50 protein-coding genes and 2 pseudogenes are annotated in these 55,841 nt (G+C 71.7%); 34 read left to right on the forward strand and 18 right to left on the reverse strand.

The annotated features are described in order from the left end of the window. Positions 1-114: 114 nt before the first annotated feature. From sufD to KBX63_RS30640, 8 genes are all read left to right on the forward strand, one after another. Positions 115-1,257: a Fe-S cluster assembly protein SufD gene (gene sufD, locus KBX63_RS30605; RefSeq protein ID WP_210917275.1), complete on the forward strand. Its 1,143-nt coding sequence runs from the start codon at positions 115-117 to the stop codon at positions 1,255-1,257. Next, a complete protein-coding gene (locus KBX63_RS30610) occupies positions 1,257-1,583 on the forward strand; it encodes a non-heme iron oxygenase ferredoxin subunit (protein ID WP_074312767.1) in 327 nt (108 codons plus the stop codon). The genes sufD and KBX63_RS30610 overlap by 1 nt, the downstream gene beginning before the upstream one ends. Further along, the gene (gene sufC, locus KBX63_RS30615; protein WP_121653027.1) at positions 1,583-2,356 is read left to right on the forward strand and encodes a Fe-S cluster assembly ATPase SufC; all 774 of its coding nucleotides are present in this window, start codon (positions 1,583-1,585) and stop codon (positions 2,354-2,356) included. The genes KBX63_RS30610 and sufC overlap by 1 nt, the downstream gene beginning before the upstream one ends. A gap of 20 nt (positions 2,357-2,376) precedes the next feature. After that, complete coding sequence (locus KBX63_RS30620) at positions 2,377-3,681, forward strand: cysteine desulfurase (protein WP_210917277.1); 1,305 nt, start codon at positions 2,377-2,379, stop codon at positions 3,679-3,681. After that, entirely contained in the window at positions 3,681-4,154 is a 474-nt protein-coding gene (gene sufU, locus KBX63_RS30625; protein WP_210917280.1) for a Fe-S cluster assembly sulfur transfer protein SufU, read from the forward strand. The genes KBX63_RS30620 and sufU overlap by 1 nt, the downstream gene beginning before the upstream one ends. Next, the gene (locus KBX63_RS30630) at positions 4,151-4,636 is read left to right on the forward strand and encodes a metal-sulfur cluster assembly factor (protein WP_210917282.1); all 486 of its coding nucleotides are present in this window, start codon (positions 4,151-4,153) and stop codon (positions 4,634-4,636) included. The genes sufU and KBX63_RS30630 overlap by 4 nt, the downstream gene beginning before the upstream one ends. 241 nt (positions 4,637-4,877) lie before the next feature. Continuing rightward, positions 4,878-5,501: a LysE family transporter gene (locus tag KBX63_RS30635; protein WP_210917285.1), complete on the forward strand. Its 624-nt coding sequence runs from the start codon at positions 4,878-4,880 to the stop codon at positions 5,499-5,501. A 192-nt stretch (positions 5,502-5,693) separates the two neighbouring features. Next, on the forward strand, positions 5,694-6,371 hold the full coding sequence (locus KBX63_RS30640; protein WP_210917288.1) for an acVLRF1 family peptidyl-tRNA hydrolase: 678 nt from the start codon (positions 5,694-5,696) through the stop codon (positions 6,369-6,371). Positions 6,372-6,528: 157 nt separating this feature from the next. Here KBX63_RS30640 and KBX63_RS30645 read toward each other — a convergent pair whose 3' ends face one another. Beyond that, positions 6,529-7,452 (reverse strand): neutral zinc metallopeptidase, encoded by a 924-nt coding sequence (locus tag KBX63_RS30645; RefSeq protein WP_210917290.1) that lies wholly within the window; start codon positions 7,450-7,452, stop codon positions 6,529-6,531. A 263-nt stretch (positions 7,453-7,715) separates the two neighbouring features. Between KBX63_RS30645 and KBX63_RS30650 the strand changes: the two genes are divergently transcribed. Next, on the forward strand, positions 7,716-9,320 hold the full coding sequence (locus tag KBX63_RS30650) for an ABC-F family ATP-binding cassette domain-containing protein (protein ID WP_210917292.1): 1,605 nt from the start codon (positions 7,716-7,718) through the stop codon (positions 9,318-9,320). Between the two features lie 85 nt (positions 9,321-9,405). Here the strand turns inward: KBX63_RS30650 and KBX63_RS30655 are convergent, their stop codons facing one another. Beyond that, complete coding sequence (locus tag KBX63_RS30655) at positions 9,406-10,005, reverse strand: cadmium resistance transporter (protein WP_307871893.1); 600 nt, start codon at positions 10,003-10,005, stop codon at positions 9,406-9,408. Positions 10,006-10,224: 219 nt separating this feature from the next. Here KBX63_RS30655 and KBX63_RS30660 point away from each other — a divergent pair, with 219 nt between their 5' ends. The 3 genes from KBX63_RS30660 to KBX63_RS30670 all read left to right on the forward strand — a co-directional run bounded on the left by KBX63_RS30660 (position 10,225) and on the right by KBX63_RS30670 (position 13,356). After that, positions 10,225-10,452 carry a helix-turn-helix domain-containing protein gene (locus KBX63_RS30660; protein WP_007462679.1) on the forward strand — a complete coding sequence of 76 codons (228 nt, stop codon included), beginning with the start codon at positions 10,225-10,227 and terminating at the stop codon, positions 10,450-10,452. Between the two features lie 46 nt (positions 10,453-10,498). Next, positions 10,499-11,266, forward strand: a complete 768-nt coding sequence (locus KBX63_RS30665) for an enoyl-CoA hydratase/isomerase family protein (RefSeq protein WP_210917297.1) — start codon at positions 10,499-10,501, stop codon at positions 11,264-11,266. A 113-nt stretch (positions 11,267-11,379) separates the two neighbouring features. Then, on the forward strand, positions 11,380-13,356 hold the full coding sequence (locus tag KBX63_RS30670; RefSeq protein WP_210917350.1) for an ABC transporter ATP-binding protein: 1,977 nt from the start codon (positions 11,380-11,382) through the stop codon (positions 13,354-13,356). A 21-nt stretch (positions 13,357-13,377) separates the two neighbouring features. Here KBX63_RS30670 and mug read toward each other — a convergent pair whose 3' ends face one another. The 6 genes from mug to KBX63_RS30700 form a co-directional block, all read right to left on the reverse strand. Then, positions 13,378-13,983, reverse strand: a complete 606-nt coding sequence (mug, locus tag KBX63_RS30675; protein WP_210917299.1) for a G/U mismatch-specific DNA glycosylase — start codon at positions 13,981-13,983, stop codon at positions 13,378-13,380. Further along, entirely contained in the window at positions 13,980-14,741 is a 762-nt protein-coding gene (locus KBX63_RS30680; protein WP_210917301.1) for an SDR family oxidoreductase, read from the reverse strand. The genes mug and KBX63_RS30680 overlap by 4 nt, the downstream gene beginning before the upstream one ends. Beyond that, the gene (locus KBX63_RS30685) at positions 14,726-15,283 is read right to left on the reverse strand and encodes a hypothetical protein (RefSeq protein ID WP_247663682.1); all 558 of its coding nucleotides are present in this window, start codon (positions 15,281-15,283) and stop codon (positions 14,726-14,728) included. Before KBX63_RS30685 ends, KBX63_RS30680 begins: the two co-directional genes overlap by 16 nt. Continuing rightward, positions 15,280-16,098 (reverse strand): DUF692 domain-containing protein, encoded by an 819-nt coding sequence (locus KBX63_RS30690; RefSeq protein ID WP_210917353.1) that lies wholly within the window; start codon positions 16,096-16,098, stop codon positions 15,280-15,282. The genes KBX63_RS30685 and KBX63_RS30690 overlap by 4 nt, the downstream gene beginning before the upstream one ends. Beyond that, complete coding sequence (locus tag KBX63_RS30695; RefSeq protein ID WP_210917303.1) at positions 16,095-17,015, reverse strand: TIGR04222 domain-containing membrane protein; 921 nt, start codon at positions 17,013-17,015, stop codon at positions 16,095-16,097. The genes KBX63_RS30690 and KBX63_RS30695 overlap by 4 nt, the downstream gene beginning before the upstream one ends. Before the next feature lie 105 nt (positions 17,016-17,120). Beyond that, positions 17,121-17,693, reverse strand: coding sequence for a TetR/AcrR family transcriptional regulator (locus KBX63_RS30700; RefSeq protein WP_210917305.1), 573 nt, complete (start codon positions 17,691-17,693; stop codon positions 17,121-17,123). An 88-nt stretch (positions 17,694-17,781) separates the two neighbouring features. Here KBX63_RS30700 and KBX63_RS30705 point away from each other — a divergent pair, with 88 nt between their 5' ends. The 3 genes from KBX63_RS30705 to KBX63_RS30715 all read left to right on the forward strand — a co-directional run bounded on the left by KBX63_RS30705 (position 17,782) and on the right by KBX63_RS30715 (position 20,498). Beyond that, positions 17,782-18,639 carry a carbon-nitrogen hydrolase family protein gene (locus KBX63_RS30705; protein ID WP_210917308.1) on the forward strand — a complete coding sequence of 286 codons (858 nt, stop codon included), beginning with the start codon at positions 17,782-17,784 and terminating at the stop codon, positions 18,637-18,639. Between the two features lie 65 nt (positions 18,640-18,704). After that, entirely contained in the window at positions 18,705-19,349 is a 645-nt protein-coding gene (locus KBX63_RS30710; RefSeq protein ID WP_210917311.1) for an HAD family hydrolase, read from the forward strand. Positions 19,350-19,565: 216 nt separating this feature from the next. Further along, on the forward strand, positions 19,566-20,498 hold the full coding sequence (locus KBX63_RS30715) for a serine protein kinase RIO (RefSeq protein ID WP_210917313.1): 933 nt from the start codon (positions 19,566-19,568) through the stop codon (positions 20,496-20,498). A 48-nt stretch (positions 20,499-20,546) separates the two neighbouring features. Here the strand turns inward: KBX63_RS30715 and KBX63_RS30720 are convergent, their stop codons facing one another. Continuing rightward, complete coding sequence (locus tag KBX63_RS30720) at positions 20,547-20,795, reverse strand: DUF2630 family protein (protein ID WP_210917315.1); 249 nt, start codon at positions 20,793-20,795, stop codon at positions 20,547-20,549. A 417-nt stretch (positions 20,796-21,212) separates the two neighbouring features. Between KBX63_RS30720 and KBX63_RS30725 the strand changes: the two genes are divergently transcribed. The 8 genes from KBX63_RS30725 to KBX63_RS30760 all read left to right on the forward strand — a co-directional run bounded on the left by KBX63_RS30725 (position 21,213) and on the right by KBX63_RS30760 (position 30,615). Further along, positions 21,213-22,550 carry a cytochrome P450 gene (locus KBX63_RS30725; RefSeq protein WP_210917354.1) on the forward strand — a complete coding sequence of 446 codons (1,338 nt, stop codon included), beginning with the start codon at positions 21,213-21,215 and terminating at the stop codon, positions 22,548-22,550. Beyond that, positions 22,547-23,455 (forward strand): terpene synthase family protein, encoded by a 909-nt coding sequence (locus KBX63_RS30730; RefSeq protein WP_210917318.1) that lies wholly within the window; start codon positions 22,547-22,549, stop codon positions 23,453-23,455. Before KBX63_RS30725 ends, KBX63_RS30730 begins: the two co-directional genes overlap by 4 nt. Then, positions 23,448-25,064, forward strand: coding sequence for a prenyltransferase/squalene oxidase repeat-containing protein (locus KBX63_RS30735; RefSeq protein WP_210917321.1), 1,617 nt, complete (start codon positions 23,448-23,450; stop codon positions 25,062-25,064). Before KBX63_RS30730 ends, KBX63_RS30735 begins: the two co-directional genes overlap by 8 nt. A gap of 124 nt (positions 25,065-25,188) precedes the next feature. Then, a complete protein-coding gene (locus KBX63_RS30740) occupies positions 25,189-27,804 on the forward strand; it encodes a nitrate- and nitrite sensing domain-containing protein (protein WP_210917324.1) in 2,616 nt (871 codons plus the stop codon). A 90-nt stretch (positions 27,805-27,894) separates the two neighbouring features. Continuing rightward, positions 27,895-28,317, forward strand: a complete 423-nt coding sequence (locus KBX63_RS30745) for a roadblock/LC7 domain-containing protein (RefSeq protein ID WP_074312735.1) — start codon at positions 27,895-27,897, stop codon at positions 28,315-28,317. Positions 28,318-28,322: 5 nt separating this feature from the next. Then, complete coding sequence (locus tag KBX63_RS30750) at positions 28,323-28,709, forward strand: DUF742 domain-containing protein (protein WP_210917327.1); 387 nt, start codon at positions 28,323-28,325, stop codon at positions 28,707-28,709. Continuing rightward, positions 28,690-29,301 (forward strand): ATP/GTP-binding protein, encoded by a 612-nt coding sequence (locus tag KBX63_RS30755; protein ID WP_210917329.1) that lies wholly within the window; start codon positions 28,690-28,692, stop codon positions 29,299-29,301. The genes KBX63_RS30750 and KBX63_RS30755 overlap by 20 nt, the downstream gene beginning before the upstream one ends. A gap of 84 nt (positions 29,302-29,385) precedes the next feature. Beyond that, the gene (locus KBX63_RS30760; RefSeq protein ID WP_210917356.1) at positions 29,386-30,615 is read left to right on the forward strand and encodes an RNA polymerase sigma factor; all 1,230 of its coding nucleotides are present in this window, start codon (positions 29,386-29,388) and stop codon (positions 30,613-30,615) included. Positions 30,616-30,643: 28 nt separating this feature from the next. Here KBX63_RS30760 and KBX63_RS30765 read toward each other — a convergent pair whose 3' ends face one another. Beyond that, positions 30,644-30,832, reverse strand: a complete 189-nt coding sequence (locus KBX63_RS30765) for a DUF397 domain-containing protein (RefSeq protein ID WP_210917330.1) — start codon at positions 30,830-30,832, stop codon at positions 30,644-30,646. Next, on the reverse strand, positions 30,823-31,590 hold the full coding sequence (locus KBX63_RS30770) for a DUF5753 domain-containing protein (protein WP_210917358.1): 768 nt from the start codon (positions 31,588-31,590) through the stop codon (positions 30,823-30,825). Before KBX63_RS30770 ends, KBX63_RS30765 begins: the two co-directional genes overlap by 10 nt. A 114-nt stretch (positions 31,591-31,704) precedes the next feature. Here KBX63_RS30770 and KBX63_RS35690 point away from each other — a divergent pair, with 114 nt between their 5' ends. Next, on the forward strand, positions 31,705-32,148 hold the full coding sequence (locus tag KBX63_RS35690) for a hypothetical protein (RefSeq protein WP_247663684.1): 444 nt from the start codon (positions 31,705-31,707) through the stop codon (positions 32,146-32,148). 87 nt (positions 32,149-32,235) lie between these two features. Here KBX63_RS35690 and KBX63_RS30780 read toward each other — a convergent pair whose 3' ends face one another. Continuing rightward, positions 32,236-35,088, reverse strand: a complete 2,853-nt coding sequence (locus tag KBX63_RS30780; RefSeq protein ID WP_210917331.1) for an aconitate hydratase — start codon at positions 35,086-35,088, stop codon at positions 32,236-32,238. Positions 35,089-35,284: 196 nt separating this feature from the next. Here KBX63_RS30780 and KBX63_RS30785 point away from each other — a divergent pair, with 196 nt between their 5' ends. Then, the gene (locus KBX63_RS30785; RefSeq protein WP_210917332.1) at positions 35,285-35,941 is read left to right on the forward strand and encodes a DedA family protein; all 657 of its coding nucleotides are present in this window, start codon (positions 35,285-35,287) and stop codon (positions 35,939-35,941) included. A gap of 83 nt (positions 35,942-36,024) precedes the next feature. On the opposite strand, the gene KBX63_RS30790 is transcribed toward KBX63_RS30785, so the two are convergent. The 3 genes from KBX63_RS30790 to KBX63_RS30800 form a co-directional block, all read right to left on the reverse strand. Further along, complete coding sequence (locus KBX63_RS30790; RefSeq protein ID WP_210917333.1) at positions 36,025-36,684, reverse strand: C39 family peptidase; 660 nt, start codon at positions 36,682-36,684, stop codon at positions 36,025-36,027. A 1,064-nt stretch (positions 36,685-37,748) separates the two neighbouring features. Then, the gene (locus tag KBX63_RS30795; protein ID WP_210917334.1) at positions 37,749-38,471 is read right to left on the reverse strand and encodes a dienelactone hydrolase family protein; all 723 of its coding nucleotides are present in this window, start codon (positions 38,469-38,471) and stop codon (positions 37,749-37,751) included. A 74-nt stretch (positions 38,472-38,545) separates the two neighbouring features. Continuing rightward, the gene (locus tag KBX63_RS30800; protein ID WP_121654968.1) at positions 38,546-38,734 is read right to left on the reverse strand and encodes a hypothetical protein; all 189 of its coding nucleotides are present in this window, start codon (positions 38,732-38,734) and stop codon (positions 38,546-38,548) included. A gap of 19 nt (positions 38,735-38,753) precedes the next feature. Between KBX63_RS30800 and KBX63_RS30805 the strand changes: the two genes are divergently transcribed. The 9 genes and pseudogenes from KBX63_RS30805 to KBX63_RS30845 all read left to right on the forward strand — a co-directional run. Continuing rightward, positions 38,754-39,437: a hypothetical protein gene (locus KBX63_RS30805; protein WP_210917336.1), complete on the forward strand. Its 684-nt coding sequence runs from the start codon at positions 38,754-38,756 to the stop codon at positions 39,435-39,437. Positions 39,438-39,473: 36 nt separating this feature from the next. Next, complete coding sequence (locus tag KBX63_RS30810; protein WP_210917361.1) at positions 39,474-39,863, forward strand: hypothetical protein; 390 nt, start codon at positions 39,474-39,476, stop codon at positions 39,861-39,863. A gap of 126 nt (positions 39,864-39,989) precedes the next feature. Beyond that, a complete protein-coding gene (locus KBX63_RS30815) occupies positions 39,990-40,688 on the forward strand; it encodes a hypothetical protein (RefSeq protein WP_210917337.1) in 699 nt (232 codons plus the stop codon). Between the two features lie 100 nt (positions 40,689-40,788). After that, on the forward strand, positions 40,789-41,484 hold the full coding sequence (locus KBX63_RS30820; protein ID WP_247663685.1) for a cellulose binding domain-containing protein: 696 nt from the start codon (positions 40,789-40,791) through the stop codon (positions 41,482-41,484). A 144-nt stretch (positions 41,485-41,628) separates the two neighbouring features. Next, the gene (pulA, locus tag KBX63_RS30825) at positions 41,629-47,124 is read left to right on the forward strand and encodes a pullulanase-type alpha-1,6-glucosidase (RefSeq protein WP_210917338.1); all 5,496 of its coding nucleotides are present in this window, start codon (positions 41,629-41,631) and stop codon (positions 47,122-47,124) included. 254 nt (positions 47,125-47,378) lie between these two features. Further along, a complete protein-coding gene (locus KBX63_RS30830; protein WP_210917339.1) occupies positions 47,379-48,056 on the forward strand; it encodes a hypothetical protein in 678 nt (225 codons plus the stop codon). After that, positions 48,040-48,858: a class F sortase gene (locus KBX63_RS36920; RefSeq protein WP_210917340.1), complete on the forward strand. Its 819-nt coding sequence runs from the start codon at positions 48,040-48,042 to the stop codon at positions 48,856-48,858. Before KBX63_RS30830 ends, KBX63_RS36920 begins: the two co-directional genes overlap by 17 nt. 329 nt (positions 48,859-49,187) lie before the next feature. Then, positions 49,188-49,520, forward strand: a complete 333-nt coding sequence (locus KBX63_RS30840) for a hypothetical protein (RefSeq protein ID WP_210917341.1) — start codon at positions 49,188-49,190, stop codon at positions 49,518-49,520. Positions 49,521-49,890: 370 nt separating this feature from the next. Next, a pseudogene (locus KBX63_RS30845) lies at positions 49,891-51,072 on the forward strand (IS701 family transposase); the annotation flags it as partial. Between the two features lie 77 nt (positions 51,073-51,149). Here the strand turns inward: KBX63_RS30845 and KBX63_RS30850 are convergent. The 3 genes and pseudogenes from KBX63_RS30850 to KBX63_RS30860 form a co-directional block, all read right to left on the reverse strand. Beyond that, a pseudogene (locus tag KBX63_RS30850) lies at positions 51,150-51,998 on the reverse strand (IS5 family transposase). A gap of 120 nt (positions 51,999-52,118) precedes the next feature. Further along, positions 52,119-53,642, reverse strand: coding sequence for a hypothetical protein (locus KBX63_RS30855; protein WP_210917345.1), 1,524 nt, complete (start codon positions 53,640-53,642; stop codon positions 52,119-52,121). A 1,157-nt stretch (positions 53,643-54,799) separates the two neighbouring features. Then, positions 54,800-55,841, reverse strand: a 1,042-nt coding sequence (locus tag KBX63_RS30860; protein ID WP_210917348.1) for an IS110 family transposase, incomplete at its 5' end; no start/stop codon positions are given.

Raw genomic sequence — 55,841 nt, forward strand, 5'->3', positions numbered from 1 at the left:
AACACCTTTTGGCGGGGGGGGTGGGGTGACGCCGCCGGGCCGGCGGGGGGGGCGGGGTTGAGCGGGCCCGCCGACCGAGCACCAGACACCGTCGTAAAACAGACCAAGGAAGACATGACTACCCAGGCTTCCGCGCCGCCCAGCACCAAGTCGCAGGCGCTGCGCTCGTACGACGTCGCCGACTTCCCGGCCCTCACCGGCCTGGAGGAGGAGTGGCGTTTCACCCCGCTCAAGCGGCTGCGCGGCCTCGCCGGTGAGCCACAGGCCGCCACCGGCACGGTCCGGCACGAGTACGGCGACCTGCCCGAGGGCGTGGCCGTCGAGCGGATCGGCACCGACGACCCGCGGGTGGGCAGCGTGCTCACCCCGGTCGACCGGGTCAGCGCGCTCGCCTACGGCGGCGCCGGCCAGGCGCTGCTGCTCACGGTGGCCAGCGACGTCGTGGTGGGTGCGCCGGTGAGCCTGCGGGTGGTCGGTGACAGCGCCGAGGGCGTGGCCTTCGGGCACACCTTCGTCGAGGTGGGCCGGTTCGCCGAGATGACCCTGGTGCTGGAGCACGTCGGCTCGGCGACCCTGGCCGACAACGTCGAGGTCTCCGTGGCCGACGGGGCGAAGCTGATCCTGGTCACCGTCGCGGACTGGGCCGACGACGCGGTGCAGGCACAGCACCTCAAGATCAAGCTGGGTCGGGACGCCCGGGTGACGCACGTCCAGGTCAGCCTCGGCGGTGACCTGGTCCGGCAGTACACCTCGGTGGAGTACACCGGCCGCGGCGGCGAGGCCGAGCTGTACGGCGTCTACTTCGCCGACTCCGGCCAGCACCTCGAGCACCGGCAGCTGGTGGACCACAGCGTGCCCGACTGCCGCAGCTACGTCGGTTACCGGGGCGCCCTGCAGGGCGAGGACGCGCACACCGTCTGGGTGGGTGACGTGCTGATCCGGGCCGAGGCGACCGGCACCGACACGTACGAGATCAACCGGAACCTGCTGCTCACCGACGGCGCGCGGGCGGACTCCGTACCCAATCTGGAGATCGAGACCGGCGAGATCGCCGGCGCCGGCCACGCCAGCGCGACCGGCCGCTTCGACGACGAGCAGCTGTTCTACCTGATGGCCCGGGGCATCCCGGAGGGCGAGGCCCGCCGCCTGGTGGTCCGCGGCTTCTTCGCCGAGCTGATCAACAAGATCCCGGTGGAGTCGCTGCGCGAGCGCCTCGGCGACGCGATCGAGGCCCGGCTGGCCAAGGCCGGCGCCTGATGATCCGGATCTGCTCCACCGAGGATGTGCCGAAGGGCACCGCGATCAGCGCGGACGTCGACGGCACCCCGATCGCGCTGGTGCACGGCGAGGACGGCCAGTTCTACGCCGCCTACGACGAGTGCTCGCACGCCTCGGTCGCCCTCTCCGAGGGTGAGGTCGACGGCTGCACGCTCGAGTGCTGGCTGCACGGCTCGCGCTTCGACCTGCGCACCGGGCAGCCCTCCGGGTTGCCGGCCACCGAACCCGTACCCGTCTACCCCGTCGAAGTCCGCGACGGCGACATCTACCTCAGCCTGACGCCGAGTAATGGAGTGACCCGATAATGAGCACCCTGGAGATCCGCGACCTGAAGGTGTCGGTCAAGCTGCCCGAGGGTGAGCTCAAGCCGATCCTGTCGGGCGTCGACCTGACCGTCCGCTCCGGTGAGACCCACGCCATCATGGGCCCGAACGGCTCCGGCAAGTCCACCCTGGCGTACTCGATCGCCGGCCACCCCAAGTACGAGATCACCGGCGGCTCGGTGACCCTCGACGGCGAGGACGTGCTCGCCATGACCGTCGACGAGCGGGCCCGCGCCGGCCTCTTCCTGGCCATGCAGTACCCGGTCGAGGTGCCCGGCGTGTCGGTGGCGAACTTCCTGCGCACCGCGAAGACCGCCATCGACGGCGAGGCGCCGAAGCTGCGTACCTGGGGCGGCGAGCTGCGCGGGGCGATGGAGCGGCTCCAGATGGACCCGGCGTTCGCCCAGCGCAACGTCAACGAGGGCTTCTCCGGCGGTGAGAAGAAGCGGCACGAGATCGTCCAGCTGGAGCTGCTCAAGCCGAAGATCGCGATCCTCGACGAGACCGACTCCGGCCTCGACGTGGACGCGCTGCGGGTCGTCAGCGAGGGTGTCAACCGGGTCCGCGACAACGGCGACACCGGCGTGCTGCTGATCACCCACTACACGCGGATCCTGCGCTACATCAAGCCGGACTTCGTGCACGTCTTCGTGGCCGGCCGGATCGTCGAGCAGGGCGGCCCGGAGCTGGCCGACAAGCTCGAGGCCGAGGGCTACGAGCGGTACGCCGCCGGGGCCGGCACGGCCAAGGCCTGAGCGGGAGAGGCGCTGCCGAGATGACCAGCATCGCGATCCCGACAGGGATGCCGCAGTACGACGACGTGCCGCGTTTCGACGTGGCCCGGGTGCGCGCCGACTTCCCGATCCTGGACCGGGAGGTCAACGGGCACCCGCTGGTCTACCTCGACAGCGCCAACACCTCGCACAAGCCCCGGCAGGTGCTCGACGTGCTCGGGGAGCACTACGCCCTGCACAACGCCAACGTGTCGCGCTCGGTGCACACCCTGGGCACCGAGGCCACCGAGGCGTACGAGGGGGCGCGGGCCAAGGTCGCCGCGTTCCTCAACGCGTCGAGCCCTGACGAGGTGGTGTTCACCAAGAACTCCACCGAGGCGATCAACATCGTGGCGTACGCCTTCTCCAACGCGTCGCTGCGACCCGACGCTGACCCGCGGTTCCGGCTGGGCCCGGGCGACGAGGTGGTGATCTCCGAGATGGAGCACCACTCGAACATCGTCCCGTGGCAGCTGCTCTGCGAGCGGACCGGCGCGACCCTGCGCTGGTTCCCGGTCACCGACAGCGGCCGGCTCGACGAGTCCGGCCTGGACGACCTGGTCACCGAGCGGACGAAGATCGTCTCGCTGGTGCACATGTCGAACATCCTCGGCACGATCAACGCCACGTCCCGGATCACCGCGCGGGTCCGTGAGGTGGGCGCGCTGCTGCTGCTGGACTGCTCGCAGTCGGTGCCGCACCTGCCCATCGACGTGGTCGACCTGGACGCCGACTACATCGTGTTCACCGGGCACAAGATGTGCGGGCCGACCGGCATCGGTGTGCTCTGGGGCCGGGGCGAGCTGCTGGCGGCGATGCCGCCGGTCTTCGGCGGCGGCTCGATGATCGAGACGGTCACCATGGCCAGGTCGACGTTCGCCGCTCCGCCGGCCCGGTTCGAGGCCGGCACCCCGCCGATCGCCGAGGCGGTCGCGCTCGGCGCGGCGGTGGACTACCTCACCGGGGTCGGGATGCCGGCCATCCAGTGGCACGAGAAGGAGCTGACCGCGTACGCGCTGGACACCCTCGGCTCGGTGCGCGACCTGCGGATCTTCGGCCCGACCGTGCCGGTGGGCCGGGGCGGCACCATCTCGTTCGCGCTGGGTGACGTGCACCCGCACGACGTGGGTCAGGTGCTCGACTCGCTCGGCGTGCAGGTGCGGGTGGGCCACCACTGTGCGAAGCCGGTGTGCAGCCGGTTCGGTGTCCCGGCGATGACCCGGGCCTCGTTCTACCTCTACACCACCACCGAGGAGATCGACGCTCTGGTGGCCGGTCTGGAGCAGGTGCGGAAGGTGTTCGACTGATGCAACTCGACCAGCTCTACCAGGAGATCATCCTGGATCACTACAAGCACCCGCACGGGCGTGGCCTGCGCGACGCCGACGACTCGGGCGACCAGGTCGCGGAGGCGCACCACGTCAACCCGACCTGCGGCGACGAGGTCACCGTCCGGGTGGCCACCGACGGCGCCGTGCTGCACGACATCTCGTACGACGGGATGGGGTGCTCGATCAGCCAGGCGTCGGCGAGCGTGCTGCACGAGTTGCTGCGCGGTCGGGTCGCGGGGGAGGCGTTCGTGGTACACGAGGCGTTCGTCGAGTTGATGTCCGGCCGTGGCCAGGTCACGCCGGACGAGGACGTTCTCGGTGACGGGGTGGCTTTCGCGGGCGTGGCCCGCTACCCCGCTCGAGTCAAGTGCGCGCTGCTGCCGTGGATGGCGTTCAAGGACGCCGCGGCACGCGCCGGTGTGGGCGTGAGCCCGGAGGTGAAGGCATGAGCGAGAACACCGCTACCGCAGCGACGCCGGAGGCCGGTGACGCCACCGCGACGCCGCAGGCCGGCGCCGCGACGACCGAAGGTGCCGCGACGCCGGGTGCCGGCGACGCCGCGACCCCTGGTGCCGACGACGCCGCCACGCCGGCGGCTGGCGTCAGCAAGGCCGTGATCGCCGATATCGAGGAGGCGATGAAGGACGTCGTCGACCCGGAGCTCGGCATCAACGTGGTCGACCTGGGCCTGGTGTACGGGGTGCACGTCGACGACGAGAACGTCGCGACCCTGGACATGACGCTCACCTCGGCGGCCTGCCCGTTGACCGACGTGATCGAGGACCAGGCCCGGCAGGCGCTGACCACCGGCCCCGGCGGCGGCCTGGTCAACGACATCCGGATCAACTGGGTGTGGCTCCCGCCGTGGGGGCCGGACAAGATCACCGACGAGGGTCGGGACCAGCTCCGCTCCCTCGGCTTCAACGTCTGAGCCGACTCCGGTCGGCAGCATCGAGCGCGGCGCCCGTCACGGGTGCCGCGCTCGACCCGTTTCCGCACCACCCGCCGGCCGGGCGGCTGGGGCGGAAAATTCGGTGGTGTCCGGTGGGATGGGCGCTACAGGATGAGCGCGTGATTGAGGCGTACCGGATGCAGGTTCCTGTCGGCGCGGCCACCGCCGTACCCCGACAGCGCACGCTCCCCGGTCGCGCCTCGGTCCGGCACCGACGACCGTGACCGGGGCGTTCCTCGCCGGCCTCGTCGCCGGCTACGGCGTCGCCATCCCGGTCGGCGCGATCGCGGTGCTCATCCTGGGGCTCACCGCCCGTACCTCGTTCCGGGTCGGGGCGGCCGGCGCGCTCGGCGTGGCGACCGCCGACGGCCTGTACGCGGCCGTCGCCGCCCTCGCTGGCGCGGCGGTGGCCGGTGTCGTCGCACCGGTGGCCGGCCCGCTGCGGGCGGCGGCCGCCGCGGTGCTGCTCGCGCTCGCCGCGCACGGTGCCTGGCGGGCGCTGCGGCCCGTTCCGGTCACCGCTGCCCGGACCCGTCGCGGTCTGGACACCCCGCTGCGGGCGTTCGGCGGCATTCTCGCGCTGACGCTGCTCAACCCGGCGACGGTGGTCTACTTCGCCGCGCTGGTGCTCGGCCGGGGTGACGCCGCCGATCCCACCCGGTCGACGGCGGCGCTGTTCGTGCTCGGTGCGTTCGTGGCCTCGGCCAGCTGGCAGCTGCTCATCGCCGGCGGTGGCACGTTGGTCGGCCGGGTCCTCACCGGCCCGCGGGGTCGGCGGGCCACCGCCCTCACCTCCAGCGCCATCATCGCCGCCCTGGCCCTGACCACCCTCCTGACCACCTGACCCCGCCCGCCCACGGCCCCCGCACCCCGCACCCTGCGCCCCACCCCCGGTGATCATGAAGTTGGGGTCACGACACGCCGGCATCGATGGCGCTAACTTCATGATCACCGGGGTTTGGCCGGGTGGGGGAACGGGGCGGCCGGGCGGGGCTGCGGGGCGGGGCGGGTGGGAGTGGTGTCGTAGGTTTGGGGGATGTCGAGTCGACCCGCTGCCGGTGGTGGCCGCTGGGTGGAGGTCGATCCCGCCCGTCTCGGCCGTTGGGTCGAGGGCTTCGCCGAGCGGCATGGCCCGCCGGCCGTGACCACCGAGGAGTACGGCCTGCTGCTCACCGGCCCCGACGGCGCTACCGCGGAATTGCACGCCCCACCCGGTGCCGCCGACGACCTGGCCGCCCCGCCGGCGGGCGGGGACCTGCCCGGATTCCTCGCCGCCGCTGTCGCGCCACGCCGCATCGGTCTGCTGCTGGCGCGCAAGAGCGCGGTGGCGGTGGGCGTGGCCGCGGGGGAGGACCTGGTGGTCTCCAAGGTGGACAGTCGCTACGTGCAGGGCCGTACCGCCGCGGGTGGCTGGTCCCAGCACCGCTTCGCCCGTCGGCGTGACAACCAGGCGAAGGCGGCCCTCGGCGAGGCCGTCGAGTTGGCGGTACGCCTGCTGCTGCCGCAGGCCGGCACGCTCGACGCCGTGGTGGCCGGTGGTGACCGGCGCACGGTGGACGGCATCCTCGCCGACCGGCGTCTCGCCCCGCTCGCCGCACTGCGGGCCGACCGGCTGCTCGACGTGCCCGAGCCGCGGCACGCCGTGCTGGTCGCCGCGGTGACCGCCGCCCGGGCGGTGCGCGTCCTGGTCCGCGATCCCGCCCCCGCCGACTGACGGGTGCTGCGGAGAAACCGTTGCAGGGGTAGCGCGTCGGCTGCCTGACGGGGTGCTGCGGGGACACCCGGCGCAGCGGCACCGTCGGCGGCCTGAGCACGCCACGGGCGCCCCGACGGTCGATGCCGGTCGTCGGGGCGCCCTCGTCGGTGCCGCCTCAGAGCTGGTCGGTGGCGAAGGTGTCGCAGACCTTCGGGTCGCCGCGGTCGTAGCCCTGCCGGAACCAGCGCTGCCGCTGCTCGGAGGTGCCGTGGGTGAACTGGTCGGGGTTGATCTGCCCGCCGGAACGCTGCTGGATGGAGTCGTCGCCGATCGCCTCGGCGGCCTGTATGGCCTCGCTGATGTCGCTTGAGGTGATCGACGTGAACAGCGGCTCCTGGCCGGTCTCGTCCTTACTCTCGGTCGCGTGCTTGGCCCACGAACCGGCGTAGCAGTCGGCCTGCAGCTCCAGCCGCACTGAGGCCGAGAGGGGGCCGCTCTGCTCGCCCTGCCCGGCCCGCTCGTTGGTGCCGAGCAGGTTCTGAACGTGGTGGCCGTACTCGTGGGCGAGCACGTACGGCTGGGCGAACTCGCCTTTGGCGCCGAACCGGGAGGCCAGCTCGTCGTAGAAGCTCAGGTCGATGTACACCTGCCGGTCGGCCGGGCAGTAGAAGGGGCCGACGCCCGAGTCGGCCTGCCCGCAGCCGGTGTTCACGGCGGCCTGGAAGAAGTTGGTGTCGGTCGGCTCGTACTTCCCGTTGTCCAGCTCCGGGTACGCCTTCTCCCAGTAGGCCTGGATGCTGTTGACGAAGAGCAGGTTGCGGCAGCGCACGTCGTCGAAGCGTTGGGCGTTCTCGCGTGAGCACAGCTGCTCCAGGTCGGTGCCGCCGGCCTGCCCGCCGCCGTCGTCGCCGTTGGTCATCGCGTTCAGGCCGAACCCGCCGCCGAGCAGGGCGACCAGCACGGCCACCACGATGCCGATCAGCCCGCCCCGACCGCCGCCACCGGGTAGCGGGATGCCGATGCCACCGCCCGCCCCACCGCCCCGGCCACGGTCGTTGACCTGGGAGGTGTCGAGTTCGGCCCGCTCGTTGAGTTCCATGCTGACCCCGATCGCCGTATGCCGGTGATTGTCGTTTGGATGTCGTTCTGTCGCCGAAATGCCGGACAGGGTCCGGACAGCCGTTCCGGTACCCGATGATCTTGATTGGTAATCCGGGAGGGGCGTCCGGGAGCGCCCGGTACACTGGTTGGGTGCTGCGCTGCGAAGGCTGAACCGCCCCGCGCCGTCGGGCCCCTTGAGCCCGCCGGCCGTTTCGCGTGCCCCGAGTCAGCCTTCCAGACCCCGAGAGCGAGCCCGAAGAAATGATCACTGCCACCGGCCTGGAGCTGCGTGCCGGTTCCCGGATCCTGCTGTCCGACACCACCCTGCGAGTGCAGCCCGGTGATCGGATCGGCCTGGTCGGTCGCAACGGCGCCGGCAAGACCACCACGCTGAAGGTGCTCGCCGGCGAGGGGCAGCCGTACGCCGGGCAGATCGACCAGCGCAGCGCCATCGGCTACCTGCCGCAGGACCCACGCACCGGCGACCTGGAGGTGACCGGCCGCGACCGGGTGCTCTCCGCGCGCGGCCTGGACGTGCTGATGTCCCAGATGCAGGAGATCGAGGCCAAGCTCGCCGAGGACGCCGACGAGAAGTTGGTCCGCCGTTACGGCGCGCTGGAGGACCAGTTCGCCGCCCTCGGCGGGTACGCCGCCGAGGCCGAGGCCGCGCGGATCTGCGCCAACCTCGGCCTGCCGGACCGCGCGCTCGCGCAGACCATCGGCACCCTCTCCGGCGGTCAGCGACGGCGCATCGAGCTGGCCCGGATCCTGTTCCGGGACGCCGGCGAGAACGGTGGCGGCATCCTGCTGCTGGATGAGCCGACCAACCACCTCGACGCGGACTCGATCACCTGGCTGCGTGGCTTCCTCGCCAACCACAAGGGCGGCCTGATCGTGATCTCCCACGATGGCGCGCTGCTGGAGTCGGTGGTCAACAAGGTCTGGTTCCTCGACGCCACCCGATCCGTGGTCGACGTGTACAACCTGGGCTGGAAGGCGTACCTGGAGGCGCGCGAGACCGACGAGCGGCGCCGCCGCCGGGAGCGGGCCAACGCGGAGAAGAAGGCCGGCGCCCTGATGGCGCAGGCCGACAAGATGCGGGCCAAGGCCACCAAGACCGTCGCCGCGCAGAACATGGCCCGCCGGGCCGAGAAGCTGATCTCCGGCCTGGAGGAGGTACGGGTCGCCGACCGGGTGGCCAAGGTGCGCTTCCCCAACCCGGCGCCGTGCGGCAAGACCCCGCTCACCGCGACCGGCCTGTCCAAGTCGTACGGCTCGCTGGAGATCTTCACCGACGTCAACGTGGCGGTCGACCGCGGCTCCCGGGTGGCCATCCTGGGGCTCAACGGCGCCGGCAAGACGACCCTGCTGCGGATGCTCGGCGGCCTGTTGACGCCGGACACCGGCGAGGTGCACGCCGGGCACGGGCTGCGGCTTGGCTACTACGCCCAGGAGCACGAGACGCTGGACGTGGAGCGGACGGTGCTGGAGAACATGCGCGCGGCCGCCGTCGAGCAGTCCGACACCGACCTGCGCAAGATTCTCGGCGCGTTCCTCTTCTCCGGCGACGACGTGAACAAGCCGGCCGGGGTGCTCTCCGGCGGCGAGAAGACCCGGCTGGCTCTGTCCACCCTGGTCTGTTCCGGCGCCAACGTGCTGCTGCTCGACGAGCCGACGAACAACCTCGACCCGGTCAGCCGGGAGCAGGTGCTCGACGCGATCGCCAACTACCCCGGCGCGATCGTGCTGGTCACCCACGACTCGGGCGCGGTGCTGGCGCTCAAGCCGGACCGCGCCATCCTGCTGCCGGACGGCGACGAGGACGCCTGGAGCGACGACCTGCTCGAGCTGGTCGAGCTGGCCTGACCGCTCCCGGCCGCTGCATGTAAGGAAGGGCCCCTTCTTATCGCCTCGCGATAAGAAGGGGCCCTTCCTTACACCCGGGTCCTTCTCAGCCGAGCAGGTCGACCAGCCGGCCGAGCACGCCGGAGCTGACCAGGATCACCACCCCGATGCCGACGAAGATCGCCGGCACCAGCCAGTGGCCGGCGCGCTCGACCAGCCGGACGATCCGGGGGTGCCCGCCCAGCCAGGCCGCGACGGCGCACCACAGCGCGATGAGCAGCACGAAGACCAGCAGGAAGACCGCGCTGTCGGCGGGGCCGAGGGCCCGGAACACGGGTACGTAGACGGCCACGTTGTCGGCGCCGTTCGCGATCGTCACCCCGGCCACCCCGAGCGTGGAGGCCACCACGACGGGTTCCTCGTCGCCGTCGCGCTGGACGAGGGCGCGGACCCCGAGCGCGATCGGCAGCAGCCCGAGCAGCCCGGTCCACGGGTCGGGCACCACCAGCAGGCCGGCGGCGACCACCACGCTGGCCAGCGCCAGCGTCCCGATGCCGAGGTACTGCCCGGCCACGATCTGCCGGGACCGCGGTCGGCCGGTGCGGCGGGCGCTGACGAAGAACAGCGTCAGGATGACGATGTCGTCGATGTCGGTGCCGGCGAAGACAACGGCCGCCCCGGCCGCGGTGCCCAACAGGTCGATCACGACCGCAGGGTACGGGTCGTCGACGGGCATCGCCGTATGGCGATGGTGGTACGCCCGGCCGGTGCGTCGGGCCCGATCGCCAGGATCACTCTATCGGGAAGCTGACATTGCATAGCGTGTCGGTTGGCGAAGAGTTGATATCTGGCGCATGATCGTTCGAGGCGGTCTAATAGGTGGGACCGTATCCGAACCGCACAGTCTGGGACGTGAGGACACAGCATGGCAGCCACTGGCACAGCCACCAGCACTGAGAAGGGTCGCCGGATCGTCGGAGCCGAGCGTCAGACGCTCGCCAAGGACCTGGTAAAGCGGTACACCTCGGGGGAGAGCATCCGCGCGCTGGCGGCCTCGACCGGCCGTTCCTACGGGTTCATCCACCGAGTGCTCACCGAGTCCGGGGTGCAGCTGCGCCAGCGCGGCGGTGCCCGGCGCCGCAAGAAGGCGTGACCCGGCCCCCAGCGTCGTCCATCACCGCCGCTCCCCGGCCCGCCCGGTGACCGCCGAGGCGACCGGGGTCCGGCTGTCCTGCGACGGGCCGGTAGCCACGGTGACGTTGTGCCGGCCCGACGTGCTCAACGCCCAGACTCCCGCGATGTGGCGGGCGATGAGCGACTTCTCCCGCGAGCTGCCCGGTGACGTGCGGGTGGTGGTGGTCCGGGGCGAGGGGCGTGCGTTCTCCGCCGGTCTCGACCTTTCCGTGGCCGGCGCTTCCGGTCCGGGGTCCTTCGCCGAGCTGGCCACGTTGCCCGAGCAGGAGTGCGCGGACCGGATAGCCGAGTTCCAGGCCGGCTTCACGTGGCTGCACCGGCCGGATGTCATCTCTGTCGCCGCAGTGCAGGGTCACGCGATCGGTGCCGGGTTCCAGCTCGCGCTCGCCTGTGATCTGCGGGTCCTGGCCACCGACGCGAGGTTGTCGATGGCCGAGGTGACCCTCGGTCTGGTGCCCGACCTTGCCGGCACGAAGCGGCTCGTCGAGGTGGTCGGCTATGCCCGGGCGCTGGAGATCTGCGCGACCGGGCGTCGGCTGGACGCCGCCGAGGCGGACCGGATCGGGCTGGCCACCCTGGTCGTGCCGCCCGCCGAGTTGGACGGCGCGGTCCGCGACCTGACCGCCGGCCTGCTCGCCGGCGCCCGCGACGCGGTGGTGGAGATCAAGGCGTTGCTCGCCGGGGCGGCCGGGCGGTCGCACGCCGACCAGCAGCGCGCCGAGCGGGAGGCGCAGACCCGCCGGCTGCGCGACCTCGCCGGACAGGGAGAATAGTAAGGACCGTACGGGAAGATCCGGGTTACGACCGAGGTTGTCACAGTCGTCGGGAGAATTGACCTGACGATACGGTCCGCCCGACGACCCGGAGGTGAGCGGTGTCCAGCCCGATGTCCGGCGGTGGTATGGCGGGATGGAGCATGCTCCGGTCGATGCGTAACCGGGACGAGGTCTCCACCCACCGGCTGAAGCACGGGGTGGCCCGGCGGATCGTCGCCTTCGCCCAGCCCTACCGGCGCGACATCGTGGTGTTCCTCGCCACCGTGGTGCTGGCCGCCATCATCGGCGTGGCCACCCCGGTGCTCGCCGGCGACGTGATCAACGCGATCAACCGGGGCGGCACCGAGGCCGGCCGGCTGGTGGTCAAGCTGGCCCTGTTCATTGCCGCGCTGGCGGTCGCCGACGCGCTGCTCTCGTTGGCCCAGCGCTGGTATTCCGCCCGGATCGGTGAGGGCATCATCCTCGACCTGCGCACCCGGGTCTACGACCACGTGCAGCGGATGCCGTTGCAGTTCTTCACCCGCACCCAGACCGGCGCCCTGGTCAGCCGGCTCAACAACGACGTGCTCGGCGCCCAGCGGGCGTTCACCTCCACCCTGTCCGGGGTGGTCAGCAACGTCATCCAGCTGGTGCTCACCGCCGCGGTGATGTTCACCCTCTCCTGGCAGATCACCGCGCTCTCGCTGGTGCTGCTGCCAATCTTCATCATTCCGGCCCGCCGGGTCGGCCGGCGGCTGGCCGACATCACCCGCGAGGCGTACAACCTCGACGCCAAGATGAACGCGACCATGACCGAGCGGTTCGGGGTGGCCGGCGCGCTCTTGGTGAAGCTCTTCGGCCAGCCCGAGATCGAGGCCCGCCGGTTCGCCGGCCGGGCCGAGCGGGTGCGCGACATCGGCGTCCAGTCCGCCATGTACTCGCGGACGTTCTTCGTGGCGATGCTGCTGGTCGCCTCGCTGGCCCAGGCGCTCACCTACGGCCTCGGCGGCTGGCTCGCGGTGACCGGCGGTGTCAGCGCGGGCACCGTGGTGACCCTCGCGCTGCTGCTCACCCGCCTGTACGGCCCGCTCACCGCGCTCTCCAACGTCCGGGTGGACGTGATGAGCGCGCTGGTCTCCTTCGACCGGGTCTTCGAGGTGCTCGACCTGAAGCCGGGCATCGTGGAGAAGCCCGACGCGGTGCCGGTGCCGCGGGGCACCGGCCGGGTCGACTTCCGTGACGTGCGGTTCCGCTACCCGAGCGCCGCCGAGATCTCCCTCGCCTCCCTGGAGGAGGTCGCCACGCTCGACCGGACCGTCAACGAGCCGGTGCTCAAGGGTGTCTCGTTCAGCGTCGAGCCGGGGCAGGTGGTCGCCCTGGTCGGCCCGTCCGGCGCCGGCAAGTCGACGCTGTCCATGCTGATCTCCCGGATCTACGACGTCACCGACGGGCAGGTGCTGGTCGGCGGGGTGGACGTGCGCGACGCGACGCTCGCCTCCCTGCGCGACGAGATCGGCGTCGTGACCCAGGATTCGCACCTGTTCCACGAGACGATCGCCGAGAACCTGCGCTACGCCAAGCCGGAGGCCACCGACGACGAGATCTGGGCCGCGCTGGCCGGCGCCCAGGTCGCCGACCTGGTCCGGTCGCTGCCCGACGGGCTGGACACCACCGTGGGGGAGCGCGGCTACCGGTTCTCCGGTGGCGAGAAGCAGCGCATCGCCATCGCCCGACTGCTGCTCAAGGCCCCGTCGATCGTGATCCTCGACGAGGCGACGGCACACCTGGATTCGGAGAGCGAGGCGGCGGTGCAGCGGGCGCTGTCGGTGGCGCTGGCCGGGCGGACCGCACTGGTGATCGCGCACCGGCTCTCCACCGTCCGCGACGCCGACCAGATCCTGGTCCTGGACGGCGGGCGGATCGTCGAGCGCGGTCGGCACGAGGAGCTGGTCGCGGTCGGCGGGCTCTACGCCGAGCTGTACCGGACCCAGTTCGCGGTCGCCGACTCGCCGACCCCGTACGTGGACGCGACCGACCCCGAGCCGGTGATCATGCCGCTGGGCACCTACGTCGCCGACGAGGCGCTGCCGCCCGCCGCGGCGAACTGACCAACCGGGCGGCGCACCGGCTCAGCCCGGGCGGCGGTCCGGCAGGCCGGTCGCCAGGCGCAACTCGGCGAACGCGGCGCCCAGGGTCGCCGGCGTGAAGTGCGCGTTCAGCCCGCTCGGGTTGGGCAGTACCCACAGCCGCGCCCCGGCCAGCGACTCCGGCTGCGGCCCGAAGGTGGCCTTCGGCCGGCCGAACCCGATCCGGTACGCCGTCACACCCACCACCGCCACCCAGCGCGGCCGGTACCGGGCCACCGTGGCGGTGAGCAGCCGGGCACCGTCGAGCAGCTCCTCGGTGGTCAGCTCGTCGGCGCGGGCGCTGGCCCGGGCGGCCATGTTGGTGATACCGAGGCCGAGGGCGGGCAGCTCGTCCTGCTCGCTCGGGTGCAGCAGCCGAGGGGTGAATCCTCCCCGGTGCAGCGCCGGCCAGAACCGGTTGCCGGGCCGGGCGAAGTGCCAACCGGTCGCGGCCGACCACAGGCCCGGGTTGATGCCGACGAAGAGCACCGCCAACCCTGGCGCGAGCACGTCGGGGATGGTCCGGTCCGCGGCGGCGGCCAGCTCGGCCCGGGTCGGCCTGGGGTGCCCGGCGGCGTCGGTGGCTCGCCGGACGGGGCTGGGCGTCACAGCCCGCGCAGCGCGCCACCGTCGACCGGCACGGTGACGCCGGTCAGGTAGCTCGCGGCGGGGGAGAGCACGAACGCGGCGACGCGACCGAACTCGGCCGGGTCACCGATGCGGCGTAGCGGGATGGCGGCCTCCGCCTCGGCGCGGGCCCGCTCCGGGTCGCCGGTGGCGGCGAACAGCTCCCGGTTGCGGTCGGTCAGGATCCGGCCGGGCAGCAGGCCGACCACCCGCACGCCACGCGGACCGTAGTCGTCCGCGATGTCCTTGGCGACCCCCACCAGACCGGGCCGCAGGCCGTTCGAGATGCCCAGGCCGGGCACCGGGCCGCGGGCCGAGGTGGAGAGCACCAGCCCGATCGCGCCGCCCTCGGGCAGCGCGTCGGCGACCGTGCGTACCGCGCGGACGGTGCCCAGGAAGACGGTCTCGAAGGACTGCCGCCACTGCTCGTCGCTGACCGACGCGGCCTTGCCCGCGGGCGGGCCACCCACCGAGATCAGTGCGCCGTCGAGCCGTCCGAAGTGCTCCCTCGCCGCCGCTACGAGCTGCCCAGGGGTCTCCGGGTCGGCGAGATCCGCGGCCAGGCCGACCGCCCGCTCCGGCCCGCCCAGCCGTTCGGCGGCGGCGGCCACCGCGCCGGCGTCCCGGGCGGAGAGCACCACGCGGGCCCCGTCGGCCACCAGGCACTGCGCCGTGGCGTAACCCAGGCCACGGGAGGCGCCGGTGAGCACGTACACCCGGTCGGTCAGTCCGAGATCCATGCCGCCGATCCTGCCGCATCCGGTACGCCGTCGCCACCAGCGGACCGCGCCGCCGGTGGACGCGGGGCGGGGCGCAGCAGGCGTACCCGGCCGGCGATCTGCACCGCGACGGCCCCGCCGGCGCGGGCCACCGCCGGCAGCCGACGCGGACGCGGCGCGGAGCGCCCGTCGTAGCGCAGGCGCGACTCCCGGACGACCAGCTCCTCAACGCCCGCCGGCGGCAGCGCGCCCTGCTCGCGTAGTGCCCGGGCCAGGTCCCAGCCGTCGCGCAGCGACCCGACGGTGGGGCGGTTGGCGGCCCAGCCGGCGAACGTCGATGGCCAGCCGGCGCCGAGACCGGCGGCGAGCAGCGGCCAGTGCCGGGCCACCTCGCCGGCCCGCTTGCGCAGCAGCGCCGCCCGGGTGGCGGCCAACGGCGCCGGTGCGAACCCGGCCGGCGGCGGCCCTCCGGCGACCAGCGCAGCGACCAGCTCCGCCTGCCGTTGGGCGAGCCCGCCGGCGGGCAGCGGACCGTTGCCGGCGGGCGGTGACGCGCCGGTCATGTCACGGGCGGGAAGTTCGCGGCAGCGGCCAGGGCGTCCAGCTCGGCGCGGAGCTGGGCCGCCGGCGGGTAGTCACCGTCGCGCTCCAGCAGCAGCGCCGGCGGTCGCCGCCGGGCGCAGAGCGCGCCGACCAGCTCCAGCACCGCCGGCGGCACCGGGTCGGTGTGCGTGTCGTGGTAGAAGCCACTGTGCTCTGCGCCCCCGGCCACGTGCACGTATCCGACCCGGTCCAGGGGCAGCCGGTCCAGCAGCGCGAGCGGGTCGGTGCCCCGGTTGCGGGCGTTGGCGTGCAGGTTCGCCACGTCCAGCAACAGCAGCGCCCCGGTCCGGTCCAGGATCTCGGTGAGGAAGTCCGCCTCGTCCAGCTCGTCGTCGGGCCAGTCGACCAGCGCGGCGATCGGTTCCAGCGCGATGGGCACCGGCAGGTCGGCCTGTGCCCGCGCGACGTTGGCGCAGACCGCGTCGACCGCCTCCCGGCTGCGCGGCAGCGGCAGGAGGTGCCCGGCCTCCAGGCCGCCGGCCCGGACGAAGGCGATGTGCTCGCTGACCAGCGGGGCGTCTACCCGCTGGGCCACCGCGGCCAGGTGGGCGACCCGGGCCGGTTCGACCGGCTCGGCGCCGCCGAGGGAGAGCCGCACCCCGTGCGGTACGACGGTCACCGCGCGCTCGCGCAGCTGTGCCAGGCCCGGCGGGAGCGGCCCGGTCGCCGGCACCGACTCGGCCACCACCTCGACGAAGCGCAGGCCGGGCAGCTCGGCCACGAAGCCGGCGATCTCCGGGCGCCAGCCGATGCCCACGCCGTACGGGCCGGTCATCCGCCGCAGCCCCCGCCGCCGCATCCACCGCCACCGCCGCACGAGCTGCCGCCACTGCACGAGCTGCCCCCGCCGTCGCCCGACGCACCGCCGCTGGAGCCCGACCAGCCGCTGCCGGACGCCGCCTGGCGCTGGATCTCGGCCTGCTCGGCGAAGCCCGGGTCGAGGGCCCACAGTGACACGGTGCCGTACAACGCCACGCCCATCGCCGCGCCCGCCGCACCATAGGTGGCGAACGCGGGGGACGAGGCGGGGGCCAGGTGGGTGTGCTGGCGACGTACGTCGCGCAACGCGGCCCGACCGGCGCGGGTGCGCCGGGGCACCCGGCGCAGCAGCAGGGCGGCGACGAGGACCGGGATCAGGACGAGCATCAGGTAACCCACCGGGCGGTCGTTGAACAGGCCGGAGACCAGCCGGAACACGCCGAGACCCAGCAGGGCGAACACGAACCCCGCCCAGCGGCGGGCCGTGTCGTACTGCGCCCTGCTGCGCAGCAGGCCGCGTTGCTCGAGGCCGGCCTGGAGCTGGTCGAGCGCCTCGCGGACCCGCCGGTCCTGCGGCAGGTCCGTGGCCCGGGCCCGCTGGTGGGCGGCCCAGTGGATGGCCTGGTCCAGCGGTGTCAGCCCGGACGGCGTCGGACCGGTGGTGACCAGTCGGCGGTCCGGGCCGACGCCGATCGCGCCGCTGCCGCGCAACCCGCCGAGCGCGGCGTGCACGGCGAGCCGGGGTCCACCGTTGAGGTACGCGACCTGCTGCGGGCCGAGCGGACCGGCCGGGGCGTCCACCGATCCGGCCGCGAGGCGGACCCGGTGGAACACCGCGAGCGCCACCGTCACGGCGGTCGCCACGAGGTAGAGCCGGAGGAAGGTCGGGCCGGGGATGCCCCAGGTGTCGCCCGACGCGGCGTAGACGATCATCGGCTGCTCCTGTCGCCGGAGGTGTCGGCGGCCTCATTGTGGAGCAGCGCCGCCACGGTCGGCGGCCCGGTGTCCGGGTGGGACGCTCAGCGGCGGCGGGACCGCTCAGCGGCGGCGGACCGCCTCCTCGACCAGGTCGAGCACGGGGCCCAGGTCGCCGGCCGGTCGGCCCATCGCCAGGTGCAGCACCAGGCCGTCGTAGGCCAGCTCCAGGAACTGGGCCAGCACGTCGATCGGCACGTCCTCGCGCAGAACCCCGGCGTCACGCTGGCGGGCCAACCGGTCCCGGGTCGCCTCGGCGATCGCCGCGGACCGCTCCGCCCAGCGCCGGGCGAAAGCCGGGTCGGTGCGCAGCCGACGGGAGACCTCAAGCTGGCTCCCGAGCCAGCCGGTGGTGTCGGGGGAGACGGCACCGGCCAGCAGGTCGCGCATCACCTGCACCAGACCGTTGCGGGCCACCGTCTCGACCATCGCCGCGGCGTCATCCTCGGCGACCGCGAGGAAGAGCGAGTCCTTGTCCCGGAAGTGGTGGAAGATGGCACCCCGGGAGAGCCCGGTGGCCTCCTCGAGGCGGCGTACGGTCGCCCCCTCGTAACCGTGCCGGGCGAAACAAGCCCGCGCGGCGGCGAGGATCTCCTGCCGGCGCGCGTCGAGCTGGTCCTGGCTTACTCTGGGCACGCGTCGATCGTCGCAGGTCACCCCACGTCACGCAAACCGTACGTACGGCTTGGTATATCGCCCGAGCCGGCACCGCTACCATCGCCCCGTGACCCCGCCCCGCACCCCCGCCGCCCCGCTGACCGTGGCCACCGTCCAGGCGACGCCGACACCCGGCGATGTCGCCGGCAACGCGGTCGCCGCCGCCGACCTGGTCCGTCGGGCCGGTGGGCAGGGCGCCCGGGTGGCCGTCCTGCCGGAGCTGTACCTCTGCGCGTACCACCCGCCGACCCTCGCCGCCGACCCGGCCGGCACCGACGTCACGGCCGATCCGGCCGGGGCCGTCGCCGACCCCCGGCTCGATCCGCTGCGCGCGGCGGCGCGCGAGGCCGGCGTCACCGTGGTGGTCGGCGCCGCAGTCCGGCACCCGGACGGCCGGCGGACCATCGCCGCGCTGGTGGTCGACCGGGCCGGCGCGGTCCGCGTCGGGTACGACAAGCAGCAGCTGTGGGGTGGCGAGCGCGACCTGTTCAGCCCCGGTGCGCGGGGTGCCACGCTGCTCGTCGACGACTGGCGGCTCGGGCTGGGCATCTGCTACGACGGCTGCTTCCCGGAGCACGGCCGCGCCGCCGCCCTCGACGGCGCGCACGGTTACCTGTGCCCCAGCGGCTACCTGGCCGGCTCCGAGCACCGCCGGGACCTGTACTACGCCGCTCGCGCCCTGGACAACACCATGTTCGTGGTCTTCGCCAACGCGGTCGGGGGCGCGGACCCGTGGCGCTTCAACGGCGGCGCGGCGATCTACGACCCGCAGGGGCGGGTGCTGGCCCGGGGCGCCGACGAGGGCACGGCGGTGCTGGTGGCGACACTGGACCCGGCCGCGCTCGCCGCCACCCGGGCGGCCCATTCGATGCTCGCCGATCGGCTGCCGGACCAGGGCGGCCAGCGGGTGTCGATGTCCGGTTGAGCCCCCCGTCAGGTCGACACCCGCCGGCCCTGTTGGCGGACACGTCGGTCCCGTAGGGTGCCCGAGTGCCACTGCTCCTGCTGGACCTGGACAACACCCTGCTGGATCGGGCCGGGCCGTTCCGCCGCTGGGGTGTGCGCTTCCTGGACGGCATCGGCGCGCCCCCCACCGACATCGACTGGCTGATCTCGATCGACGCCGACGGGTTGACCGACCGCTGGGACCTGGCCGACGCCATCCGGGACCGCTACGAGCTGCGCATCCCCTCGATCGACCTGGTGGAGGAGCTGCACGACGGGGTGGTGGCGCAGACCCGCCTCGATCCGCTGACCGCCTGCGCCCTGCGGATCGCCGACGACGCCGGCTGGGTGCCGGTGGTGGTCTGCAACGGCACGGTACGCGTGGAGGACGCCAAGATCCGCCAGACCGGCCTGGACCGCTACGTGGCCGACTGGGTGATCTCCGAGGAGGCCGGGGTCAGCAAGCCGAACCCGCGGATCTTCGCGCTCGCCGCGCAGCGGGTCCGGATGCCGCTACGCGGCGCCTGGGTGGTCGGCGACAGCCCGGAGGCGGACATCGGCGGCGCTGCCGCGGTCGGGCTGCCCAGCGTCTGGCTGCACCGGGGGCGTACCTGGTCGGACACCCGGTTCGCGCCGAGCCGATCGGTGGACGGGCTGATCGCCGCGGTCGCCACCGTGCTCGGCGGCTGACGGGCCGCCCCGCGCGCGTCGCCGCCGCTCGGGCTCGGGCCGCTCGGGGCGGCGTTTTCGTAATTCGGTTGACCGGCTGCTGGGCGACGGCGAACATGGTCGACGCATCGTGCACCCGGGCGTACACCCGGTCGAGGAGAGGGGGTCGGTCATGGCCGTCTTCGCAGGTCGCTTCCAGCTGCCTTCATCAGCCTCGACCAAGGGAACCTCACCACAGTGCGTGATCACGACCTTCCGGCGCTCGAGCGCCGGACCCGCGGCAAGAGCCGCTTCGACGACGACGAGCAGCAGTTTCTGAAGCGCGGGCGGCCCACCGAGCCGCCCGCCGACCCCGACGGCGAACCTGACCCGGACACCGGCGACCGCTGGTCGTCCTGGGACGACGCCGTGCACGGCCCGCAGCCGTACCCGGACTGGCTGGTCACCGAGCTGGCGGCCAAGGACACCGAGCTGGGTGTGCTGAAGACCGGCAAGGAGGCGGACGTGCACCTGGTCCGCCGGGCGGTGCCCGACATGGACCGGTCCTGCCTGCTGGCGGTCAAGCGCTACCGGGATCCCGAGCATCGGCTGTTCCACCGGGACGCCGGATACCTGGAGGGCCGGCGGGTGCGCCGGTCCCGCGAGAACCGTGCGATGGCCGGCCGGACGGCCTTCGGCCGGCAGATGATCGCCGGGCAGTGGGCCGCGGCCGAGTTCGCCGCCCTGACCCGGCTCTGGGAGATCGGCGCCGGCCACGACCGGATCGCCGTGCCGTACCCGGTGCAGCTGCGTGGCACCGAGTTGATGCTGGAGTTCGTCGGCGACGCCGAGTCGGGGCTGGCCGCCCCTCGGCTGGCCCAGCTACGGCCCGGCCCGGCCGAACTGCGCAACCTGTGGGACCAGCTGGTGGAGGCGCTGCGTGTGCTGGCCCGGGCCGGCTACGCGCACGGCGACCTGTCGCCGTACAACCTGCTCGTGCACCACGGTCGGCTGGTCGTGATCGACCTGCCGCAGGTGGTCGACGTGGTGGCGAACCCGCAGGGGCCCGAGTTCCTGGCCCGCGACGTGCGGGTGGTCGGCACCTGGTTCGTGGCCCGGGGGCTGCCCGCCGAGCAGGCCGATCCCGGCGTGCTGACCGGGGAGCTGCTGCGCGAGGCGGGAGTGCGCTGACCGGGAGGGGTCGGGCGGCCGCACCGGCCGCCCGACCCGCCGCGCCACTCACTGCATGTAGCGCTCGACCTCGGGCTTGGGGCGTTCCCCCTGGGAATCCGGGTCGCCGTGGGTCTGCCGGGCGGCCCGCCGGCGGCGCAGCAGGTCCCAGCACTGGTCGAGAGACTGCTCCAGGTGACGCAGCCGCTCGCTGGCCTCGCCCTCGGTGCCCGACTCGTGGGCCTGAGCCGCCGCACGCAGCTTGTGTTCCTCGTCGACCAGTTCGGAGATCCGGTTCAGGATGGTCTTGTCGTCCATGCCACAGAGCCTGGCACAGGGTGCCCGACATCGCCCGGATTCGGGGGTACCGGTGCGTTCCCGGGTCCGCCGCTGTGCCGGCGTCCCCGCCCCTGCCGGCTCGCCGCTGACCTGGCGATCGACGATAATACGAGCCCCGCCGGTGCCGGCGCGGGTGATTCTCCTGACTCTCCACTCCGGACACCGGCTGGGCTGCGCCTCGACGTGAGCGCGCCACGAGGGTGGAAATTCCACCGTGCGCAAGTCTGGAGGTGCCCCGCGTTTGGTGAGATGCTTCCGTCGCCCAGAAGGTGAAAGTTCCACAGTCCCGACCGACCGAAGTGGACCGCTGCGGTCGGTGGGACGCCGAGGAGACGTGGTTCCATGTCGCAGGTGTCCGATGCCGGCCCCGCCCCCGTCAGCACCGAACCCCGGACGATCCCGCTCCGTCGCGTCCTGCCCGCGCTGGTCCGCGACCCGCTCGGCGCGCTGGTCGGCTTCGCGGACTCCGCGGCCGGCGAGGTCGTCCGGCTGAACCTCGGCTCGTTCCGCCCCTACCTGGTCAGCCACCCGGAGCATCTGCAACGGGTGCTGAGGGACAACGTTGCCAACTACACCCGCGACGGGGACGGGCTGCTCTGGCGCCCGGTCCGCCGGATCGTCGGCGACGCCATCCTGGTCGCCGAGGGTGAGGTCTGGGAGTCCAGCCGAGGCGCGCTGCAACCGCTGTTCACCGCCAAACGGGCCGAAACGCTGGTCGACAGGATGGCCGACGCGATCAACGAGGCGGTCGACGAGTGGCTGGAGCCGGCGCGGGAGGGCCGCCCGATCGACGGCGGCGCCGAGCTGACCCGGATCGTGCTGCGGACGACCATGCGGGTGCTCTTCGCCGACCGGATCTCGGTGCCGGACGCGCTGCGGATCAGCGCCGCGCTGGACACCGTCACCACCGCGATGCTCCCGCGCCTGCTGGTGCCCTTCGTGCCGTACGCGGTGCCGATGCCCGGCGACCGGCCCTTCCGTGAGGCGGTGCGGACCATCGACGAGGTGGTGCTGCCGATCATCCGGGAGGCCCGGGCCCGGCCCACGGACGGCGACGACATCATCTCCACCCTCTGCCGGCCCCGCCCGGACGGCCGGCAACCCGACGAGTACGCCATCCGCGGCGACGTGGTGGCGATGTTCTCCACCGCCACCGAGACCACCATCGCCCTGCTCTCCTGGCTGTGGCCGGTGCTGTCCTCCCGGCCCGACGTGGCCGAGCGGATGACCGACGAGATCGAGCGGGTGGTGGGCGGCGGCCGGGTCGGCCGTGAGCACCTGCCCGAGCTGCGCTACGGCCGGATGGTGCTGGACGAGATGCTGCGGCTCTACCCGGCCGGTTGGATGATCCCGCGGACCGCGGTCGGCGACGACGTGCTGGGCGGCGTACGGATCAAGGCCGGCGGCACCGTGCTGGTCAGCCCGTACGTCACCCAGCGGATGTCGACGTTCTGGGACGACCCGGACCTCTTCGACCCGGAGCGTTTCGCCCCGGAGCGGCCCCGGCGGCCCTACCGCTACTCCTACTTCCCGTTCGGCGGGGGGCCGCACCAGTGCCTCGGGCAGTACCTGTTCCTGCTGGAGGCGCAGCTCATCGTCAGCACCGTTCTGAGCCGCTACCGCTTCCAGCTGCGCCACCCGGTCGACCTGACACCCCGGATGGGCGCCTCGCTGCAACCCAAACAGCGGGCCGAGCTGATCCTCACCCCGGTCGAGCGCCCGGTCGCACCGTGACGGGGCCGGTGCGGACCGGTCGGGACGTCGTCGCCGAGCAGGGCCGGGTGTGCGCGCTGGCCGTACGCGGCGTACGCGACCTGCAGGGGGTCACCGCCGCCCACCCCGAGCTGTTCGACGCCGCGCCGTTCGACCCGGCGCTGCTCAGCTCGGTGGCCACCGCGATCGCCTTCACCGCGCCCTGGCACACCGCCGCCGAGCTGCGGATCACCACCCGTACCCTGCTCTGGGTCTTCGCCGCCGACTGGCAGGTCGACTACCTCGCCCGGTCCGCCGATGACGTCCGTGAGGTGGTGACCGATTGTCTGGCGGTGGCCGACGGCGCCACGCCGCCGCCCGGGCGGCACCTGGCGCGGCTGCTGGCCGACCTGCGCGACGAACTCGCCGCCGTGCCGGCCTTCGCCGGGCTGCGGCCGATCTGGCGCGACGAGCTGGCCCGGATGCTCGCCGCGGTGGCCCGGGAGTGGGACTGGAAGAAGCTGCCGGCCGACCCGTCCACCGGGCAGCGCCTGCCGGACCTGGACCGCTACCTGGACAACGCCGACAACCTCGCCTGCTCCTTCGTCAACGTGACCCACTGGATCGCCACCGGCGACGACGAGACCCTCGCTCAGCTGGGTGATCTGCTGGCCGTCGGGCGCGGCGTGCAGCGCGTGCTGCGGCTGGTGAACGACCTGGCCACGCACGGCCGGGACGCCGAGTGGGGCGACCTGAACGCGCTGCTGCTGGTCGCCGACCCGGCGCAGGTGCACACCCGGCTGGCCGAGCTGACCGCCGCTTCCCGCGCAGAGCTGGCCGTCCTCGCCGAGAGCTGCCCGCGTCAGGCGGACTACCTGCACCGGCAGATCTCCTTCACCGGCGGCTTCTACCAGGTGTCGGACTTCTGGGGGGTGCGTGATGAGTGACGGCGCGTTTCGGGTCCTGGCCGGGCCGGTCACCGGCGGCGACCCGGCCACCGACACCGCCCGCGAGCTGATCGCCGGCCTGGTGCTGCGGCCGTGGGGGCAGGTCGCCCCATCGGTGTACGAGACCGGTCGGCTGGTCGCCGACGCCCCGTGGCTGACCGGCCACCACCAGCGGATCGGGTTCCTGCTGCGCGGCCAGCGCCCGGACGGCGCGTGGGGCCCGCCCGAGGGGTACGCCCTGGTGCCCACGCTGAGCGCCACCGACGCGCTGCTCGCCGCGCTGGCCGACCGTCGGGCCGGTACGGACCTGCTCGCCCCGGTGGCCCGCGGGCTTCGCGCGCTCACCGGCACGCTGCTCGCCGCCGACGCCCGGGAGCTACCGGACACCCCGGCGCTGGACCTCATCGTCCCGGCGCTGGTCGGCTCGATCAACGACCGGCTGGCCGGACTGGACCGGGAGACCGCGGACCGGCTGCCCCGACCACCGCTGGGGCTGCCCGCCGGGCTCGGACCCGGTCGGTTGCGCGCGGTGCGGGCGGCGGTGGCCGCAGGCGCGGCGCTGCCGCCGAAGCTCGCCCACTTCTACGAGGTGCTGGACGCGACGCCGGCCGACGCCGGGCCGGCACTGACCGCCGTCGGCGCCTCGCCCGCCGCTACCGCGGCCTGGCTGACCACGGCCGGCCCGGACGCCGGCCCCACCGCGCACGCCTTCCTGCGGGACCTCATCCGCGACGGCGGTGGCCCGGTGCCCTGCCCGGCCCCGATCACCGTCTTCGAACGGGCCTGGGTGCTCAGCGGGCTGCGCCGCGCGGGCATCGCGGTCAACCCGCCGAGCGCCCTGCTGCGGAGCCTGGCCGGGGCCACCGGCGCCGAGGGCATCGCCACCGGCGACGGCCTGCCGACCGACGCCGACACCACCTCGGTGACGTTGGACGCGCTGGCCCGGCTCGGCCGCCCGGCCGACCCGGGCAGCCTGTGGGCGTACGAGACGGCGGACGGCTTCTGCACCTGGCCCGGCGAGGACGGCTTCTCGGTCACCACCAACGCGCACGTGCTGGACGCCTTCGGCCAGCACGTGGCCAGGCACCCGGACGCCGACGCCCGGTACCGCCGGGCGGTCGACCGGCTCAGCGTCGTGCTGCCCGAGCGCCAGCGTGTCGATGGCGGCTGGCAGGACCGTTGGCACGCCTCGCCGTACTACGCGACCGCCTGCTGCGTGCTGGCGCTTGCGGAGTTCGGCCGGGGCGCGGCGGCGGCCGAGGCGGTGGACCGGGCGGCCCTCTGGGTGCTGGACAGCCAGCGCGCCGACGGTTCGTGGGGGCGCTGGGTCGGCACCGCCGAGGAGACCGCGTACGCCCTGCAGATCCTGCTCGCGGCGCCGACGGCGGGGCCGCGGGCCGACGACGCCGTGGCCCGGGGGCACGCCTACCTGCACGAACCCGCTGGTCGGGAGCACCCTCCACTGTGGTACGGCAAGGAGCTGTACTGCCCTACCGCCATCGTCCGCTCGGCGGTGCTCGCCGCCTGCAAGCTGGCCGCCGCCCGCACCGTGGGTGTCGACCGTTCGGTGGCGGATTGCGGTTACCAGGCAACAAAAACAACAACTTGAGGGGTTGTGTGGACACTGCTAGCGTACGCAGAGCCTCAGCCCCGTATGCCCCGCTGCGGTGGGACATCGCCCTCCATGATCACCCGTTGATGAGCTGAGTCAACGCCCAGCCTGGGACGGTTCAATGCGTTCTCGCGGTACGAGTATTCGCACCAAGGTTGTCGCCCTGCTGCTGTCCCTGGTCGCGCTCTGGATGTTCGCGGCATGGGTCACCCTGCGGGACGGCTTCAACCTGCTCGGTGTCCAGTTGCTCAACAGCAAGGTCTACACGCCGAGCGAGCCGCTGCTCCAGGAGCTCCAGCTGGAGCGGCGGTTGACGCAGGCGTACCTGAGCAACCCCGACGCTGAGCAGCGGGCGGCGCTGGAGGCCGAGCAGCGCAAGACCGCGCAGCTGGCGGCCGACTTCGCCAGCTCGATTCGCAACTGGCAGGTCAACGTGGCCGGCAGCTCGGCGCTCGACGCCCAGCTGGACGCCTCGATCGCCCAGATCGGCGCACTCGAGCAGACCCGGGCCGAGGTGCTGGGCCGCAGGATCGATCGGATCGCCGCCGCCGACGCCTACACCGGCGCCATCGAGTCGATCTTCCAGGTCTACGACGTCACCGGCAGCCTGGACGACAAGGAGATCGCCGCCGACGCGGCCGCCCTGATCCAGCTCAACCGGATGAAGGAGCTGATCTCCCAGGAGGACGCGCTGCTCAGCGGCCTGTTCGGCAACGGCCGGATGAGCGGGCCGGAGTACGCCCGCTACGTCAGCCTGGTCGGCGCCGAGCGGTTCCTCGGCGAGGAGACCCGGGCCCGGCTCGCCGACGCCGATCAGCGCCGCTACCAGCAGCTCGTCGAGGGCGAGGCGTTCACTCAACTGCGCGCCGTGCAGGCCAGCATCATCCGCGAGGGCCGGCCGGCGACCCAGCTGCCGATCAGCGCCGAGCAGTGGCGCGGCACGGTCGAGCCCGCGCTGTCCGAGGTCAACGAGGCGGTCGCCGCCGGCGGCGAGGGCATCGTCGGCCGGGCCACCGGCGTCGCCGTGATGGTCGTCGTCCGGCTGGTGCTCGCCACCGGCCTGGGCCTGCTCGCCGTCATCGCGTCCGTCATCATCTCGATCACCACGGCCCGTACCCTGCTGCGCCAGCTCGAACGGCTGCGTCAGGCCGCCTGGCAGCTCGCCGACGAGCGGCTGCCGCGGGTGGTGGAGCGACTCGGCCACGGCGAGGAGGTCGACGTCGCCAAGGAGGCGCCGCCGCTGGAGTTCGGCACCGACGAGATCGGCCAGGTCGGCAAGGCGTTCAACGCGGTCCAGGAGACCGCTCTGCGCACCGCCGTCGAGCAGGCCGACCTGCGCCGCAACGTCCGCGAGGTCTTCCTCAGCCTGGCCCGGCGCACCCAGGCGCTGGTGCACCGCCAGCTCACCCTGCTGGACGCGATGGAGCGGCGCGAGCAGGACGCGGAGGAGCTGGAGGACCTGTTCCGGGTCGACCACCTGGCCACCCGGATGCGGCGCAACGCGGAAAACCTGATCGTGCTCTCCGGCTCCACCCCGGGCCGGGCCTGGCGGCGCAACGTGCCGATGGTCGACGTGGTGCGTGGTGCGGTGGCCGAGGTGGAGGACTACACCCGGGTCAACGTGCTGCCGCTCGGGCCGGTCTCGCTGGCCGGCCGCGCGGTCGGCGACATCATCCACCTGCTCGCCGAGCTGATCGAGAACGGCCTGTCGTTCTCACCACCACACACCACGGTGGAGGTTCGTGGCCAGCTGGTGGCCAACGGGTTCGCCATCGAGATCGAGGACCGGGGCCTCGGCATGAGCGAGGAGGACCTGGCCGCGGCGAACCACCGGATCGTGGACCGGTCCGAGCTGAACCTCGCCAACGCCGCCCGCCTCGGCCTCTACGTGGTGAGCCGGCTGACCGAGCGGCACGGCGTGCGGGTCCGGCTCAAGGAGTCGGCGTACGGCGGCACCACCGCCGTCGTGCTGATCCCGCTGGAGCTGGTCACCGAGAACGGCGCGGGCCCGGAGGACTCCGGCGCGATGCGGGCCGGGTCACCGGCCATCCCGCTGCCCCCGTCGCCGACCGCCGGCCCCGTGAGCGCCGCCGACAGGGGTCGCCCGGCCATCCTCGCGCTGGCCGCACCACCGACGGCAGCGGGTACGACGGCGCCGGACGTACCGGACCCGGTGACCCCGGCCGCCCCGGCGGCGGTCCCGGCCGGCGCGTCGGTGCCGACCGATGCCACCAGCCCAACGGCGCAGACCGACGGCACAGACGTGGACGCCTCCCTGCCCACCCGTCAGCGGACGGCACCGACCACCGGGTCGTCGGAGCTGCCCAGCCGGGCCCGGCGCGCCCTGGGTCAGCCGGCCCTGGAGGGCCCGACGGTGCCCACCGGCCTGCCCTCGGTCGACCGCGTCGGACCAACGGACAACGCCGGCGTCAGCGAGCCGGGCGCGGACGGCGGGCCGTTGCCCGCCCGGGCCGAGACGGACCGGACGAACTCGGGCCTGCCGGTGCGAATCCGGCAGGCGAGCATCGTGCCCGAGCTGCGCGACGACCCCGCGGCGACGGAAACCGACGAGGAGGACGTGGCGCGCCCGCCGGAGCAGGTGCGCCGGATGATGAGCTCCTACCAGAGCGGCACGCGGCGAGGTCGGACCGACGCGGCACGACTGCTCGGCGGTTCTTCCGGCGCCCCGCCGGCGGCGACGCCCGAGCCGACCGACGAGGACCCGCGCACTACCTGACCGGGCGCCGGTGATGCGGGTTTCCGCGCGGCGTGATGGTCAGCCCCAGACGAGTACGGCGACAACAGCCGGGGGAGAAGAGGACGACGAGTGGCCCAGAAGACGGCTTCGAGTGCCGACCTGACGTGGTTGCTGGATGATCTTGTTGGGCGGGTGAAGCAGGCCGAGCATGCGGTCGCGCTCTCCACCGACGGGCTGTTGATGGCCTCCTCGCAGGGGCTGAGCCGGGACGACGGCGAGCACCTAGCGGCGATGGCGGCCGGTATCCAGAGCCTGGCCCGGGGCGCCGGCAAGCGCTTCGGTGGCGGGCAGGTGCAGCAGACCATCATCGAGATGCAGTCGTCGTTCCTGTTCGTCACCGCGGCCGGGCGCAACGCCTGCCTGGCGGTGCTGGCCAGCGAGGACGCCGATGTCGGCCTGATCGCCTACGAGATGGCGATGCTGGTCACCCGGGTCGGCAAGTACGTTGCCTCCCCATCCCGCGGCGCCGACCAGCCGGCCGGCGAGAAGTAGCGGGCATGACGGTGCAGGGAGAGTCCGCGGACCATCAGTGGGTGGATGACCATGCGGGCCCGGTGGTCCGCCCGTACGCGATGACGCGCGGGCGGGCCCGTCCGGTCACCGGCACGTTCGACCTGATCTCCCTGGTCACCGCGACCCGAGCCGACGTCGCACCGGAGGTCGGCATCGGTCCGGAGCACCTGGCGATCGTCGGACTGTGCCAACGAATACAGTCCGTCGCCGAGATCGCCGCCCATCTCGACCTGCCGGTGGGCACCATCCGGGTGCTCCTCGGCGACCTGGCGGCCCGCAGCCTGGTGCAGGTCCGCGAGCCACAGACCACGGCCGGTCTTCCCGACAACAGCATCTTCGAGGCGGTAATCAATGGACTACGGGCACTCTGACCGGCCGGCGGGAGCGACCCCACTGCCCACCGCGATCAAGATCCTGGTCGCCGGTGGCTTCGGCGTGGGCAAGACCACCATGGTCGGCGCGGTGAGCGAGACCCGGCCGTTGCGCACCGAGGAGGTGCTGACCGAGTCCGGGGTCGGCATCGACGACCTGTCCGGGGTGGAGGAGAAGACCACCACCACCGTGGCGATGGACTTCGGACGGATCACCATCAGTGACGACCTGGTGCTCTACCTGTTCGGCACGCCGGGGCAGGACCGGTTCTGGTTCGTCTGGGACGAGTTGGCGCTGGGTGCGATCGGCGCGGTGGTGCTGGCGGACACCCGCCGGCTGGCCGACTGCTTCCCGTCGATCGACTACTTCGAGGGCCGGGGCACCCCGTTCGTGGTCGCGGTGAACTGCTTCGAGGGAAGCCGGCAGTACCGGCTCGACGAGGTGCAGGCCGCCCTGAACCTGGACCCGGGGGTGCCGGTGCTGCTCTGCGACGCCCGCCAGCGCGAGTCCAGCAAGGAGGTGCTCGTCACGCTGATGGAGCACGCCATGAAGACCCGGGAGGCCCGGCGCCGCGCCGCCGGCGCGAACTGACCGACAACCGGCGAGATTTTCCGGCCTGACCGGGTGGCCCCTAGCGAAACGCCGGCCGGTGCGCGGCACGGAAGCGCCGGCCGGGTGACCGGCGCGGGGGCGGCCGAGGCGGCGGAGGCCGTCGCGGCCGCCGGCGCCGAGGCGTACGCGCGGATCGTCGCGACCCTGATCCGGGTGACCGGGGACTGGGCGCTGGCCGAGGACTGCGCGCAGGAGGCGCTGACCGTCGCCCTGGAGCGCTGGCCCGGCGACGGCGTGCCGGCCAACCCGGGCGGCTGGTTGATGACGGTGGCCCGCAACCGGGCGGTCGACGTGCTGCGCCGGGCCGCCGTGGAGCGCCGCAAGCTGCACGACCTGGCGGTGCTCACGCCGGCCGACGCGGAGCCCGGGCCCGGCGTGGGGGAGGACGTGGTGGACGACCGGCTGCGACTGATCTTCACGTGCTGCCACCCGGCGCTCGCGATCGAGGCCCGGGTGGCGTTGACGCTGCGCACCGTCTGCGGTGTGCCCACCGCCGCCATCGCCCGCCTCCTCCTGGTCAGCGAGTCGACGATGACCCGACGGCTGACCCGGGCCCGGACCCGCATCGCGCAGGCGGGCATCCCGTACCGGGTGCCGAGCGGGCCGGCGCTGAACGAGCGGCTGCCCGGCGTGCTCGCCGTGCTGTACCTGCTCTTCACCCGGGGCTACGTCGCCGACGGCGAACCGGCCTTCGCCGACGAGGCGGTCCGGCTGGCCCGGCTGCTCGACCGGCTGATGCCGGAGCAGTCCGAGGTCGCCGCGCTGCTGGCGCTGTTCCTGTTCCAGCACTCCCGCCGGGACGCCCGTCGCGATGCCGCCGGTGAGCTGCTCACGCTCGACCGGCAGGACCGCCGCCGGTGGGACCACACCGCGATCGCCGGGGGGCTCGCCGCACTGGCCCGGGCACGCCACGACGGGCCGTACGCGTGGCAGGCCCGGATCGCGGCCTGCCACGCCACCGCCGCGTCCGTCGAGGCCACCGACTGGCCGACGATCGCGCGGGCCTACGACGCGCTGGCCGACATCCGGCCCTCGCCGGTGATCGCGCTCAACCGGGCGGTCGCGCACGGCTACGCGTACGGGCCGGCCATCGGGTTGGTCCTGCTCGACGCGGCGCGAGCCGGGGGCGGGCTGGACGGCTACCCGCTCGCCGTGGCGGTGGAGGCCGACCTCGTTGCTCGGCAGGGGAACCCGCTGCGCGCCGCCGGACTGTTCCGGAAGGCGGCGGCGGCGGTGGGCTCGACCGCCGAGCGCCGTGCGCTGCTCGACCGGGCTGACGAACTCGCCCGGTAGGGCGGCATGCTCGACAGCGGGGGAGAGATCAGCCGCGCTTGGCCAACACCAGGAATCGGGTCCAGGCCGCCGGGTCGAAGGCGAGCGTCGGACCGGCCGGGTCCTTGGAGTCACGTACGCCGATGACGCCCGCGAGGTTGTCGGCCACCTCGACGCAATCGCCGCCGTTGTTGCCACTCTTGCTGCTCTTGCGCCACCGAGCGCCGGTCAGGTCCATGATGCTGCCGCTTCTCTGAGGAGATTGAGGGACTGCGCACGCGACAGGGCTCCGTCGCGAATGCGTTCCCACCGTCGGTCGAGCGTAGCAACGTCGGCCGCCTTGTCGATGAGCTGCGCTTGCGCCTGGCTGTCGACGTGCGCGACCCGCGCCCCGTCCGGCATTTCGGCCACGGTGAACGGCCCACCGAGGCCCGGATACATGCCGACGTCGGCGGGCACCACGAACAGCGACACGGTCGGCAGCGCGGCCAGCTCGACCAGCCGCTCGCACTGCTCCCGCATCATGGCCCGGTCGCCGTCGAGGGTGCGCCGGAGGACTCCTTCGTCGAGGACCGCGACGAGCAGCGGCGGGCGTTCCCGTCGCAGGATGGCCTGCCGGCTCAGCCGCGCCTCGGCGAGATCGTCGGCCTCGGCCGGTGTCAACGCCTCGCCGACCAGCGTCGCCAGCGCGTACGCCTTGGTCTGGAGGAGGCCCGGTATCCACGCGAGCTGAAACGACCGCAGCGACAGTGCCTCGCGCTCGATCTCGGCCCAGGGTCGGAACCAGGCCGGCGCCCGACGCTTCAGCGCATCCGGCCACAGCTCGTCGACGTTCCGACCGAGCAGCTCGGCGACCCGCGCGCGATGACGCGTCTGCGGGATTCGTCCCGTGCTTGCCCACTTCGCGGCCGTCTTCGGATCGACACCAATCTGAGCAGCGAGACTGTCCGCTGTGTGGCCCCTCTCGGCCATCGCCGCCTGTACGGCTCGATTCATCTCCAGGCCCTCCAGAACGTTCCAGACGTCGGAAGGCAATACTTCTACGCGGTGTGATTGCTTGGCAACCCTCGGCAGGGTGCTGTGTGGACAGCATTGAGGAGGGAGCACAGAATGCCCGAGGACAGGCCCGGTAACCGCCCACATCGGCCAGGCAATCGACCGGCCCGGCCGGCCTCGCCCCGTGCGAACATCACCGGCCCGACCGGGCCACTACACCCTCCGTACCGTGGCCCGGGTCGCGCGGCGAACGTCCTACCCGGATCACGCTGGCGATCCCGGTGCGGCCCGTCGGCCGCGCACACCGCCGACGGCCCGCTGTGGACGTGCGACGCCTGCGGTCGGGACTGGCCCTGCCCGGCGCTGCGAGCGACCCCGACGGACGCCGCCCGCCGGGCGACCCTGATCCCCGAGTTCTCCCGGATCACCCGCCGGGCGATCCGGGACCTGCGCGGCCAGCCGGGCGGACCCGATCCGGTCGCCATCGTCCGCCGTTTCCTCTGGTTCCTGCCGCTCACCGACGAGGAGGCCCGCGCGGTCGCGCTGCGGCTGCGCTGAGCGTTCACCCCGGCGGAGCGCCGGCAGAGACATGCGAAGGGCCGCTGCCCGCAAGCGCGGGAAGCGGCCCTTCTCAGGTGTACGGCGTCAGTTGGCGATCATGCGGCGCAGCACGTACTGCAGGATGCCGCCGTGCCGGTAGTAGTCCGCCTCACCGGGGGTGTCGATCCGCACCACGGCGTCGAACTCCACGCCGGTGTCGGTGCTGACCTGCACGGTGCGCGGAGTCTCGCCGTCGTTGAGCGCGGTCACCCCGGTGAAGGTGAACGTCTCGGTGCCGGTGAGGCCGAGCGACTCGGCGGTGGTGTCCACCGGGAACTGCAGCGGCAGCACGCCCATGCCGATGAGGTTGGAGCGGTGGATCCGCTCGTAGGACTCGGCGATGACCGCGCGGACGCCCAGCAGCATGGTGCCCTTGGCCGCCCAGTCCCGCGACGAGCCCGAGCCGTACTCCTTGCCGGCCAGGATGACCAGCGGGATGCCGGCCTCCTGGTAGGCCGTGGAGGCGTCGTAGATCGAGGTCTGCTCGCCGGTGAGGTGGTTGACGGTGAAACCGCCCTCCACCCCGGGGACCAGCTGGTTGCGCAGCCGGATGTTGGCGAAGGTGCCCCGGATCATCACCTCGTGGTTGCCCCGGCGGGAACCGTACGAGTTGAACTCGTGCCGCGGCACGCCGTGCTCGGCGAGGTACTGACCGGCAGGGGAGTCCGGCTTGATCGAGCCGGCCGGCGAGATGTGGTCGGTTGTCACCGAGTCACCCAGCTTGGCCAGCACCCGAGCTGGACCGATGTCGGTGACCGGGCTCGGCTCCTGCTGCATGCCCTCGAAGTAGGGGGGCTTGCGCACGTAGGTGGAGTCGTCCGCCCAGGCGAAGGTGTCGCCGGTGGGGGTGGGCAGCGACTGCCAGCGCTCGTCGCCGGCGAAGACGTCGGCGTACGCGGCGCTGAACCCGGTCGCGCCGATCGCCTGCGCGATCACGTCCTGGATCTCGGCGCTGTTCGGCCAGATCTCGCGCAGGAAGACCGGGTTGCCGTCGCGGTCCTCGCCGATCGGCTCGTTGGCCAGGTCGATGTCCATCGTGCCGGCGAGCGCGTACGCGACCACCAGAGGCGGGGACGCCAGGTAGTTCATCTTGACGTCCGGGTTGATCCGGCCCTCGAAGTTGCGGTTGCCGGACAGCACCGAGACGACGGCGAGGTCCTTCTCGTTGACCGCCGCCGAGACCTCCTCGGGCAGCGGGCCCGAGTTGCCGATGCAGGTGGTGCAGCCGTAGCCGACCAGGTTGAAGCCGAGCTTGTCCAGGTACGGCGTGAGGCCGGCCCGCTCGTAGTAGTCCATGACGACCTTGGAACCGGGCGCCAGCGTGGTCTTGACCCACGGCTTGCGGCTCAGGCCCTTCTCCACCGCGTTGCGGGCCAGCAGTGCGGCGCCGATCATCACCTGCGGGTTGGAGGTGTTGGTGCAGGAGGTGATCGCGGCGATCACGACGGCGCCGTGGTCCAACTCGTACTCGACGCCGTCGGCGCCGGTGACCCGGATCGGGTCGGTGGCCCGACCGCCGGAGCCGACGGCCGCGGTCTCCAGGTCGCGCGGCTCGTCGGCCGGGTCGCTGAACTCGTTGGCCGGCGGGTCGCTGGCCGGGAAGGACTCGGCGCTGGCCTCGTCGGCCGGGCCGTTGGCACCGCGCGGCAGTTCCTCACGGGGCACGCCCGGCTTGAGGTCGCGCTCACCGACGGAGTCGTCGGCGACGTAGTCGGTCAGCGCCGAGCGGAACAGCGTCTTGGCACTGCCCAGCGGCACCCGGTCCTGCGGGCGCTTCGGGCCGGCCAGCGACGGCTCGATGGTGCTCAGGTCGAGTTCCAGGCGCTCGGAGTACTCCGGCTCCGCGTCCGGGTCGTGCCAGAGGCCCTGCTCCTTGGCGTACGCCTCGACGAGCGCGACCTGCGCGTCGTCCCGGCCGGTCAGCTTCAGGTAGCGGACCGTCTCGGCGTCGATCGGGAAGATCGCCACGGTAGAGCCGTACTCGGGGGACATGTTGCCGATGGTGGCCCGGTTGGCCAGCGGCACCGCGCTCACGCCCGGGCCGTAGAACTCGACGAACTTGCCGACCACGCCGTGCTTGCGCAGCATCTCGGTGATGGTCAGCACCAGGTCGGTGGCGGTGGTGCCGGCCGGCATCTCGCCATGCAGCTTGAAGCCCACCACACGGGGGATCAGCATGCTGACCGGCTGGCCGAGCATCGCGGCCTCGGCCTCGATGCCGCCGACGCCCCAGCCCAGCACACCCAGGCCGTTGACCATCGTGGTGTGCGAGTCGGTGCCGACCACCGTGTCCGGGTACGCCTGGCCGTTGCGCTCCATGATGGTGCGGGCCAGGTACTCGATGTTGACCTGGTGCACGATGCCGGTGCCCGGCGGGACGACCTTGAACTCGTTGAACGCGGTCTGGCCCCAGCGCAGGAACTGGTAGCGCTCCTTGTTGCGCTCGTACTCCAGCTCGACGTTGCGCTCGAAGGCGTCCGCGCGGCCGAACAGGTCGGCGATGACGGAGTGGTCGATGACCAGCTCGGCCGGGGCGAGGGGGTTGACCTTGGTGGCGTCGCCGCCCAGGTCGCGCACCGCCTCGCGCATGGTGGCCAGGTCGACCACGCAGGGCACGCCGGTGAAGTCCTGCATCAGCACCCGTGCCGGGGTGAACTGGATTTCCACGCTCGGGGCGGCGGTGGAGTCCCACCCGCCGAGCTGGCGGATGTGGTCGGCGGTGATGTTCGCGCCGTCCTCGGTCCGCAGCAGGTTCTCCAACAGGATCTTCAGGCTGTACGGCAGCCGGTCGTGGCCGTCCACCTTGTCGATCCTGAAAATCTCGTAGCTCGCGTCTCCGACGCGTAGCTGGGTCTTCGCACCGAAGGTGTCGAGGCTCGCCACGTCGTACTCCTTCACACCAGCGACCGTGAGTAGTCCTGAGCAGTGTGTCGCACCGGCCAGGGTGCCGCCGAGGTTAGGTGACACTTACCGCCGATTTCCGCTCTCAACAAAACCGTACGTCCGTCTTGCTAGTTGCGCAACCCGGCGTCGGGTCCGGTCCGGCCGGTCGGCCGCCGGTAGGGTTCGGGGCCGGACGGGGAAGGGGTCGACGGTGTTCGACGTTCAGCACTGGCTTGTGTCGCTGCCGCCGATCGCGGTCTACCTGCTCGTCGCCGGGGTGATCGGCGTGGAGAGCATGGGCGTCCCCCTGCCGGGCGAGATCGTTCTGGTCAGCTCCGCCCTGCTCGCCGCCACCGGCGTGGTGGAACCGGAGTGGGTCGCCACCGCCGCGGCCACCGGCGCGATCATCGGCGACTCCGTCGGGTACGCGGTGGGCCGCCGCGGTGGCCGCCCGATGCTGGCCCGGCTGGGTCGGCGCTTCCCCCGACATCTCGGCCCCGCGCAGCTCGCCCGCGCCGAACAGAGCTTCGCCCGGTACGGCGTCTGGGCCGTCTTCTTCGGCCGGTTCGTGGCACTGCTGCGGATCCTGGCCGGCCCGCTCGCCGGGGCACTGCACGTGCCGTACCGGCGGTTCCTGTTGGCCAACGCGGCCGGCGGGCTGGTCTGGGCGTTCGGCACCACCTACCTGCTGTTCACTGTGGGCCGCGCGGCCGAGCACTGGCTCAAGGACATCTCCTGGGCCGGGCTGGCCCTCGCGGTGCTCGCCGGTCTCGCCAGCACGTGGTGGCTGCGCCGACGGGCCCACCGGTTCGAGGCGACCGAACCCACCCCGGACACCGAGCCGGTCCGCGCGGGCAGCGAACACTGACCCGGGCATGACGAAAGGGCCGGGCCCCTGGTGGGGGTCCGGCCCTTGTCGTTGGTGCTGGTGCTGGTGCTGGTGTTTGGGGGTCAGCTGGTGGCGTAGCCGCGGGTGGCGATCCAGTCGGCGAGGTGCTCGGCGGTGACTTCGTAGGAGGCGGTGTTCGGATCGGCGGAGTCGGCGATCTTCACGATGTTGCCGTTGTCGCGGTAGCCCACGACGCTGATGTAGTGCCCGCCTTCGAAGGAGTGCACGGCACCGTCGGTGTCGCTGGTGGTGCCGGCGATGTTCGCGACCACGGCCCGGCCGTCGTCGACGGTCTTGACGATGTCGCCGCGCAGCTTGTCGGTCTGCTTGCCGTCAGCGTTCGGGCTGGAGATCTCGACGCTGTGGTAGGCGTCCTTGCTGCCGGTTTCCTTGTTCAGCACGGGGGTGATGTCGTTGATCGAGTTGGTGCCGGCCTCGGTGGTGCCCATCTCCTTGGCCATGGCGTCCACGCTGATGTCCTTGCCCTGCACCGACAGGGCGTTACGGGCCGCGGCGGGACCGCAGTAGTAGAAGTTCGGCTGCGCCTCGTAACGCACACCCAGCTGACGCTCACCGGCGGGCTTACGGTCCGACTGGGTCTGGGTGGTCGGCTTGGCGTCCGACGCGGCGTACGCGGCGGTGACGGGGCCGGCGATGGCGCCACCGGTGAACGCGAGCCCAGCAGCGGTCAGAGCGGTCTTACGAATCAGATCGGTACGCATGATGGCGTGCTCCTCTGCATCAGGGGTGCATGCGACACACACAAGGGGGTGTGCGCCGCACAAAAAAGTTCTGGGGGGGGGTCTGCCCGGCGGCTCCAAGAGGGGCCTGCTCGGGTGTCCGGGGGGATGTAACCGTGGCGGCCCGGGGCATGTTCCCAACAGGCTGCCGGAAGCTCGGCGGCTACCGGGGGATGTAACCGCGACGGGCCGGCGGGTGTTCCCAGCGGCTGCCGCACCGGGCGGGGCACGGTGATCTGCCAGGTATAACCACCCGGGTCTGCCAGGTATAACCACCCCGGCCGGGCCCCGATTCCACCCCCCGGGGTGGCCCCGACCACGAGACCCCGACCCGAAACCGGACATCCATGCCCTGCCAGGCCAACCACGAACCGGACATTCAACCCCCGGGTCCTGAACCCACCGGGTCCAAGACGCGCGCCCATTCGGAGGGTATGGCCTGGCCGATTCGCCCAGACCATACCTTCCCGGAAGATGCGCAGATTTCGACCCAGCGCCGCAGGCGGGCAGCCGCCCGACTCGGCACACACCGCGCCCCGGGGCACCCCGAACGGACGCGGTCGCGTGGATCAGGTGGCGTCCAGGTGGTCGAGGACCACGTCCCGAGCGACCGGGACAGTTGCATGGGAGCGTTATACCTCAGAGTCATAAATATGACTCTGAGGTATAACCGTTGCTGTCGACCTCGCCCCGGACCCGCCTCGTCAAGTGATCGACTCGGTGTCGGCGATGTCGCGATATCCCGGTGCAGGGATGCCCCCGTGTCGGCAATACGGAGTCGATCAACACCTCAGCGGCCGAGCCGAGGCTGCTCTGGGATGCGCGTGCGAATCGCGCACTTTCCGGGAAACTGTGGCCTCGACGCATCGGGAAACAGCACTTTCCCAGAAGTTGCGCAGATCTTGACCACCGTCGTGGGCACGTAGAGAGCGTGGGGCGCGCAAACCAGGCGCTGGGCACGCGCCCAGCGTGGGGCACGCGCACAGCACGTGGAGCGCTTGGGCACGCGAGAGCGCGGGAGCACCCAAACCGCGTGGGCGTGTGGATCAGGTGTCGTCGAGGAGGTCCAGGACCGCGTCACGGGCGGCCAGGACGGCCGCCTTGGACTGCGGCATGTGGTCGAGGATGTCGAAGGAGTGCTGCCCGTCCGAAACCTCGATCACCCGTACCGGCCGGTGATGGGTCGTCGCCGCCGCGAGGAATTCCTCGATACCGGCCAGGATCGGCGGTATGTCCCGCCCGGCCCTGGTCAGCACCAGCGGGACGCCCGCACCGGAGTCGAGGGCCTCGACGGGCAGGAACCGCGCGTCGACCTGCCACCCTGGCAGCGGGGTGAGCAGCGGGTAGGTCAGCGCGATACCGCGTAGCCACGGCGGCGCCGCGCGCAGCCAGTCGGCCGACAGCAGGCCCCCGCCGGAGAAGAACCAGAGCACCACGCGGTCGGGGTCGACCCGGGAGTCGGCGCGGACCTGCTCGACCATCCCGGCGATGTCGTCGGCCGTGGCGGGCAGCGCCGACGGCTCGGTCACCTGGTAGCTGATCAGCGCGGCGACCAGGCCGCTCTCGGCGAGCAGCGCGCCGTAGCCGCGGTACAGCAGCCAGTCACGGGGGTCGGGGACGCCCGGGGGCAGCGGGGCGCCGTGCACCAGCACGACGGCGGGGGCCGGACCGGCGCCAGCGGGCAGGTGCAGGTCGACGCTGCCGTGCCGCTCGACCGGCGCGGCGGGGGTGGACAGGACGAAGGGTCGCTGAGCGACGGGCGTCGTCATGACCGGATGATATCGATCATGGCCCTGCTCAGCTGCCCCGTCGGCCGTCCACGGGGGAGCGTCGAGGCGGGTGGTCAGGCCGGGTCGGCGGGCTTCTCCGCGTCGCTCGCCTGGGCGTGCCGTTCGAGCAGCCGCTGCCGGATCTCCTCCGGCGTGTACGCGCGCCGACGTCGTTCGGCCCGCGCGATCACCACACCGGTGGCCGCGACGCCGGCGAGGCCGGCCAACCCGAGGACCTTCCACCACCGCATTCGTTGCCGCATCGGCCTAGGCTAGACCCTCATGAGCATCAGCCTGGACGAGGCCGTCGAGTTGACCCGCACCGGCGACGTGTGGGTGTTCCGGGGTCGCAGCGTGCCGGACCGGGCGATCCAGATCACCACCAACAGTCCGGTCAACCATGTGGGCATGGCGGTGGTGCTGGACGACATGCCGCCGCTGATGTGGCACGCGGAGCTGGGCCGGTCGCTGCCGGATCTGTGGTCCGGCGCCCACCAGCGCGGTGTGCAGCTGCACGACCTGCGGGACGCGGTCTGCGTCTGGGCCAACCGGTACGGCCAGCGGGCCTGGCTGCGGCAGCTCGATCCACCGGCGGACGGGGAGATGGAACGGGCGGTGCTGCGGACGATCGCGCGGCTGGACGGCACGCCGTTCCCGTCCACCGCGCAGTTGGCCTGGCGGTGGGTGCGTGGTCGGGTGCCGGCGTTGCCGCGACCCGGCCGGTCGGCGCCGCGGTCGACTCCGGCCTCGTCGACGGGTGGGTCGGCGGTGGCCCGGGACCGGGCGTTGGAAACGGCGTACTGCGCCGAGGTTGTGGCGGTGACCTACGAGGCGATGGGGCTGCTGCCCGCCGGCCGGCGACCGAACTGGTACGACCCGGGGCGGTTCTGGAGTGGGGACGACCTGGGGCTGGCCGCCGACGCCCGGCTGGGCGCGGAGATCGAGGTCCAGGTTCCGCCGCGCTGAGGTTTGACCGGCCCGGTGACCGGCAATTTCTGGACCGTGAACGCCTCCACGGATCTCGACGCGCTGACCGACTTCTTCGACCGGTACGGCGTGGCGTTGACCTCCGGCGACCTGCCGGCCATCGCCAGCTGTTACGCCCTGCCCGGGTTGGTGGTGGCCGACACCTACAGCTTCTCGTTCAACTCGCCGGCGGCGGTGGCGCTGTCCTTCGTGGGCGCCGCACCCGACTACCAGGACCGGGAGCTGGTAGCGGCGCACGCCCGGATCGAGGACGTGCGGCCGATGTCCGCGCTGCTGACCATGGTGGCGGTGGAGTGGGAGTTCCTGGACAGTCGGGGGCACGCGGTGCCGGGGGAGCGGTACAGCTACCTGCTGCGCACCACCGGTGAGGGGCCGGTCATCTCCACGGTCGTCCGGACGGCCTGACCAACCGGCGCGACCGAGCCGTTTTCCGCTCCGGGTTGGCTGGTCGGTCCGATCCGTACCCACCCGGTTTCCGGTCTGGCCGGTGCTGGCTACGCTGGCGCGTCGGCGTGGACGAGGGGAGACCTGATGGCGGTGCGGGCGGACGGTGCGGAGGGTGCGCGGGCGGCCCGGGTGCTGGCGTCGGTGCCGTGGATCGTGGTGCTGCTCGGCGTCTGCGCGCTGGTGGTGTTGTTGGTGGTCGCGCTGCTGTCGTTCCGTACCCGGGAGCGGGAGGCCACGTCGCAGGCTGCGCCGCCGGTGTTCCTGCCGACCGTGCCGGCCGCCGCGTCGACCACGGCCACGGCGACGCCGACGCCGACGCCGACCGGGGCGGAGCGACGCACGCCGTCGCCGCGGCCGTCGCGCAGCAGCCGGACGCCGTCGCCGCGGGTCAGCACCAGCTCGCCGGCTCCGAGCCGGACGAGCGCCCCGGCGGCGCCGGCGGTGCCGCTGGGCCCGGCGGACGGGACGGTCACCGCCCGGTACCAGGTCGGAACGGATGGGTGGGACGGGGACGAGGCGGTGCTGTCGGTCACGAACGAGTCGGGTGGGGCGCTGGACTGGCGGGTGGAGCTGGCATTCGACGACGACGTGCGGGGGCTGCGGGTCAGCGGTGACTCCGGGGTTTCGGTGTCGGCGCGCGGGGACGGCGATTTCGTGCTGCGCGGTACGGGTGCGCTGGCCCCTGGTGACACCCGGACGCTGCGGCTGCGGCTCGGCTGGGACGACTCGGGGGAGCGGCCGGAGCGGTGCACGGTCAACGGGGTCGACTGCCAGCTCGGTTGACCTGGTGCCCGGTTCGGCGGACCGTGCGGTGCCGCCGCCGGAGCTTCCGGGTCTGACCGTCGGTGGCTACGCTGCCCGGACGGCCCGCTGAGGGAGGTACATGTCCGGCATGCGTCGCGCCCCGCGACCGTCCCGTGGTCCGGCCGCTGTCGCGTCGTCGCCCTGGATCGTAGTGTTCGCCGGCGTCGTGGTGATGGTGGTCCTGCTCTTCATGGCCCTGGGCGCGTATCGGGGACGTAGTCCGGCGCCGGACGACGCGGCGGCGCTGCCACCGGCGTTGCCGCTGCCGCAGGGCCCGGTCCCGCCCACCGTCTCGACGCCGACGCCCCCGAGACCGTCGGCGCCGCCGTTGCGGCCCGGACTGTCCCCGCGCGCGAGTGGACTGTCGCCGAGCGCGCCGGCCGGGTCGCGCGCGTCGACGGCGGGCCGGACGGGTGGGCCGGCGACGAGCAGGCCGGCGACCCGGCCACCGCAGGGCGCGCCCGCGGTGAGTGGCCGGTACCGGGTGGTGCAGAGCTTCGACGGGGGTTTCATCGGCGAGGTGCTGATCGTCAACCAGGCCGGTGAGGACCGGGGCTGGACGGTGCGGTTGGAGTTCGGCGGTGGGCGATTCGTGACCGCGTGGGTGGAGGGCGTGCCACAGGGGACGGTGCGGCAGACCGACGGCGGCTTCACGTACGCCAGTGGGGTGGATGTGCCGGCCGGCGGGTCGGCGACGTTGCGGTTCCACCTGGAGCGGGCACCGACGAGCCCGCAGGCGTGCACGGTCGACGGGGTGCGCTGCACCGGGTTCTGACCTGGACGGTCGCTGGTGGAGCGGCGGCTGGTGAGCGGTGCTTCCGCAAGGCGGTTGCTCTGTTACGACTTTGTTTGCAAGGTATTGCAGATTGTTTCGGCAAGGGTTAGCGTGCGGCCAATCACGACCAGAGGAAGGCCGTCGATGAAACCCCCGCCGTCACCGCGTACCGCCCTGCTCGCCCTCGTCTCCCTGCTCACCCTCACCCTCGTCGGCAGTCCGGTCGCGGTGCGTCCAGCCGCTGCGGACCCCCGGCCCTCCGGCACCGACCCCCTCGCTGCCGCCGGCGCGGTCCAGTGGCGCGGCGAGCCCACCGCAGAGCAGCTGCTGAAGGCGGGCAGCGACAGCGCTCGCGCCGAGCAGTTCTACTTCGTCCTGCCGGACCGGTTCGCCAACGGCGATCCCCGTAACGACCGGGGCGGCCTCGCCGGTGACCGGCTGCGTACCGGGCTCGACCCCACCGACAAGGGCTTCTACCACGGCGGCGACCTGAAGGGCGTCATCGACAAGCTGGACTACATCCAGGGGATGGGCACCACGGCCATCTGGCTCGCCCCGATCTTCAAGAACCGGCCGGTGCAGGGCGCCGGTGACGACGTCTCGGCCGGCTACCACGGCTACTGGATCACCGACTTCACCCAGGTCGACCCGCACTTCGGCACGAACGAGGAGATGAAGCGGCTGGTCAAGCTCGCCCACCAGCGGGGCATCAAGATCTACCTCGATGTCATCGTCAACCACACCGCCGACGTCATCAGGTACGCCGAGGACAAGTACGCGTACGTGGACAAGGCGACCTCGCCGTACACCGACGCGCAGGGGCGGGCGTTCGAGGACCGCAACTACGCCGACGGCACCCGCGCCTTCCCGCGGGTGAACCAGGCATCGTTCCCGTACACCCCGACCTTCGCCGAGCCGAAGGACGCCACCGTCAAGGTCCCGGCCTGGCTGAACGACGCGACCATGTACCACAACCGGGGTGACTCCACCTTCGCCGGCGAGAACAGCGAGTACGGCGACTTCTTCGGTCTCGACGACCTGTGGACCGAGCGCCCCGAGGTGGTCGAGGGCCTGACCAAGGCGTACGGGGACTGGATCGGCGCGACCGGCGTCGACGGCTTCCGGCTGGACACCGTCAAGCACGTCAACATGGACTTCTGGCCGCAGTTCAGCCGGGGCATCGAGCGGGCGGCCGAGAAGGCGGGCAAGAAGGACTTCTTCATGTTCGGCGAGGTGTACAGCGCCGACCCGGAGATCAGCTCCAGCTACGTCCGGCAGGGTGGCCTGCCCGCCACTCTCGACTTCGCATTCCAGGAGGCCGCGCAGGGCTACACCGCCGGTGCCGGCTCGGCGAAGGCGCTCGCCGACGTGTACGCCCGCGACGACCTCTACGCCGCCCGGGACACCGACGCGGGCCGGCTCACCACCTTCCTCGGCAACCACGACATGGGCCGGATCGGCTCGTTCATCGCCGGCGGGGGCAGCGACCCGGCCAGCCACCTGCGCCGCGACCAGCTCGCCCACCAGCTGATGTTCCTCACCCGGGGCCAGCCAGTGGTCTACTCCGGCGACGAGCAGGGCTTCACCGGCCCCGGTGGGGACAAGGACGCCCGGCAGGACATGTTCGCCTCGAGGGTCGCCGACTACCTCGACGACGACCTGCTCGGCACGGACCGCACCCACGCCAGTGACCAGTTCGACGCCGCCCACCCGCTGTACCGGACCATCGCCGAGCTGGGCAGGCTGCGCCAGGCGCATCCGGCGCTGCGCGACGGCGTGCAGGTCACCCGGTACGCCGCCGACGGCCCGGGCGTCTTCGCCGCCTCCCGGATCGCCTCCGTCGACCGCACCGAGTACGTGGTGGCGGTGAACAACGCCGACACCGCGCAGACTGTCACCGTGGACACCTGGTCGGCCGGCGCCACCTTCACCGGCATCTACGGTTCGACCAGCACCGCCACCGCGGGCGCCGACGGCAAGCTGACCCTGACCGTGCCGCCGCTGTCGGCGGTGGCGCACCGGGCCGGCACGCCCGTCGCGCAGCCCGCCGGCAAACCGACCATCACCATCACCGCCCCCGCGCCGGACGCGCCGGTGGCCACCCGGGCCGCGGTCACCGCCCAGGTGACCGGTGACCCGCTGGCCACCGTGACCGTGGCGGCCAGGGTCGCCGGTGGCCGGTGGACGCTGCTGGGCAGCGCCGACCACGCTCCGTACACCGTGCAGCACGACCTGACCGGGCTGGCCGGCGGGACGCCGGTGGAGTACAAGGCGGTGGTCCGCGACGGGCGGGGCCGCACCGCGACCGCCCGGTCCACCGCCGTCGTCGGCACGCCGGAGCAGGGCGGGTCCCGGGAGTGGGCGGTGGTGCACTACCAGCGCCCCGCCGGCGGGTACGACGACTGGGGGCTGTACGCCTGGGGTGACATCGACCCGGCGTACGTCACCGAGTGGCCGAAGGGGCAGCCGTTCGCCGGGGAGGACTCCTACGGCCGGTTCGCCTGGGTGAAGCTCAAGCCGGGCGCGAAGTCGGTGAGCTTCCTGGTGGTCGACAGGAACGGCACCAAGGATGTCGGCGCGGATCGCAGCATCGACGTCACGCAGACCGGCGAGGTCTGGCTCAAGCAGGGCGATCCGGCGATCTATCCGACCCGGCAGGCGGCCACCGGTGAACCCGATCCGCCGGTCGAGGACGGCACCGCGGTGATCCACTACCGGAGGGCCGACGGTGACTACGCCGGCTGGGGCCTGCACCTGTGGGACGGTGCCGCCAACCCGACCGAGTGGTCCGCCCCGTTCGAGCCGACCTCGATCGACGCATTCGGGGCGGTGTTCCGGGTGCCGCTGGCTGCCGGGGCGACCGGGCTGAACTACATCATCCACCAGGGCGACACCAAGGACCTGCCGGACGACCAGCGGCTCGACTTCGCCAGCGCGGGCCGGGAGGTGTGGCTGCTCGCCGCCACCCCGGGCCGGCTGCTGCCCTCGACCGCGACCGGTGCCGGCCGGGACACCGACATCGCGAAGCAGAAGGCGCACTGGATCGACCGGTCCACCGTGGCTTGGCAGACCGGCCCGACCGACGGCCGGACGTACGCGCTGGTCACCGCGCCGACCGGCGGGGTCGGGGTGGCCGACGGGGAGCTGACCGGGACGTACACCACGCTGCCGCTGCGGGCGCAGCGTAACGGGCTCACCGAGGCCCAGCGCGCCGCGTTCCCGCACCTGTGGTCGTACCGCGGCTTCAACCTGGACCGGGGTGATCTGGCCAAGGTGCCGGCGGCGCTGCGCGGGCAGGTGCTCGTCACCGAGCGCGACGCCGAGGGTGCCCTGCTCGCCGCCACCGGCGTGCAGATCCCCGGCGTGCTCGACGACGTGTACTCCCGGGCCACCCGGGCCACCCTTGGGCCGACCTTCGCCGGCCGCACGCCGAGCCTGGCGCTCTGGGCGCCGACCGCCCGGACGGTGGCGCTGCAACTGTTCGACTCGCCCACCGCGCAGCCCACGACGGTGCCGATGCGTCGCGACGACCGCACCGGCGTCTGGTCGGCACGCGGTAGCCACGCCTGGACCGGGAAGTACTACCGGTACCAGGTGCAGGCGTGGCAGCCGGCGGCGCAGCGGATGGTCACCGCCTCGGTGACCGACCCGTACTCGGTGGCCCTGGCGGCCGACTCGACGCACAGCCAACTGGTCGACCTGAACGACCCGGCGTTGGCCCCGGCGGGCTGGCGGACGCTGCGCAAGCCGGCCCCGGTGCCGGCGGCGAAGGCGCAGGTGTCCGAGCTGTCGGTGCGGGACTTCTCGATCGCCGACGAGACCGTGCCGGCCGAGCGGCGGGGCACGTTCCTCGCCTTCACGGATCCGAAGACCGCCGGGATGACCCACCTCAGGGCGCTCGGCGACGCCGGCGTCACCCACCTGCACCTGCTGCCGGCGTTCGACTTCGCGACCATCCCCGAGAAGCGGGCCGACCAGCGCCGGCCGGGCTGTGACCTGGCGGCGCTGCCGCCGGATTCCCAGGAGCAGCAGAAATGCGTGGCGGCGGTCGCCGAATCCGACGGCTACAACTGGGGCTACGACCCGCTGCACTACACCGTGCCGGAGGGCGGCTACGCGGTCGACCCGGCCGGCGCGGCGCGGACCACCGAGTTCCGGCGGATGGTGGCCGGGGTGAACGACGCCGGCCTGCGGGTGGTCATGGACGTGGTGTACAACCACACCTCGGCGGCCGGCGCCGACGCGAAGTCGGTGCTCGACCAGGTGGTGCCCGGCTACTACCAGCGGCTGCTGGAGGACGGCACGGTGGCCAACTCCACCTGCTGCGCCAACACGGCGCCGGAGCACGCCATGATGGGCAAGCTGGTGGTCGACTCGCTGGTCACCTGGGCCCGGCAGTACAAGGTGGACGGTTTCCGGTTCGACCTGATGGGTCACCACCCGAAGGCGAACATCCTGGCCGTGCGCAGGGCGCTGGACCGGCTGACCGTGGCCCGCGACGGGGTGGACGGCAGGTCGATCCTGCTCTACGGCGAGGGCTGGAACTTCGGCGAGGTCGCCAACGACGCCCGGTTCGTGCAGGCCACCCAGGCCAACATGGCCGGCACCGGTATCGGCACCTTCAACGACCGGCTGCGCGACGCGGTGCGCGGCGGGGGGCCGTTCGACGCCAACCCTCGGGCGCAGGGCTTCGCCTCCGGGCTCTACAGCGACCCGAACGGTGATCCGGTCAACGGGTCACCGGCGGAGCAGAAGGCCCGCCTGCTGCACGCCCATGACCTGATCAAGGTGGGGCTCACCGGCAACCTGCGTGGGTACCGGTTCACCGACTCCGCCGGGCGGCACGTCACCGGGGCGCAGGTGGACTACAACGGCTCGCCGGCCGGCTACACCGCCGCGCCGGGGGAGGCGGTCACCTACGTCGACGCGCACGACAACGAGATCCTGTACGACGCCCTGGCATACAAGCTGCCGCAGGACACCGCCGCGTTGGACCGTGCCCGGATGCAGGTGCTGGCGTTGGGCACGGTGGTGCTGGGTCAGGGCACCGGGTTCGTCACCGCCGGCACCGAGCGGCTGCGGTCGAAGTCGCTGGACCGCAACTCGTACAACTCCGGTGACTGGTTCAACCAGATCCGTTGGGGCTGCGAGGGTGGCAACGGGTTCGGTGCCGGCCTGCCGCCGGCGCAGGACAACGAGGACAAGTGGCCGTACGCGAAGCCGCTGCTGGCCGACCCGGCGCTGGTGCCGGACTGCACGGCGATCGAAACCACCGAAGCCCGGTACGCCGAGCTGCTGCGCATCCGGGCGTCCTCGCCGGTGTTCGGGCTGAGCACCGCCGAGCAGGTGCAGCAGCGGGTGGCGTTCCCGCTGTCCGGGGCGCAGGAGACCCCGGGCGTGTTGACGATGACCCTGAACGCCCGTGGGCTGGGCGGGACGTGGAAGTCTGTCACCGTCATCTTCAACGGCACGCCGGCGGCGGCGAAGCAGACGCTGACCGGTCTGCGCGGGGCGGACGTGGCGCTGCACCCGGTGCTGGTGGACTCGGCCGACCCGGTGCTGCGGACGGCGTCGTTCGACGCGGCGAGCGGCACGTTCCACGTGCCGGCACGCAGCGTGGCGGTCTTCGTGCAGCGCTGACCCGAACGCGGGCTGGCCCCCTCCGCTCTCGCGGAGGGGGCCGGCCCTTCTGCGTCAGCCGATCCTTACCGCAACGGACGCAGGGCGGAACAGACCGGTCCTTACGCCGCAGAGGATCTGAATCAGCCAATTACTGCATCTCACGTCCTAGATGTTACGAAACCTGGAAAGTCCTCTTGTTCGGCATGAATCCGCCTAACGTTCGTCATAGCTCGTCCTCCTGAGCCGACCAGAAGGGAATGAGGAACATGTCGATGAGGTTCTTGACCAAGCTCGCCGGCGGAATGGTGTTGGGCAGCGCCGCGCTACTGCTCGCCGCGCCCGCCACCGCGCTCGCCGCGCCCGACGACGGGCCAACCAAGCAGCCGAAGGCCTCGACCCAGGGGCAGAAATCGAAGAAGTCAGACGACAAGCCCAAGACATTCGACCTGAAGGACAGGGACGGGAACGGGGTCACCTGCGCGACCACCAGGCAGATCAACGAGCAGAACATCTCCAATGTCGTCAAGGACAACACCATCGAGGACAGCGTCGTCACCTTCAACCTGAGCGCCGCTCAGTCGGCGACGAACGACACCAGAACCCAGCCCAACACCATCGTGGTCTGCATCCGCGACCTCGAGGTGGAGGTGGACGTGGAGACCGACCTGCTCGGCGACCTCCTCAGGATGGTCGAGGCCAGTCTCGGCCCCGCTGGGTCGCCGGGGGGCCAGCCTGCCGGCAACACCGCCGCGGCTGGCGGCGCGTACGCGGGTCCGGACGGAGCCTGGGTGCTCCCGAGCACGGCCGGCGTCGCGGCCGGTGACGGTGGCGCGTTCTCCGACACCAACACCGGGGTTCTGACGGCGGCCGGTGCCGGCATGATGGGCGTGGGCGTGCTCGGTGGCATCGCACTGCTGCGTCGGCGGTCGGCCAATGGCACTGTCGCCTAGGGCGGCCAGGAGCGCCAGCGGCCGCCACGGTTTCCCGTGGCGTGCCGCTGGCCTCGTCATGGTCGTCCTCGTCACGCTCACCGGAGCAGGATTGATCGTGCACGCGGCCACGGCCTCCGATCCGGTCGGACCGCCACCACAGCCCGACCCCGCCGCCGCACCGCTGTCCCTGCTGTCACCGTTGGCGAACGAACCCACCACACCAGATCCGACGCCGAGCAGAGCCAACGCGTCGCCGACCACCGGGGCGACCCACGGCGAGGCGGGTAGTGCTCGCGGCCGCCTCGAGAACAATTCCAGGTCCGCCGCGACCAGCCCGTCTCCCTTACCGACGTTGGCCGGGATGCCGCGATCGCAACCCACCCGCATCAGGATCCCGCGGATCGGCGTTGATGCGCCGACGACTCCGCTCGGGCTGGACCGGAACCAGCAGATCGCGGTCCCGCCGTTCAACCAGCCCGGTACGGCCGGGTGGTACAAGCTGGGACCGAGTCCCGGCGAGACCGGGACCGCGGTGGTGGTGGGCCACGTCGACTCACGCGCCACCGGGCGAGCGGTCTTCTTCCGCCTGGGCGCGCTGAAACCGAAAGACACCATCGAGTTGCTCCGCAAGGATGGCAAGAAGGCTCGATTCATCGTCGACGGCGTGGCCCGCTACCCGAAAACCAAGCTCCCGCTGAAGCAGGTCTACGGTCACACCGGCAAGGCGCAGCTCCGGGTGATCACCTGTGGTGGCAACTACGACAAGGCAACCAGGTCGTACAAGGACAACATCGTGGTGTTCGCGACGCTGGTGCTATGACCTCTTGGCTCCCTGTCCCTCGTCGGTGGTGAGCTGCGAGGGAGGGCCGCGATGCGTGTGCGCAGCCGCCGTGGATCGTGCCGGACGGGCTGTGGCAGCGCATCGAGCCGTTGCTGCCCAAACATATCCGGCGGAAACGCGGCGGCGATGTCCAGGAAGCCTTCCTCGCGTCATCGCGTCCGACACGTTGCCCGAGCTTTGTTAGGACCTCTTATAGCAGCCGAAGGCATGTTCGCCTCAAAAACCCGCAAAGCGCTCCGAACTAACATGAAGCTCTCTTATGTTCGTGGTGGCTCGTCTTCCGGAGCCGACCAGAAGGGATGAGGGGCATGTCGAAGAAGTTTCTGACCAAGCTCGCCGGCGGGGTGGTGCTGGGCAGCGCCGCACTGCTGCTCAGTGCGCCCGCCGCCGCACTCGCCGCGTCCGACGGGGAGTACGGGGAGTCCAAGGCGACGGACCGCAACGGATTCGTCTGCGCGACCAACGAGCAGCTCAACGAGCTGATCGCCGCCAACATCATTAGCGACAACGACATCGAGGACAGCGAAGTCACCTTCGAGCAGTCCGTGACGGTTGACGCGACGAACGAGAACAGAACTCAGCCCAACACCATCATCGTCTGTATCCGCGACATCGACGTGGACGTGGACGTGGAGGACTAGGAGCTGCTCGAGTCGCTCGAGGGTGCCGGCATCAACGGGGCCGCTCGTGCGGCTCGCCGGTGGGCCAGCATGCCGGCAACGCGCTCGGTGGCATCCCACCGTTGCGTCCTGGCCAGGAGCGCCAGCGGCGGTCACGGTTTCCCGTGGCGTGCCGCTGGCCTCTTCTTTGTCGTACTTCTGATGCTCACCATGCAGGATGATCCGGCTCCCGGCGACACCGGCGGTGCGCGGTGCCGTGGACACTGTGGCACAGAGAACTGTGGAAGACCTGCTCGGTCGGCCAGCATCCGCCGATCCCCACGGCGCTACGAGCCACCCGCCTGAGCCCTGAGCGGCTACCTGGCACGACAACTCATCCAGCCGGACGTGTCACGTGGTCGTGGGCCGTTTCGGTGACCCGAACGCGGTCTTGGTCGTCGACGAGACTGGAGACCTGAAGAAGGGTGTGCACTCGGTCGGGGTGCAACGCCAGTACATCGGCACCGCCGGCCGGATCGAGAACGCGCAGGTGGGGGTGTTCTGCGGCTATGCCAGCCGGCATGGGCACACGCTGATCGACCCCAGGGTCTACCTGGCGGTGTCCTGGACTGACGACCGGGACCGCTGCCATGCCGCCGGGGTCCCCGACGAGGTTGAGTTCTCGACGAAGCCCGAGCTGGCCGCCGACATGATCACCGCAGCCCTCAACGCCGGCGTCCCGGCCGGATGGGCGGCCGCGGACGAGGCCTACGGCAACAGCAGCGTCTTCCGCGCCCACCTGCGTGAACAGCGGCTGGGCTATGTCCTGGCCGTGTCTTGCAGTCACCTGGTCCCCCTCGACGGTGGCAAGACCTGGGTTCGGGCTGACCGGGTCGCCGCCGAGCTACCGGCCTCGGCGTGGCAGCGCCACAACGCGGGAGTCGGGTCGAAAGGGCCACGCTTCTACGACTGGGCCTGGCTCGACGACGTCTGCACCGACGCCGCCCCCGACGACGGCGGCCACCAAAGCCTGCTCATCCGCCGCAACACCACCAGCGGTGAGCTGGCCTTCTACCGCTGCTGGACCCCCAGACCGGCCACCCTCGCCCAGCTCGTGCGGGTCGCGGGCATCCGCTGGACAGTCGAGGAAAGCTTCCAGGCCGCCAAAGGCCAGGTCGGCCTCGACCAACACCAGGTTCGCCGCCGGGACTCCTGGCACCGGTTCACCACCCTCGCCCTGGCCGCCCTCGCCGTCCTGGCGAACTGCGCCGCCGACGCGATCCCCGACGATCCCACCGACACCGGGCTGATCAAGCTCACCGTCAAGGAGATCCGCCGGCTGATCAACACCCTCGTACTCCGGCCAATCCGCGACCTCGCCCACCATCTTGCGCTGGTCACAGTGGCGACGCCGCCACCAAGCCCGAGCCCGACAAGCCCATTACACCCGACGCCTCAACCTCGAACTCCAGCCATGATCTCGAACGACGGCTGCCGTATACGGCAGCCGCCGTTCGAGACGCCGCTGGTGGGGTGGACGTGGCGCGGCCACCGCGTGATCCTTTGTATGTTGTGGACATCACTTCAGATCTGACGGTGGCCGCAGGCCACAGCGTCGGCCCTGCGGGTTGGGGGACTGCCCGATTAAGGGCTCGCGCAGAATGGTGGTGATCATGGGCGGCGGGTGGGGCGGGTGTCCCACCGGTAGAGGGTCCATGCTCGCCTGATCAGGCTACGGACGGTAATGATCGGGTCGGCGAGGTCGAAGAACGCGTCGATGACCTTCTCGGTTCGTTCGTAGCAGCGTTGTAGCCGGTTGAACGCGTTGTGCCAGCTGTTCGTTCGTTCGTTCGACGTGCCATCGTTGGCTCGCTTGGATTGGTGCCTTGTCGCCCTTGTGAGCAATCTTGCCGGTCAGGCCGCGTTCGGCCAGCAGCGTGCGGGTGACCGCCGAGTCATATCCGGCGTCGAGGTGCACCGTGAGGGTCTCGGGGAGTGGGCCCAGGTCGCCGAGCCGGTCGAGAGTGGGGGGCCAGCAGCGGCGAGTCGTGCCGGTTCGCGCCGGCCAGGACCCGGCCGAGCGGAAGGGCCGTAGCCGTCGACCATCGATGAGCGTTTCATTCCCTGCTTGCCCCGGTCGACTGGGGACCGTCCGGCGACCTCACCGCCGCCGGAGGCCTTGGTGATACAGCCGTCCACGGCGATGTCGTCCAGGAGCAGGCCGACAAGCCGGTCGGAGGCGTCCACCGCGATCTGCTTGAGCTGGGCGATCACCCCGGCGGCGATCCACTCGTCACGGCGGCCGCGGATCGTGGCGGCCGAGCAGGTGGCATCGGCGATCGCCTCGTAGGAACAGCCAAACCGCAGCACCTAAACCAGCTTGTTGAACACGATCCGGTCATCGATGCGTCGGCGGTGGCAGCCCAGCGGGTGTGTCGGGGCGTAGACCGGCCGATCGGGAAGCAGCGCGGCGAACTGGTCCCACAGGGGGTCACTCAGCCGTGATGGCAACACGGGCACAGACACTCCAATGATCACGCGGCGTTAGCACCTGCATGATCGTTGATGTCTGTGCCCGCTTAGCTACCAGCACCGCTCAACTGACCTATTTGCGCGGCCTCTAAGATCGGCCAGTCTCTTTCAATTGACGCAGTGGGGGACGTTGGTGCAGTTCCTCGGTTCGTTCTTCTTGATGATGGTCGTATCAATGCGGACGGCTCCGTTGTTGTAGATGCCGCCGGCGCCGCGGGTCGCGCTGGCGACGTTGCCGACGATCGTGCTGTTGTCGACGTCGAGGACGCCGTCGTTGTCGTTGTAGATGGCGCCGCCCTGTTCGGCGTGGTTGTCCTTGAACCCGCTGTCGGGAAGATCCAGGGTCCCGCCGTTGAACAGGCCGCCGCCGTTGTCGCCGGCGGTGTTCTTGATGAAGAGGGCGTTCCTGATGGTGGCCCCGGCGGTGCTGTCATGGAAGACGCCGCCGCCGTTGTTGGTGGCCTTGTTACCGCCGATGATGACGCCCTCGAGCAGCATGGCGGAGTTGCCGTCGTTGGAGATGCCGCCGCCATCGTTGCGTGCCTTGTTGCCGGTGATCATGCTGTGGGCGATGGTGGCGGTGCCGTCTTCCGCGTTGGCGATGCCCCCGCCGTTGCCTCCAGCTTGGCAGTTGCCAGCAGCAATGTTGCGGCTGATGCGCGAGTTGTCGATGGTCATCTCACCGGCGTTGTAGATGCCTCCGCCGTTGCAGGCACGGTTGTCGGCGACGATGCTGGCGCGAAGTTCGAGTTCGCCGAAGTTGGCGATGCCGCCGCCGTTGCCGGTAGCCGAGTTACCGACGATCATGGAGTTCTCGATGACGGCCTGGCCGCCCGGCTGGATCAGAATGCCGCCGCCGTCGGCTGCTCCGGTGTTGTCTGGGGGGCCGGTCAGCCGGCCGCCCGTGACGGTGACGCCTGTCAGCGTCAGCTCGCCGCCGGGGTTGACTGTAATGATCCGGAAACCTTCGGAGAATGTTGAGCCGTCGCCGAGGATCGTGATCCGCTTGTCGATGACGGGGAAGCCCCCGTTGCCGGTCTGCCCGGTGACCTTGGCCGTGCTCTGCGCGGCGAACGCGTAGGTGCAGTTCCGGGCCAGCTTGAACACCCCACCGCTGGCCCTGTTGGCCCTGTTCAACTCCTCGATCAGCACGCCGGTGTCACACGGCACATCCTTGGCGTTCGTGGCGTCGGTACGGTGCCTGGGGTCCCCGCCACTGGCGTCCTGGCCGTGGCGTGCGGCCCGACCCTCCCTGTCCGCGCCAACCTCGCCCCGACCGTCGTCGCGACCCAGAGCGTCGTCGTCAACGACCTGCTCGGCCGTGGACCACTCCGGGCTCGCAATACGGTCGGCACCTGCGGCACCCGCGCTCGCGGCGGGGACGCCGAAGAGGCCCACGACGCTAGTCAAGCCCGCCGTACCGGTGGCAAGCCAAATCTTGCGCCGGCTCGTCGGCGCGCTGTTTTGGGTCTCTTGGCGAAGGTAGTTGGGCATCGGGCTCTCTGCCTCTCCTTGGATCAGACAGGGTCGCTCAATCACGGTGGGCTTCCCTGGCCACAATCGGTTGTAGCGGTCGATACCACCGTAGGTCTTGTCTTCTTCTTTTGTCGGACATATGTGAGTGAAACCCACGTTGCGGGTGGTGGGCGGCTAAACCGGATGAGGCGGACGGCGACGGTGCCAACCGTTACATGCGTATGAAATCGGCGGATTCGTGACAAGTACGGGCTAATGCGACAGCCGCCCGGACTGGATCATGGCTGGAGTTCGAGGTTGAGTGGGCGTGTTTAGTGGGCTCGCCGGGCTTGGGGTTGATGGCGGCGCCGCCACCGTGACCAGCGCAGACGATGGGCGAGGTCGCTGATCGGGCGGATGATAAAAGTGTTGATCAGGCGGCGGATCTTGTTGACGGTCGGCCTGATGGCCGAGAGGTCAGCGCGGGTTCAATGAGGGAAAGTCACCCGCAGCAACGCGTAGCGCGCCAAACGGTGCTCACCGCCGAGCGCGCAGGGTGGAGCCGAGGGGTTCCGTGGCGGCTTTGGATGGCGACGACCCGGGGGCGGGTATGCCTTGCAGGCCAGGCTCGGCCCGAGCGCTACCCATGATCTGTTGCCGAATTGTCCTGTACTTGGATCAAGGCGCTCTGCGCGGCGCGGGTCGGGCGCGGCAACCGGCTTCTGCGGAGCCGCCGCCGGTGCCACAGCGCCGGGGCGGGAAGCCAGCCGGCCCGAAACCCACGCCCCGCCTCGCGCGTCGGCCGCGGGTCTGTGAGGCGACAAAGTGACGAGTCCCGGATGACCATGGTTCAGGCAGGCATGCCTTCACCCGTTCTCCGCGATCACGAGGCCCAGGGGAACCGGAGCCCTCCTCGGGGCAGACAGCCAACACCAAGCCCGCACCAGCCACTACCGCCAACGCGGCTACCCGCCATAACTGCCGTTGCCCTACTGATATGTAGAGCAGTTTGTCAAGAGGGAAGGCGGGGATGGCGTCCGGAGAAGAGGGCTCCGGCCGCTGTTCTGCGCTGTGGGCCAGGCGGTGCGGTCGGTCGTGAGCGTGTCGTTTGCGACGCGCGGTCAGACTGATGTACGCGGGTTGGTTGCCTGCAGGACGGGCTGTTCGGCTGGAGCGTCGCGCTGGTCTAGAAAGTCGAGCGTGGCACCGCGAAGCGTTGCTGCTCTTAGTACTGGCGCGGGTTCGCTCCACGCGCTGCCACGTCCGGCCGGCACCGCCTGGCTGCTCATGGGTGCTGCGTTGGGTCAGTCGTCGAGGACCGCCAGGGACCAGCACTATCCGGCCAGCTCGCGAGCGACGGCGACGTTGGCGATCACGGTTTTCTTCTTCCGGGCGACGAAGTTCTCCCACCGCTGATGCAGCCGGTGATTGCCGGCGTTCCCGCGCGCGGTGGCCGCGGGTGAGGCGAGTTTCCACCGGGCCCGCATTGTGGCACCGGGGTTGCGGTAGGCGCGGCGGTGGTGCCAGGCGGCCTCGACGAGCAGCCGCCGGGCGTAAGTGTTGCCAGCCTTGGTGATCGAGCCCTGGGTACGTTGCTGCCCGCACGACGATTCGGTCGGGACCAGGCCGAGGTAAGCGCCGATCGTGGCCCCGGTGAACCGATGCCAGTCGCCGACCTCCACCGTCAGCCCGAACGCGGTCAACGTGGACACCCCACGCAGGCAACCCAGCCGCCGCACGATGGCGGCGTATTCACCGTTGGCGGCCATCTCGATGATGGCCTTATCGAGGCGGTCACGGCGGTCCGAGGTGAGCAGCATGGCATCCAGGTCGGTATCGAACGCGAGCTGGATGCCACGCTGGTCGAACCGCTGACCCCGAAGCCACGTCTCGTGGACCCCGTTCCACGGATGAGCACCGGAGTCGACGATGCCGTTACGCAGCAACAGCTTGGACACCCGGTGCCGGCAACGCATCAGATCACCCCGGGCATCCTCACGGGCCCGCACGAGGTCCCGGGCCGCCTCCTGTTCGACGCTGGGAACCCGGACCTGCACGATCTCGTCCATCCGCAGCAACCGGGCCAGCAGCAACGCATCCCGGGCATCGGTCTTGATCCGATCGCCCGCCGGCCGCTGCAGCTTCGACGGCGCCGCGACCACGCACCGCACCCCGACCGCGACCAACTGCCGGGCCAGGTCGAACCCGGTCGGGCCGGCCTCGTACGCCACCGCCACCGGCGCCGGCAACTCCCGCAGCCAGACCAGGACCGCCTCCGCCGACGGGACAAGCCGCCGCCGCATCACCTGCCCGGTCACCGTGTCCAGAGCGCAGGCCACGATCGACCGCGCGTGCACGTCCAGACCAACACTCGTA

Source organism: Micromonospora sp. U21 (assembly GCF_018070045.1).
Taxonomy (GTDB): domain Bacteria; phylum Actinomycetota; class Actinomycetes; order Mycobacteriales; family Micromonosporaceae; genus Micromonospora.

Excerpts from the sequence above, each read along its gene's own strand:
- KBX63_RS30670 (WP_210917350.1), top strand. The coding sequence starts at position 11,380 with ATGTCCGGCGGTGGTATGGCGGGATGGAGCATGCTCCGGTCGATGCGT.
- KBX63_RS30820 (WP_247663685.1), top strand. The coding sequence starts at position 40,789 with ATGTCCGGCATGCGTCGCGCCCCGCGACCGTCCCGTGGTCCGGCCGCT.
- KBX63_RS30750 (WP_210917327.1), top strand. The coding sequence starts at position 28,323 with ATGACGGTGCAGGGAGAGTCCGCGGACCATCAGTGGGTGGATGACCAT.
- KBX63_RS30735 (WP_210917321.1), top strand. The coding sequence starts at position 23,448 with ATGAGTGACGGCGCGTTTCGGGTCCTGGCCGGGCCGGTCACCGGCGGC.
- KBX63_RS35690 (WP_247663684.1), top strand. The coding sequence starts at position 31,705 with ATGCCCGAGGACAGGCCCGGTAACCGCCCACATCGGCCAGGCAATCGA.
- KBX63_RS30620 (WP_210917277.1), top strand. The coding sequence starts at position 2,377 with ATGACCAGCATCGCGATCCCGACAGGGATGCCGCAGTACGACGACGTG.
- pulA (WP_210917338.1), top strand. The coding sequence starts at position 41,629 with ATGAAACCCCCGCCGTCACCGCGTACCGCCCTGCTCGCCCTCGTCTCC.
- KBX63_RS30840 (WP_210917341.1), top strand. The coding sequence starts at position 49,188 with ATGTCGAAGAAGTTTCTGACCAAGCTCGCCGGCGGGGTGGTGCTGGGC.
- sufD (WP_210917275.1), top strand. The coding sequence starts at position 115 with ATGACTACCCAGGCTTCCGCGCCGCCCAGCACCAAGTCGCAGGCGCTG.
- KBX63_RS30685 (WP_247663682.1), bottom strand. The coding sequence starts at position 15,283 with ATGACCGGCGCGTCACCGCCCGCCGGCAACGGTCCGCTGCCCGCCGGC.
- KBX63_RS30830 (WP_210917339.1), top strand. The coding sequence starts at position 47,379 with ATGAGGTTCTTGACCAAGCTCGCCGGCGGAATGGTGTTGGGCAGCGCC.
- KBX63_RS30740 (WP_210917324.1), top strand. The coding sequence starts at position 25,189 with ATGCGTTCTCGCGGTACGAGTATTCGCACCAAGGTTGTCGCCCTGCTG.
- KBX63_RS30695 (WP_210917303.1), bottom strand. The coding sequence starts at position 17,015 with ATGATCGTCTACGCCGCGTCGGGCGACACCTGGGGCATCCCCGGCCCG.
- KBX63_RS30645 (WP_210917290.1), bottom strand. The coding sequence starts at position 7,452 with ATGGAACTCAACGAGCGGGCCGAACTCGACACCTCCCAGGTCAACGAC.
- KBX63_RS30650 (WP_210917292.1), top strand. The coding sequence starts at position 7,716 with ATGATCACTGCCACCGGCCTGGAGCTGCGTGCCGGTTCCCGGATCCTG.
- KBX63_RS30805 (WP_210917336.1), top strand. The coding sequence starts at position 38,754 with ATGAGCATCAGCCTGGACGAGGCCGTCGAGTTGACCCGCACCGGCGAC.
- KBX63_RS30610 (WP_074312767.1), top strand. The coding sequence starts at position 1,257 with ATGATCCGGATCTGCTCCACCGAGGATGTGCCGAAGGGCACCGCGATC.
- KBX63_RS30795 (WP_210917334.1), bottom strand. The coding sequence starts at position 38,471 with ATGACGACGCCCGTCGCTCAGCGACCCTTCGTCCTGTCCACCCCCGCC.
- KBX63_RS30815 (WP_210917337.1), top strand. The coding sequence starts at position 39,990 with ATGGCGGTGCGGGCGGACGGTGCGGAGGGTGCGCGGGCGGCCCGGGTG.
- KBX63_RS30755 (WP_210917329.1), top strand. The coding sequence starts at position 28,690 with ATGGACTACGGGCACTCTGACCGGCCGGCGGGAGCGACCCCACTGCCC.
- KBX63_RS30770 (WP_210917358.1), bottom strand. The coding sequence starts at position 31,590 with ATGAATCGAGCCGTACAGGCGGCGATGGCCGAGAGGGGCCACACAGCG.
- KBX63_RS30660 (WP_007462679.1), top strand. The coding sequence starts at position 10,225 with ATGGCAGCCACTGGCACAGCCACCAGCACTGAGAAGGGTCGCCGGATC.
- KBX63_RS30720 (WP_210917315.1), bottom strand. The coding sequence starts at position 20,795 with ATGGACGACAAGACCATCCTGAACCGGATCTCCGAACTGGTCGACGAG.
- KBX63_RS30790 (WP_210917333.1), bottom strand. The coding sequence starts at position 36,684 with ATGCGTACCGATCTGATTCGTAAGACCGCTCTGACCGCTGCTGGGCTC.
- KBX63_RS30800 (WP_121654968.1), bottom strand. The coding sequence starts at position 38,734 with ATGCGGCAACGAATGCGGTGGTGGAAGGTCCTCGGGTTGGCCGGCCTC.
- KBX63_RS30765 (WP_210917330.1), bottom strand. The coding sequence starts at position 30,832 with ATGGACCTGACCGGCGCTCGGTGGCGCAAGAGCAGCAAGAGTGGCAAC.
- KBX63_RS30630 (WP_210917282.1), top strand. The coding sequence starts at position 4,151 with ATGAGCGAGAACACCGCTACCGCAGCGACGCCGGAGGCCGGTGACGCC.
- sufU (WP_210917280.1), top strand. The coding sequence starts at position 3,681 with ATGCAACTCGACCAGCTCTACCAGGAGATCATCCTGGATCACTACAAG.
- KBX63_RS30680 (WP_210917301.1), bottom strand. The coding sequence starts at position 14,741 with ATGGATCTCGGACTGACCGACCGGGTGTACGTGCTCACCGGCGCCTCC.
- KBX63_RS36920 (WP_210917340.1), top strand. The coding sequence starts at position 48,040 with ATGGCACTGTCGCCTAGGGCGGCCAGGAGCGCCAGCGGCCGCCACGGT.
- KBX63_RS30690 (WP_210917353.1), bottom strand. The coding sequence starts at position 16,098 with ATGACCGGCCCGTACGGCGTGGGCATCGGCTGGCGCCCGGAGATCGCC.
- sufC (WP_121653027.1), top strand. The coding sequence starts at position 1,583 with ATGAGCACCCTGGAGATCCGCGACCTGAAGGTGTCGGTCAAGCTGCCC.
- KBX63_RS30640 (WP_210917288.1), top strand. The coding sequence starts at position 5,694 with ATGTCGAGTCGACCCGCTGCCGGTGGTGGCCGCTGGGTGGAGGTCGAT.